Below are 56096 nucleotides of genomic sequence, written 5' to 3' on the forward strand. Positions count from 1 at the left end.
TGCGTTTGACCTAGGGTGGGAGGTTGTGAACGACCAGCAGCGGGTGCGGGACAACGAGGGGAGCGCGGTCCGACTCCTCGCGCTGTCGGATGGCGTGTTCGCCATTGCGATGACGCTGCTCGCGCTGGACATCACGCTGCCCTCCGGGCTGGACCTCGCCGGTTTCGAGGAGGCGCTGGGGGATGTGATGCCCAATGTGTGGGCGTACGCCCTCAGCTTTCTGGTCATCGCGGCGTTCTGGCGGGGCCACCACCAGATCTTCCGTTACGTGCGGGAGGTGGATGCGACGGTCACCCAGCTCGGGCTGCTGAGCCTTGGGCTGATCGCCATGATGCCCTTCCCCACCACTTTGCTGGCCGAGTACGGGGACCTTTCGCAGGCGGTGGCCGTCTACTCCGGCGCCGTCGCGGCCATGGGGGCCACACAACTCGCGCTGATGGTCGCCATCTGGAAGCGCCCTTGGCTGAGTGGTGCGGCGCTGCCCGATCCCGTCGCGCGCAACGATGTGGCCGATCTGGCGTCGACGGTGCTGGTCTTCGCCGCCGCCGTGCCGCTCGCCTTCGTCTCCCCGACGGGCGCGAAGTTGTGGTGGGCGGTGCTGATCCCGGTCAAGTTCGTGACCGGCAGGCGGGGCAAGCGCCTGCGCGTGGCCGCCCAGCAGGTCGGCGCCTACGGCCTGTCTGACAAATGATCATCGCGTGGTTTCGTGGAGTCAGAGGATCAACGAAACCGGGAGGAGCCCGGCGCGGTAGCGTGTCGATCGTGGCGGACTGGGGTATGCGCCCGGCGTCGGAGTCGGACGTCGCGGCAGTGGCAGAGTTGCGTGCCGTGGTGTTGCGAGCGGATCTGGAACGGCTCGGGCGGTATGACGAGGAGCGGGTGCGGCAGCGACTGCGGGACGGGTTCGAACCGGCGCACACCTGGGTCATCGAGGTGGGCGGCGCGTTCGCCGGCTGCGTGGCGCTGCGCCGTGCCGAGGACGCTCACTGGCTGGAGCACTTCTATCTGGCCCCGCATTTTCAAGGCAGCGGTATCGGTTCGGACGTGCTGCGCGAGCTGTTGGAGCAGTGCGACCGCGACGGCGTCCCTGTGCGGTTGAACGTACTGCGGGGCAGTCCGGCCCGACGGCTGTACGAGCGGCACGGGTTCACACTCGAGACCGAGGATCCGGTGGACGTGTTCATGGTGCGCCCGCCGGCCTACGACCCGACTGGCAACTGATCACGTCGGGGTTCGCGGAGCCTGCGGTGGTGTGCTGTTCGCCAAGGAGTCGGTGGCCATGCGCCTCATCCGCGGTCAACCAGTACCTCCGGGAGAGGCCGGGAACCCCATTGCGGGGCTGGTCAAGAAGGTGATGGCGCGTCACCGGCCGATGCCGGTTACCCGAGACGTGTCACTGAACCGCCCGCCCGGACACCGGCGGACTGAGTACCCAGAACATCCAATGACCGCGCCCGGTCGAAGAGCTGATGACCGGCGTGAGCGGGCGTGTGGGCCCTTGGCGGCCGCAGCCTCCGATAGTCGGCCAAAAGATCGATATTCGTTCCCGTTCGGCGCAACAGCGCGCGTCGATCCCAACGGGAGGCCCATAGCGTCCCAAGTGGCAGGAGGAATTCCTTCGAAGGGTCCGCATATGTCGCCCCACATAGCGCCGCTTCCGGCCTTCGCCGCACTGGTGAGCGCCGGTCTGCTGCTCAATGTCTGCTCGGCCGTCGGCGACGGCGCGTCCGCCGTAGCCCGACGAACGGTGAGCGTGGCAGGAGGGGCGGCAGGCAGCACCGGAAGGCCCGCGCCCCAGCCGCACATCATCCGGCCCATGGAAATACCCGCGCTGGGCCCGAAGATCCGCGCCCGGCTCACGACCGCCAACCGGCAGGCAGTCGTGGTGACCGGCGGTAGCAGGAACTCCCACCGGGCCACCGTCATGCTCTACGAGCGTGCCCCTGTCCAGGGCTGGCGCAAAGCCGTCGGCCCCTGGCACGCACGTAACGCTCTGCGCGGCTGGACCGAGGACCACAGGCAGGGCGACCTCCGCTCACCGATCGGCGTGTACGGCCTCACCGACGCCGGAGGGCGGCTGCCCGATCCGGGCACACGGCTCCCCTACGAACAGGAGTCCGCCTTCACTGTGAGCGGCACCGGCTTCGAGGGAGAGTCGCTGGAAGGATCCTTCGACTACGTGGTGGCCATCAACTACAACCGCATCCCACACACCACCCCACTGGACCGGAGCCGACCGTTGGGCACGGCCAAAGGCGGCGGCATCTGGATCCATCTGGACCACGGCGGTCCGACCCACGGCTGCATAGCACTGCCGAAAAGCCGGATGAAGGAACTGCTGCGCTGGCTGGACCCAACCAAGAAACCGGTCGTGGTCATGGGACCCGAAACTTCCCTCGGGAAGTGAGCGACGAAACCTGGAGTGCTACGGGCGCCTGGAGCGGGCTCACTGCGGGGGCCACACGCGAACAGGCCAGCGTTCGATCCCGTGGAGCATGTGGGGGGCGGGGTGGGTGGCCCCGGTTGTGCACTCGAGGACTTCCTCCTCTTGCACCGCCACAGCGTTGCGCGTCCACAATGTTGCGTCAGAAGCGACCGACTGTTCCGTGGTTCACGGGCGCGTTGGGCCGGGGAAGAGGGCGAAAGGTGATCCAGCGATGCCTCTGCCGAGCCTCCTCGCAGTGTTCGCGCACCCCGACGACGAGTCCCTGTCGACGGGCGGCGTCCTCGCCCGCCACGCTGCCGCAGGTGCTCGAACCGCAGTCGTCACGGCGACCTGGGCAGAGGACACTCAGCGGGCCGCGGAGCTCGCCGATGCGCTCCGCATCCTCGGCGCCGGCAAGCCGCGAATGCTCGGGTACGCCGATGCCCGCGCACCACAGTCGGCCCCGGGCCGTGTCCGGTTCTGTGATGCTTCGCTCGATGAGTCGGTACGGAGGTTGGTCCTGCATATCCGGGAGTTTCGCCCGGACATCGTCCTCACTCATGACGCCTACGGTGGGCTGACCGGCCATCCAGACCATGTCCACACCCACAGGGTGACCACGCTCGCAGTCCAGGCTGCCGGGTTGGACCTGCTCTACCCGGAGGCCGGCACCCCCTGGCAGCCTGGCTCTCTCTACCTGGCCACTCATCCGCGCTCTGCCGCACAAGCGCTGGGCGCACGCCTGGTCCGCGAAGGAAGGGCGATGTACAGCGTCCCGGACGAGTGGATCACCGTAACAATTGATGTGGGCCCATGGCTTGAGCAGAAGCTCAGCGCTGTGCTGGCCCACCGTACCGAGGTCGAGAGGGGAGCCCTGCCGGGGCGGATCGCCGGTCTCACGCCGGCCGCGCGAGAGAGGCTGCTGTCCACCGAGTGGTACATCCGCCACGGTCCCGCCTCCGGGGCGGCAGTCCAAACGGTACTGACCTCCTGAACGTGTGGGCCGGTTGCGGTTGGTCTGCGCCGGTCGCGCGAGTCCGAGGCCTCAACGGCTCACGAAGGGTCCATGGTCCGCACCGGGTGCGGACTCGGTTGCAGTGGAGTGGCTGGCCTACACGCACGCCGCCGGAGCCCGCAAAAAGGGGGACATGGCCTCGATCCCTACCCGCGCTCCGGGCCTCAACCGAGGCGGTTCAGAGACCCACACGGGTGAACGTCACATGCGTGACTCCGCTGGGCGAGGAGGTGGCCTCGACCTCGTAGTCCTTCTCGAGGCCCTCCAGTTCGTCCCAGAGGCGTACGCCTCGGCCGAGCAGGATCGGGACCACCACGATGTGCATGTGGTCGATGAGCCCGGCGGCAAGGAAGTCGCGGATCAGGGTGGGTCCCCCGCCGATGCGTACGTCCTGGCCGCCGGCAGCTTCGCGGGCCGTCTCGAGCGCCTTGGCGGGCGAAGCGTCGAGGAAGTGGAACGTCGTGTCGCCCTCCATCTCGATCGACGCGCGCGGGTGATGGGTGAGGATGAAGGTCGGTGTGTGGAACGGCGGGTTGGGCCCCCACCACCCCTTCCACTCCGGGTCCTCGTGCCATCCGGGGTAGCCGAACTTCCCGGCGCCCATGATCTCCGCGCCGATCCCGGGCGTGAACTGCTGCACGAAGGCGTCGTCGAGGCCGCCGCTCCCGCCGGACTGGCCGATCCTCTGGTGCCACCACCGGGTGGCGAACATCCACTCGTGCAGCCTTTCGCCGGCGTGGCCGAACGGCGCGTCATGGCTCTGACCCTCACCGGTGGCGAACCCGTCGAGCGAGATGGAGAAGTTGTGGACGCGGGCGAGTGACATGGCTGGCGGCTCCTTTAACTTCTGCTGGTCGAGCTTGGTCTGATCAGCTCGGTCCTACAGCGATGATGGCCGTCCCGGTATCATGACGTCCAATGCCAATTCCTCCCAGGTCCCATAGATAAACTTAATCCATGCTGAACCTGACTCACCTCAAGGTGCTGGAGGCGGTCGCCCGTCATGGATCGGTGACCGAAGCGGCGAAGGAGCTGCATTACTCCCAGCCGTCGGTCAGCCACCACCTGGGGCGGCTGGAAGCCGCCACCGGAGCCAGGCTCATCCAACGAGTGGGCCGCGGTATCCGACTCACCCCCGAAGGCGAACTCCTGGCGCAGCGGGCGGCAGAGATCCTGGGGCGAGTGGACGCCGCTTCTGTCGAGTTGGCCGCCCGCGTGGGACTCCGCGCCGGACGGATACGACTCGCCGGTTTCCAAACGGTCCTCAGCACCCTCGTACCGAAGGCAGCCACCGAGCTGTCCCGGACCCACCCGGGAATCGAGTTGAACCTCGTCGACGCCCATCCGGTCGAGGGCCTGCAGATGCTGCGCTCGGGGCATGTCGACATCGCCTTGATCTTCCGGCATACCGACACTCCCCTGGAGGAGGAAGGATTCCGGCTCACCCACCTGCTGGACGACCCCATCTACCTCGTCAGTGACCAACCCCATCAGCGTCTCGAAGACCACCGTGACTCCGCATGGGTCGGCGGCTGCGAACGCTGCCGAGCCGCCACGATCACGGCATGCGAACGCGCCGGCTTCTCACCACGCATCGCCTACTCCTGCGACGACACGGTCGTCGCCCAGGCGCTGGTGGCCGCCGGAATGGGTGTCGCCATACTCAACGGACTCGCGTTGCAGGCCCACCGGGCGCCGGGCATCCACACCACACTGCTCACCGGCAACGCCCGCCGGATCTACGCCGCCACATACGGCGACCCGCCAGACCCACCCGCCACGACCGCGCTGATCGAGATCCTGGCATCACAGTCCCGAATACCGAACCGGAACGAGGTGGAAGATCCGACGCCGGTCAGTCGATCCAGCACGAGTGCAGATCGGCGCTGAGGAGGGACAAGCGCGGCCGTACCTGATGACCGTCGAGGGCGAACCAGACCGTAGCGGCGATGATGCGGGCCACGGAGGCACTGCCCCGTGATGAGATGCGAGTCGATCAGCAGACTCTCTCCGGGCATATCAGGGGCGGCATGGACGTACAGGGCGGATCCAGGCAGTGCTCGAGCGGCTGGTCGGTGAAGGACGGGAAGTCGGTCTGCAAGTGGCCGCCTATCTCGACGGCGAGTTGGTGGTGGATGTCTGGGCCGGGGTGACCGATCGCGCCACTGGACACGATGTGGATGGTGACTCGCTCTTCCCACTGCACTCCTGCGGAAAGGGTGTTACCGCTACCGCGATCCGACCGAGGCGTACTGGTGTTTCACTCCGTCAGGAATCAGCAGTCGCCTGGGCATCTGGTCATCCTCGGCGCCGAGCTGTTCGAGCACGGCATCGGACCGCACGTCGTCGAGTGGGTCATCGACACCGCCGACCTCAGCCGCGGCAATGAGCCACCCCTCCAACGACAGGAGAACGTCCGTGCGCCGAAACATGCCGCGCGTCGAAGCCTTCGTCTTCGACCTCTTCGGCGTGATCATCTCCTTCGACAACGACATCGTGCCCGCGCGACTCGCCAGGCACTGCACCGATCCCGACGAGGCCCTTCAACACCTCGAGGGGCTCATGGCCCGCCCCGAGATCATCACCGGTGAGGTGACGCTGCACCAGGTGCATCGCCGACTCGTCGATGTACACGGGCTCGCGTTGACCTACCCGCAGTTCGAAGCCGCCTGGCTCGAGCCCTACTCCTGGCCGATGCCCGGCATGGCCGACCTCGTCAAAGCCCTGTCCGAGAACCACCGTCTCGTGCTGCTGTCCAATGTCGACCACTACTACTGGCAGGTCGTGCAGGCGATGCAACCGGAACTTCAGCACTTCACGGAGTTGCTGGTGTCCTGCGATCTCGGGTACGCGAAGCCGGCCCCAGAGGCATTCCTGTGCGCGGGCCGGGCGGCCGACGCAGACCCGGAACGGTGCCTCTTCGTCGACGACACGCAGGCGAACGTCGAGGCTGCCCGGGCACTGGGCTTCCAAACGCACTGGTTCCGCGACGTTCCCGGGCTCCACCGAACGCTGAAGGGCTCGACGACAAAAGATGCTTAGCCGACCGCCGACCGCGCGGAGGTAGCAGCACGCAGTTGGGAAACAGCCTCACCCGTCGGAGACAGTGATCGCTCCGACCGGGCAGGCGCGGGCAGCCTCCCGCAGGAGCGGGTCGCCGCCACCGTCTTCTCGGCCCGGGAGCACCTCACTGAAACCGTCGTCGTCCTGGGTGAACACGCCTGGTGCGGTCAGGGCGCACTGGCCCGCCCCGATGCAGGAATCCCTGTCGATCTTGATGTGCATGCTGGTTATCCTCTACCAGGTCACGGGGAGTTCGAGCATTCCCTGAACCGTGTCGCCCGGCTTGAAGGGAATCTCGTCCGCGGGAGCCGCCAGGCTCAGACCGGGCAGTCGTTCGAAGAGTGTCCGCAGCGCGATCTCCATCTCAGCCCGGGCCAGGTTCTGCCCGAGGCACTGGTGGATGCCGAAGCCGAACGCGAGATGATGACGGGCCGAGCGGTGCCAGTCCAACGTGTCAGGTTCCGTGAAGGCGTTGGCGTCGCGGTTGATGACGGACGTCGAGAAAACGACCCCGTCGTCGGCCCGGATCGTCGTACCGGCGATCTCGATGTCCTCAGTGGCCACTCGCAGCAGCCCGTCCGCGATGGACAGAAACCGCAGCAGCTCCTCCACCGCAGTCGGAATCAGGGCGGGCTCGGTGCGTAGTTCGGCCAGCCGCTCCGGGTGGCGAAGCAGCGTGAAGGTGCCGAGCGAGATCATGTTCGCCGTCGTCTCGTGGCCGGCGACCAGCAGAATCGTCGCCAGGGAGACCAGCTCGGCCCGGTCCACCGTTCCTTCGCGCAGCTGCTCGTGGATCAACTCGTCGAGCAGTCCGTCGCCGGGCTCCTTCTGTTTGCGGTCGATCAACGTACCGAAGTACGCCTCGAGTTGGTCGCGCGCGTCCAAGGTGTCGGCGGCCTCTGGGCCGCGCAGCAGCCTGCGGGACTGCGCCTCGAAGAAGTCATGGTCCTCATACGGGACGCCGAGCAGCGCGCAGATCACCATCGACGGCACGGGCAGCGCGAAGGCGCTCACCAGCTCGGCCGGCGGTCCCTGTGCCACCATCGCGTCGAGCAGCCGGTCGACGGTCTGCTGGATCTGTGGCCGAAGCGCAGCCGTCCGCTTGAGTGTGAAGCTCGGGATCAGCAGCCGCCGTTGGGTGTTGTGCTTGGGGTCGTCCACGCCGAGCAGTGCCGCACTGCGGTCCCGGATCCCGGCGAAACGCGCGCTGGGAATGGGGAAGCCGTGGCGGTCGCGCTCGGACGACAGGCGCTGGTCGACCAGCAGTTCTCGGGCCACGGAATGGCCGGTGACCACCCAGACCTCGCGGCCGTCGAACAGGGCCACCCGAGAGAGGGGCCGTGCCATCGGCTCGTAAGCGGTGGGCGGGTGATAGGGGCAGGTGCGGTCCTGGGGGAAAGCGACCGGTTCCGTCATCGATGACCTCGCAAGCGAAGGTTCCTCTTACCGATCTTCATTAGATGCCCGGGGCACCTACGCAGCCACCGCGAAGTTCAGCCAGATCCGTGGGACGCCTCATCTGGCCGAACCTCGTCGCCCCAGCGAGTCCGGATTTTCGCCGGGCGGTTGCGCGCGGGATCGCGCGCCAGGCCCTCTCGAGCGCAGTGGGCGCACGGGCAAACGGCTTGGGGCGGCGGGTTCTACAACCCCGCGCACAACCGCCCGGCGGGTTCGCCGTGCCCGCCGACCATGTGCACCGGCATGCCAGGTCGTTCAGCTCGCAGGTCGACACGACTGTGTACGCCCTCCATTTCCCCAGCCAGGGACGCTGCCTGCAGCGCACGCTCTGGGGCGGGGACTACTCCGAGAACTGGGAGTGGTGGAACAAGCTCGACGCGATCGACACCACACGGCACGCCGGCTCCGAGCCGGGGTGAGCACCACGGGGCGCGCACGTCGCACCGCCCTGTTCACCACGTTCTGTCTGACGACCGCGCAGCTCGGTTTCCGGCGACCGTCCGGCGCTCCCACTCCCCCGCCACTAACGCCACCAACGCCTCCCTGCGCACCGACCGGTCGTCGTCGCTGCGGGCCGTTGCAGGCGGCTTGAGTCTCCCGTAGGGGGAGATGTGAGGGTGGCGAGCATGAACAGCGACACGCGCTACTCGATCGGCGATCTGGCGCGGCGGACCGGTCTGACGGTCAAGACCGTCAGGTTCTATTCCGACGCGGGCGTCGTGCCGCCGACCGACCGGCTACCGCCTGTACGGCTCCGACGCCGTCGCCCGTCTCGACCTCGTGCGCACCCTGCGCGACCTGGGCCTTGACCTGGCCACGATCCGCAAGGTCGTGGACCGGGAAGTCTCACTGCCCGAGGTGGCCGCGGCGCTCGCCGAGGCGCTGGAGCGGCAGGGGCAGCGGTGTTCTCGCACATCGCGGAGACGGAGGGGAGCAGGATGGCGCTGGCTCTGGTACCGGCTCTGGCTCTCCTGGCCGCGGTGACCGGCTGGAACGCCCGGAGACAGCAGCCCCACCGACCTTGAACACGCGCCCACGTTTTCGGAGACGCCGCCAGGGAGCAAAAGATCACCGGCGCCTTCACGCGAGCGAACGCGCAGGCCGACGCTTCGGCAACGTACCGGCCGGCCGCCGCCCTCCGGCAGTGATCGCCGAGGGAAGGCCTCGGGGCGCCGGCAGGCGTTCAGCGCCCTGCGCCTGATGAGCAGGCTGGTCGCCAGGACGAAGGCGATCTCCCCGAGGTTGCCGCCGGGCAGGATGCCCAGCGCCTAGCGGACCGAGGTCCGCATGGCCCGACCCTCGACGATGGCCGAGAGAGCGGTGGGCACGACGGTCCGCCGGCTGTTCCAAGGTCATCTGAGAACCGACGAATGAGCAGGTCAGGGGCGATACGCGGCACAGTGTGCAGCGGGTGGTCCGCGGGGATACCAACACGGCTCCACCCACCCCCGTACCGCCCGCGCCCTGTGCGCGCAAGAATGGATAACAACCACTTCATCCTATTCGGGCGAATCGAGGGGTTCGGATGATTCCCACTGCGGCTCGGGCCGAGGGGAAGCCCCCCACGGCAGAGGAAGAACAACGCAGGAAGACCGACGAGCAGGAGTACGCGGAGCAGGACACGCTCCTCTACATACACACAGCCCACCCCGAGGTACCCGTTCCGTACTTCACTCCGGGGGACCTGAAGGCCAGCGCGCAGGCTGTGACATCCCGGCTGCCGACAGCGCCGACCAAGGATGTGCTCTTTTACGGCGGCCTGGGGGTACTCGCCGTCGCCGGCGCTCTCGAATGGCCGATCGCCCTCGCCATAGGCGGAGCCACCATGGTCGTGCGCGGCAGTACAAAGGGAGAAACAAAGGAACGTCAGGAGAGCTACGAGGAGAAGGAAAAGGAGAGGGAGAAGGCCTGACACAGGGCCGTGAAGCCCCTGGTGGAGACGGGCCTGCGAGATCAAGTCCCGTACGGCCAGAGGCTTCACATGTTGACCACAGACACAAGGGCACTCGCACCCTGGGAATGAAGGCGGTCCTCACCGGGTCCGGTGGCAGCACTCCGGCCCTAGTCTGACCGCCATGAGCGACAGTGACTTCACCGGCCTTCGCGGCAAGGAGTTCGAGTGCGCGGACATGGCGGGGGCGCGGTTCACCACGGTGAGCCTCAACGGGGCGACGTTCCGGGCGTGTGCGCTCAACCAGGTCGTGATGCGCGGTGTCGAGATGGTCGACACCACCATCGACGGCGAGATCCAGGGCCTCGTCATCAACGGGGTCGATGTCGCGCCGTTGGTGGAGGCCGAACTGGACCGCCGACACCCTGACCGCCCCAAGTTCCGCCCGACCACCCCCGAAGGGTTCCAGGAGGCCTGGGACCTCAACGAGCGGCTGTGGGAGTCGACTGTCACGCGGGCGAGTCGGCTGCCCCCGGAGATGCTGCACGAGTCGGTCGACGGCGAGTGGTCGTTCATCCAGACCCTGCGCCATCTCGCGTTCGCGACGGAGTCATGGGTCGGCCGCTGCGTCCTGCGCGATTCCAGCCCGTGGCATCCGCTGTCCCTGCCGTGGGACCAGATGGGTCCCCGGCCGGGAGTACCGCACGACCGTGACGCTCGACCGTCGCTGGACGAGGCGCTCGACTTGCGGCTGGAAGCGATGGGGATGATGCGGCGCGTGGTCGACGGCCTGACCGACAAGCAGCTCGACAGCTGGACCGAGCCGCTCGTGGGTCCAGGGTGGCCGGACGAGGGCGAGACCTTCCTGGTTCGCGAGTGCCTGCTGATCGTCCTCAACGAGGAGTGGTGGCACCGCATGTACGCCGAGCGCGACCTGGCCGTCCTCGAGTACTCGCCGCCACCGCGGTCGGCGGCCGAGCGTGGCTGCTGACATGGAACCAGGCGTACGACACCCTCGCGTTCTACCGCAGCGGCATCGGCTGGCACGAGCCTGACCCTCTGCCCGGGAACGAGACGGACATCGTCGTGTTCTTGTCCCCGAACCGATCCTGACGGGCGCTCAGTGCGGACGAGGGCCGGTTGAGTTGCTGGGCGAGGGCGGCGAGGCGGGCACGCGTGACGACGCAGAGCCCGCCCCGTTGAGCCGCCCCGCTCAGTGGTGCGCCGCTCAGTGGTGCGCCGCTCAGTGGTGAGCCGCTCAGTGGTGAGCCGCGGCTACAGACGCAGGCCGTGGAGGAGATCCGTCACGCGGGCAGTATCCGGGGGACCGAGGTGCCCGGAGCGGGGGAAGTTGTGGACGGTGAAGCGGTTGTCCGGGGTGAGTTCGTCGGCTTCCGCAATCATGCGGTCCTGGAGCTCCGCGGCAACGGTCCTGTCCTTGCCGAGCCGCAGGTACGTACGGGGAATCCGTCCCCACGTGCCCGCACGCCCGACGGCCCGGCCCTCGTACGCCGTCAATGACTCGTCCGTCTGCATGCCTTCCAGCACCCGCAGGAACGCCCCGTCCGTGTGGTCCGCGCAGATCATCTCCTTGAACAACGCGAGGTCACGGCGGCTGGAGGTACGCCAGTTGAGGCGCAGCACACCCAGCTTCTCCGGGTCGCCGATGACCTGGGAGTAATTGTCAATTCCTGTGGATGTCGTCGCGTGACTTGATGACTGGGGATGCGGATGCCTACGCCGTCCGGGCGTTGATGGCCGGCGGTTCGGTCGGGCGTGCGAGGGTGTCGTCATGTTGATCGCGATGGCGGGTCTGCCCGGTGCGGGGAAGAGTTCGGTCGCCGAGGCGTTGGGGCGCAAGCTGGCTGCTCCGGTCGTGTCCGTGGACCCGATCGAGGCGGCGATGTGGCGTGCGGGGGTGGCCCGTGACCAGCCCACGGGCCTGGCGGCGTATGTCGTGGCCGAGGCCGTGGCCGATGGTGTGCTCGGCATGGGCCAAACCGTGATCGTCGATGCGGTCAACGCCGTGGAAGCGGCGCGGGGACAGTGGCGGTCGCTGGCGGATCGTCATGGTGTGCCGGCGGTGTTCATCGAGGTGGTGTGCTCGGATCCGTTGGTGCACCGCCGTCGGTTGGAGAACCGGTCCCGGGGGATCGAGGGCTTCGCTGAGCCGACGTGGGAGGTCGTGCAACGTCTGCGGGAGGATTTCGCCTCATGGGCCGATCACCGGTTGGTGCTGGATACGATGACCGACTTGTCGTCGAACGTTGCGACGACCCTCGGGTTCCTCTCCGCGACAGCCTGATCCTCAGTTGATGCGAGATCAGTAGGCAAGATCTCTGGATCGTGGGGTAGTTCAGGCTGCGTGGGCTTCGGGGCGTTCGACGAGGTGGCCGCGTTCGAAGCGGGCTCCGGCGCGGACGAGGGCGACGAGGTGAGGTGCGTTCACGGCCCGCCAGCGGGCCTGGGCGGACTCGACGAGCTTGAAGACCATGGCCAGGGCGGCGGCCGCGCTGCCGGCGCCCTTGGTGACCTTCGTGCGCAGGCGGACGGTGGCGAAGGTCGACTCGATCGGATTCGTGGTCCGCAGATGGATCCAGTGCTCAGCGGGAAAGTCGTAGAACGCCAGCAGCTCGTCCACGTCGTCGGTGATCTTCTTGACGGCCTTGGGGAACTTCGTCCCGTAGGTCTTGGCGAACGCTCCGACCGCCCTCACGGCGTGCTCACGGTCCTCGGCGTTGTAGATCTCCTGCAGGGCTTTCTTCGCACCGGGCTGGGCGGACTTCGGCAGGGCGTTCGCGACATTGGCGATCTTGTGAACCCAGCATCTTTGATGGCGCGTCTCGGGGAAGACCTCGGCCAGGGCCTTCCAGAATCCAAGCGCCCCATCGCCGACCGCGAGAAGGGGAGCGCGCATCCCTCGCCGAGCACAGTCGCGCAGGAGATCTGCCCAGGAGTCGGCAGATTCGCGGTAGCCGTCGCTCATCGCGATCAGCTCCTTGGTGCCGTCCGCGCGAACGCCCATCAGCACGAGCACGCATGACTTGGCCTCCCGCAGGCGTATGCGCAGGTGGATGCCGTCGGCCCACACGTAGACGTAGTCGCTGGCAGACAGCTCGCGCTCCCCGAACGCCTGGTGGTCGGCCTGCCATTGCTGGGTGAGCCGGGTGACCGTCGCGGGTGAGAGGCCAGCCGCCGAGCCGAGGAACTGCTCCAGCGCAGGCACGAAGTCGCCGGAGGACAGGCCATGGAGATAGAGCAGGGGCAGCACTTCGCTGATCTTCGGGGACTTACGGCACCAGGGCGGCAGGATGGCCGAGGAGAACCGCTTGCGCTCGCCGGTGGCCTCGTCGACGCGCTTGTCGTTCACCCTCGGGGCCTTCACCTCCACCGATCCGGCCGCGGTGGTGACCTTCCTCGGCTGGTGGTAGCCGTTGCGGACCACCAGGCGGCGCCCGTGCTCGTCACGCTGATCAGTCAACTCGGCTATGTAGGCGTTGACTTCGGCTTCCAGGGCGGCGGCCAGCATCCGCCTCGCGCCGTCGCGGACGATGTCGTCGATCAGGGAGCCGGTCTCGGTCGTTCCCTCGGCGTTCACTACGCTCAGCACGGGCGTGCCTTCCCGACCGACGGTGCAACGTCGGCCTACTCGATGACCAGAAGTCGATCACTCGGGAAGGTACGCCCTTCGCGTCCAGCCCGAGGCCGATCCACAGGTCATGAGCATTGCTCATGACCTGGTCCACCGGGCTGATGGCGCGCTGCCCTTCGGGCGAGGCCGCACAGGCGTTCAGGGAGGGCATGCTCCGGCTCGGGCAGAAGGCGGCCATGTAGCAGATGTGCGCGAGGAGTTCGGGTACGGCGTTGGCGACCCTGTTCACCGAGAGGCCTCCCATGCTGTGCCCGACCAGGACCACGGGAGCGCCGAGCCGCGCGGCGCGGCGTACGGCGTTGGTGACGCGCCGCTCGAAGTCGTCCAGCGTGAGCGCGGCGACCGGCGAGGGCTCCGTGGCGAGAGCCCCCGGATCCTGCGTCTGATACGCCTTCGGTACGAACCTCTCAGTGCCGTGCAACGGCTGGTCCACCGCGACGACGCGGTGACCGCGCAGCGCCAGCTCCCTGCCGATCGCGCTCCAGAACGCACCGGCGCTGTGCGTGCCATGGACGAGGACGTACGTCCGCCCGCCCCCGATTCCCCCTCCCCCGGTCCCGCCGGCATCGGTGGCCCGAGCGGCCTGCGTGCCGAAGCCGACGGCGAGCGCGGCACCGCCGGCCGCCGTCGCGAGCCGCCGCAGTGCGTGCCGCCGCGAGGGTCCGGCCGCGTCCGGAACCGTGCCCGGTGTGCCCATGCTGCCTGCGGCACTCGCGCCGCCCTTGCTGTCGTTGTCAGCCATGCCGACGAGGCTATGAACGCCCTTGCCCCGCCACCATGGCCCTGTCCACCCGCCCACCGGTGTACTTGGCAACACCGCGCTGACGTTCGTGCCGTTCCAGAAGCGCTGGTTCCGACGATGGCGATTCGTCAGGGTATCCCTGACATGAACAGGATGTCAGGGATACCCTGACAGCGTGACCGATGCTGCAGACGCCTCTGCCTCCTCCGCTCCGGCGGCATACGAGCTCCACAGGCTGTCCCCTCGCGACGAGTCCCGCGTCGCCCTTGCTCTCACCCTCCGTCAACTCGTCGAGGCCGCCCTCGATGCCGTGCCGGTCGACCCGGACCCCTCGCCCGGCGATCTGCTCCGCACCGCCCTGCAACTGCAGCGCCGCATGGAGGATGTGGTGCGTGAGGCGGTGGTCGCCGAGCGCGAGCGCGGCACGACGTGGTACCAGATCGGTGAGGCCGCCGGCATCACCCGGCAGTCCGCCCACGAGAAGTGGTACGGCGACGTTCACGCCTGGGCGGCCACCGGGCGCAGCGCGCTGCCGCCGGACTTGAAGACGCTCGAAGTGGCAGCGGAAGCCGATGCCTTGTACGCCAGGCTGCGCCCCGACCGGCCGCAAGCGATCACGTCAGGCCTGGACGCGGTCCGCTTCCCCGGCTCTCACGCGTACGAGGCCAGCCTGCGCAGCCGCGGCTCCGCCCTGCACACCCGGCGTACGGACCTGGACGCGCAGGCCAAGAAGCTCAACGACCAGTACAGCACTCTGCATGCCCAGGGACCTGCGGCCCACTCGTCCGTCGACGACCCCCACGTGATGCTCGCCGCTTACCGCGGGCACGCGGATGCGGTGCGCGCCAACCGGCTCGCCATCGCGACGGTGCACGACGAGATCGCCACCGTCTACGACCAACTCGTCACCGCCGAGCCCTCCCTGGCAGAGGAACACCGCACTCAGGCCGACTGGCACCGCAACGCGTCCGAGCAGACCCGCGGCTATGCCGACCTCCTGAACGGCGGGGAGAACTGAGGGGCGCCCGCGGCCCCGCACCGTGCCCCCAGCACGCGGCCTTTCACGGTCGAGGCGAAGGTCCAGGTGAAGGTCCAGGTGAAGCGGCCTTCAGCGCTTCAGGCTGACGATCACGGATCTGCTCGTGGGATTCCCGCCCTGGGAGACGTCGACCTGGCCGACGCCGAGGATCTTGTCGGTGCCCGGGACGGCGGTGATGGCGTTCACCCAGAGCGACTGCTTCGCGCTGGACCTGATCCCGCCGGTGCTCGGCAGCTCTGAGGACGAGATCCCTTCGCAGTCGCCGTCCGCGGTGAGGTACCGGCGGGCGCTGAGGACCGCCCCGCGGTCACCGTCGCGGACCTCGTGGCCGCGGTCGGCACACGCTCCCTTCGCGTTCGGCAGTTTGGTCCAGCGGGTGCCGTTCCAGCGCAGCCGAATGTCCTCGAAGTCGGGTTCGTAGCCCTCCTCGCCAGGGTTGTAGGTGTGCTCGCCATAGGCACGTACGTCGTCCTTCGCCCGAACGACGACGTTGGTGAGATCGGCCCCCGGCTCGGCCGGTGCCGGCTCCGGGAAGTGGTAGTCCGGTGTGGGTACGAGCTTCCAGGCGCGGCCGTCCCAGTGCGCGGCGGCCGGCTGGGTGAGTTCCGGCCCCCGGTCGCTGTTCTCGTCGATGTCCGTGTAGCCGACCGCCCACAGGTCGTCGGACGCTAGGCCGTCAAGTGCACTGACGACGATGGGCAGTTCCGCGGCAGTCCAGCGGGTGCCGTCCCAGTGGTATGCCTCGCCGTCGAGGGCCCAGATGTCGTCCGCGGCGAGAGCCCGCACATTCATGGCGCGGTGGCCGTTGGGGAGCTTGGGCAGCGCCGTCCAGCGTGTGCCGTCCCAGTGGGCCATCCGCCACGTGTCTTCATCCGCCAGCCTCGCGGTCAGCAGGAGTCCACCGGAGTCCACTGCGTCGAGGCGAGCGTTGTCCACGCTGTGGCCGAACCCCGTGGGCATGGGACGGCGCTGCCAGCCCGTGCCGTCGTAGTGCAGGAGGAAGCCGTTGCCCGACACCCAGATGTCGTCGGCGGCGGTCGCCACGACTCCGGACAGTCCGCCCGTGTCTTTGAGGACCTTGTCGTACCTCCAGGCCAAATCAGGGCCGATCACGGCGCGCAGGGCCACCACGGAGACGAACAGGAGCAACAACACGGCGAGCGCCGCGTTGACCTTGGCCATGCGCGGGTTCACGTACATACTCCCCACCTCATGTTCAGCCCAAGTCCCCGGTCCGTGGCCGCAGAGCGTCCCCGTCGCCACACATGATCCTGTGCATGCTGGTGTAGAGCGGCCGGACAGCGGCAGGGGTTGCGGCCGTTACCTTTCTGCACCTACTGCGTGTTCGCTTCTTCACCTCAGAAGGCGAATGCCGTCATGGGGCGGGTCTCGTCACCGTGAGGCATAGTGGGATGGGCGCCGGCCATCGGGGGACGGGGGCCAGGGGGAGAAATCGTGGTCAGATACGTCCACTACGAGCTGATGTGTTCCTTCGTTGCGGTGTGTGCGGCGGCTGTCAGCTCGGCGGTCGCCTTCAGTGTGCGCGGAGCTCCGGAGTTCGAGGCCGGCCTGGGGAAGACCCTCGCCTCCTTCGCTTTCCTTGGCGCGTTCGGAGCGGCGTGGGGGTTGCTCACCTGTTCCCGACTGAAGTGGGTGGGCGAGGGGCACGAGTTCGACACCGCTGTACCGCTGGAGAACCCCGACGCGGTCCTGCCCACGCCCGGATCGGAGCTTCGGGGCAGCGTCAACGGAATCCTCTTCGCCTTCATGGTGGTCTCAGCGCTGCTCGGCGCTTTCCTATGGGATCGCATGCTCGCCCTCTGCCCGCTGATGTTCGCACCACCGTGGCTCACCAGGGCCGCGTACGCCGCCCGCTGGGAGCGGCGGCACGGCTTACTGCTGTGGCAAGGCGAAGTCGACGACCAGCCTCTCGGGGAGGACCAGTTCCTCTATTCGTCCGTACGGCAGGCGACGCGCTAGGACGGCCTGATGCGCGAGTGTGTGTTGCGACGGGAACGCCTCTGGAGAGAATCAGAGACACGTTTGCTCACGCCTGACAGCAGGAGTCGCCCATGTCCATCCGCCGGGTCATGCCCGACATCCGATCTGAGGCCATGGAGGAGAGCCGGGACTTCTTCGGCCTCCTGGGGTTCGAGGAGGTCATGAACCATGGCTGGGTGATGACGCTCGCCTCTCCATCCAACCCCACGGCGCAAGTCACCTTCATGAGCCACGACAAGACCGCGCCAGTCGTGCCCGACCTGAGCGTCGAGGTGGACGATGTGGACGCGGCCTACGCGGTCATGCGGGAGAGCGGCGCCGAGATCGTGCATCCCTTGCAGGACGAGGAGTGGGGAGTGCGCCGGTTCTTTGTCCGTGACCCCAACGGCCGGGTGGTCAACGTGCTGAGTCACCGCTGACGATCGCGGGTTCCGACGCGCGCTCTTGCCGATTTCCCAGCAGAGGCGGACACTCCGGACCGTGAACCTCGTGACCCAGGTCTTCGCCCTGATCGCGGCTGTGACCCACATCGCCGTCGGAACCCTGGAACGCTTCTTCTACGATCGTCCCGCGGTCCGCGTTCTCCTCACTACCTCAACCGCCGACGCACCCGAAGTCACCCTGTGGCGCTCGGGTGTTGCCGTCTACAACATCCTCCTCGGCCTCGGCCTCGTCGCTGGGGTCGTCGCACAGCACACTGGCGACTCCACGGTCGGCGACACCCTGATCGTCTACCTGTGCGCCTTCCTGATCGCCTCCGCGATCGTCTTCGTGGCCTCCTTCCCTCGCTTGTGGCGCGGCGCCCTGGGCCAGGGACTGCCCCCGGCGATCGCCCTGTTGGCGGCGGCCCTGCTCTGATCCGAGTTCGTCGTCGAGCCGCCGGCAACCGCCGAAGTTCGACGAAGACCGACTACCGCCAACGTCACGCCGTCGGGCTCGGGGCAGCCGGAGTCGACGCCACACAGGCGTCGGCGATGGCCGCCGTGTCCCAGTAGAACGGGCGGACTTCACAGATCCTCCCGTCCTTCACGCTGATCGTCTGCACAATCGGGAAGGTGAGCTCGCGGCCAGTGGCACGTGCGCGAGCACGGACCTCGGTGAGCACCACCGCAGTCTCACCGGTGGCAAGGAAGTCCTGCTCCGCCATGTCGAACGTTTCCCACACCTGACTCATCGCAAGGAAGAACCTCTCCAGGCCCTCGTGCCCACGCCACGTTCCGCCATAGGGCAGACCATCGGCTTGATGCAGCACGACATCGGGAGCGAAGAAGGGGGCCAGCAGGTCGAACGGACCCTCGCCCGGGCCTCCGGCCGCCAGGTACTCCGCCTCGGCCGCATACATGCCAGTGAGGATGGCCACCGAGTCCGTCGCAGTTGAATTCGTCATGCCGCAAGCCTGATCAATCAAGTGCGGCCACGCCGGCGGCAATCGGACATCGAGCGGTACCCCTCGGTGAGCCGGCACTGCCGATGCATGACCCACATGCGACGGCGGACGCCTCAGCGGCGCAGGGCCCACTTTTGCACCGCCTCCAGTGGCCCCGTCGAGAACCGCCGCAGCCACAGCGTGGAGCCCACCATCAGCACCAGACACACAACCGCCCACAGCCCCATCACCCACCATGGCCGCCCGGCGTCGCCGAGCCGTTCCGCCAGGCCCAGGCCGATGCCGTACGAGACGAGCACGCACAGCACGTTCTGGAGGACGTATCCGGACAGTGCCGTCCGGCCGACGGATGTGAGCCCTGCCGTCAGCGGGCCCGGTCGCCGCGCCCGGTCCACCAGCGCACCGATCAGCCCGATGTACCCGACGGCCAGCAGCGGCGCGGCACCGTAGCGGCCCAGTAGGAACAGGTCCGGGCCGCCCAGGGCCACCGCCACGTTGAGCGGGAGCCCGAGGCCCAGGCCCCAGACCAGCATGCGGGAGCGCAGACGGCGCCCCCGCTCGTCCGCGCCGAACGCCCCCGCCCGGAACAGCCGTACGCCCAGCAGGAAGAGGAACACCAACAGGAAGAAGGTCAGCACCGGCTCCATACGCAGCGCGACCGCGTTCTCCAGCCGGAAGGCGATCTGGTCCAGGTAACTGCCGTGCGCGTACAGGTCGACGACCTCCTGGGAGACCGCGCCGTCCTCCGCGTCGACCAGGCCAAGCGCCACCGTCAGCAGGCCGATCAGCGCCAGGTGTACTCCCGCGGCCCACCACATCACCCGCCGCCGCGCCGCCTCCGAGCGGGTCAGCAGCCAGGCCACGAGCAGCGCGGTGACCGCGTACCCCATCAGCACGTCCCATGCGAAGACCAGCACGAAGTGCAACGTGCCTTCGCCGAACAGGAACAGCGCCCGCCACCGGTAGCGGCCCGGCCACGGCTGCCCACGCCGCGCGGCCGAGGCGTACTGGATGGCCAGCCCAACGCCGAACAGAATCGTCAGCAGCGACAGGAACTTACCGTCCGCGAGCAGACGGAACATGCTCTCGGCGACCTCCGGGAACGACCCGAAGGACGCCTCGGCTGTACCGGACTGCAGGATTCCCCACTCCGCGCCCGGAGCGGTGAAGATCCATACGTTGGTCATGAGCGTGCCGAGGATGGCCGCCCCGCGCAGTACGTCGAGCAGGGCGAGCCGTCGTCCGGTGGGTGAGGATGCCGATGCGCGCAGGGCTTTGGTGTCTGTGTCCGCCATGAATTCATCGTCACGGCGGCATGGGGCCGAATCTTCGTGACTAGTGCCGAACTTGCCGTACACCGAAGGATGCAGACGTCGGTACGACATCTTCCGTCCTTCGGTGGATATCCAGACGCGGGTGAGTGCACCTGGGGCTTGTCGGCGCCGACGTCGGCCGGTGCCGAGCGGCGTGTGTCCCGTCTGCCGCTCGGTCACGTGTCGAGGTGGCGGGTGTCACCGAGGCTGACGACTTGACGGTTGTGGAAGAAGTCGTCTTCGCGCAGCACGGTGATGCTGCCGGAGGGCGCCCGAAAACTGACCGAGCCCAGCGACTCGTACGGCATTTTGATCCAGGACGCCACGACGAACGTCAGGGCGAAACCATGCGTCACGATGATCTGGTGCTCGCATGTGCGCCGCAGGATCTCGTCCATGGCCGCGTAGACGCGCTGTGCGCACTCCGCTCTGGTCTCGGCGCCGCGCACGCCCTCATGGTGTCCCATGCGATCCCCGACAGCGGGTGGTGGGACGAACCGCCGGTCCAGCCACTCCTGCGGTCTTCCCTCCGCTTCTCCGTAGGACTTCTCCCGCAGTCTGCGATCCAGAATCGGCTTCACACCGAACAGTTCGGCCGCCTCATCAGCCGTCTGCCGGGCACGCCGCAGATCCGAGGAGATCAGCTCGACTTCGGCGCCGTCGGGGATCCCGGCTCGTAACGCCCGGGCGATGGAGGCCGCCGCGCGCCTGCCGGTCGGGGTGAGGTGCGAATCGTGCCACCCGCCGACCACCCTCTCGATGTGGTGCGTCGCCTCCGGATGAGCGATGACGTACATGCTGCGCATCAGTGCGTGCCTTCCTCGTAGGTGGTGGTACTCCCCCGACGGACCCTGAGTGCCTGTGCGGCCCGTCTCCTGTTGAGTGTTTGTACCGAAGCCGTCAAGCGGCGGCGCCATGCGCGCAGGCACGCAGACAGGCAGACATGCAGGCGCTCAGGCACGCTTGGGCGCGGTCAGCTGGTCGAACCCCGGGAAGGAACCGCCACATGACCGGTCGGCGCGTCACCAATGGACAGCCTGACGGAGACGAGCATCAGCGTTTTGCCCGCTACCTGCAGGACCTGGCCGCGGTGGCTGCGGAGGACGAGGTGGAGCTGGTGGCCGAGGTCTTACGCGACCCGGACGCGACCATGGCTCAATCCGCGGTGGTCCGGCATGTGGACCGGCGGGCAGCCCAGTTACTGTCGGATCCTCAATTCGCCAGCTGGGAGCGGGACTTGGCCACCGTGATCGGTGAGCGAGAGTTCCTCAAGCGGCGTCTGCGCGAATGGGCCCTGCTGAGATCGGTCACCCTGGGCGAACCCTGGACCGCCGAAGAACTCACCACCGCGTCCGACTGGCTCCAGCGCAAGGCCACCGACATGGTCACCGCATCCGACGCACTCATCCTCCTCGCCCGCGAGGGCAGAACGCGGCGCGTTCGCGCCGCCGCCACCGTTCGGATACGCCAGGGCGACCAGCACGCCGGATGACTGTGGAGTCGCCGGACCTATCATTGCGGCATGGCTGTCGACCTGTTTGCGGGCATCCCGGTCAGCGACTACGCGTCAGCGCTCGCCTGGTACCAACGGCTGCTCGGTTCCCCGCCCACGTTCGTCGCGAGCGACACGGAGGCCGTATGGGAACTCGCGGAACATCGGTCGGTGTTCATCGAACAGCGCCCCGGGCGCGCGGGCCACGCCATGCACACCATCTTCGTCGACGACCTCGATACCCTCGTCGCCCAAATCGCTGACCGGGGACTCGAGCCCACGAAGCGCGAGACCTACCCGAACGGCGTGCGCAAGGCCAAGTACCAGGATCCGGACGGAAACGAGATCGAGTTCGGCGGCGCTCCACTCTGACCGAACCAGCCTCCGTGGTGACGTAGCGTCAGTCGGAGTCCACGCCCTTGGTCCGCAGCTCCTGTGTCCAGGTCCGCCATGAGCTGATGCCTCGATGCCGGATGCGGTCCTCACAGAGTCAGTGGGAGGGCGGGCTCGGACGATGGGGATCGAGTGGCGGCCGCAGCGTGTGCCACGGCGTCGGTGAGAAGCAGGACCAGCCGCTGGTCGGCGTCCGGGAACGCGACCAGGACTCGGAGCGCGTGTTCAAGGTGGTGGTGTCCGGGGCCGCGCCACCACAGGGCGTCCGCCGCGCGGGCGAGCGGGGCGGGGACTCGGGAGCGGGTGATTCGGGCGATCCGCCGACGGCACGCCGAGCGTCTGCGCCGCAGTCGCCTCGACCGCGGTCGTGCCCGCTGGGCCGCGTCCAGGAGGCCGCCGATGAGCCAGGGCCCGTAGGTGCGGCCGGGTGGGTAGGCGTGGGCGAGATCCGCGGCCAGCGGCCGGAGTGCGGCACGGGCGGCGTCGTCGACGCTGTCGTTGATTACCCGGGCCAGTGCCGCGAGGACCGGATGTGTGCCGGGTGGGCTGTCCGTGAAGCGGCCCGTGGCCAGGAGCGAGGCCGTTTCCATCAGGCAGGCTCCGCTGTCCGGGTGCAGGTGGGTGAATCGGCCGGGTCCCGGCAGGTCGTCCGGTGGCGGAGCAGGGGGTGGCCAGGGGGTGGGCATGGTGGGCCTCCGGGAGGGGTCACAGCCCGGTGAGGGCGTGAACGAGCAGATAGAGCGCCGCGGCGGGCAGTCCGGCTCCTGGGAAGGTGAGGATCCAGGCGGCGACGATGGTGCGGGCGACTCCCCAGCGAACGGCGGAAGCACGCCGCGTGGCGCCGGCCCCCAGGATGGCGGCGGTGATCGTCTGGGTGGTGGAGATCGGCGCCTTCAGCACGAAGGCGGTGATGTAGAGGACCGTGGCGGCCGCGGTTTCCGCGGCGAAGCCGCGCGGCGGGTCCAGTTGGGTGATGCGCAGCCCGAGGGTGGTGATGATCCGGCGTCCGCCGCTGTAGGTGCCGGCTGCCATGGCGGCGGCCACCGCGGCGACCACCCACAGCGGCACGCTGAAGTCGTCCTGCCAGCCCGCGGTCACGAGTGCGAGGACGATCACGCCCATGGTCTTCTGGGCGTCCTGCAGTCCGTGCCCCAGGGCCATCGCCGAGGCGGAGACGGTCTGGGCCATCCGGAAACGGCGGGTGGTGCGGCGGGGCGAGGCCTTGCGGAAGGTCCACAGGATCGCCAGGTGCAGGGTGTAGCCCAGAGCGACACCGACCAGTGGCGACAGGATCATCGGCAGGATGACCTTGTCGACCACTCCGCTCCAGTACACGGTGCCGGACGCGGCCATGGCGGCGCCGACCAGGGCCCCGATCAGGGCCTGGGAGGACGAGGTGGGCAGCCCTTTCCACCAGGTGAAGACGTTCCAGGCGATCGCGCCGACCAGCGCGCACAGCACCAGTGTCAGTCCGGAGGTCCCGTGCGGGGCGCCGATGATGCCGCTGCCGACGGTCTTGGCGACCTCGGTGCCCAGGAAGGCACCGGCGAAGTTCATCACCGCGGCCATCGCCAGTGCGATGCGCGGGGTGAGGGCGCGGGTGGAGATGGACGTGGCGATGGCGTTCGCCGCGTCGTGGAAACCATTGGTGAAGTCGAACACCAATCCCACAAAGATGATCAGCAGCACCAGGGTGATCTCCACGCCCGGATCACCTTCCCGTTGTCGGCCCGCCCGGAGCGGTCATTCGACCGTTCGGAGCTCGCTAATACCAGAGCAAACTATGACATCACGTACAGTGCGCGATGGGGACGGCTGCGGCGTCGGAGGAGCACGGAGTGTTGTCAGTGGTGGTGCCCTGTTTCAACGAGGAACAGGTCCTTGAGGCCTTCAACGACGAACTCCACGCACAGCTCGACGAACTCCAGGAGCCGTACGAGGTGGTGTTCGTCGACGACGGCTCCACCGACGGCACCCTGTCGTTGCTGCGCGCATTCGCCTTCCGCGACCGCCGTGTCCGCTATCTGTCCCTCTCGCGGAACTTCGGCAAGGAGGCCGGCCTGCTGGCGGGCCTGCGCGAGTGCACCGGAGACCACATCGCCATCATGGACTCCGACCTCCAGCACCCGCCCCGCTTGCTCCGCCGGATGCTCGACCTCCAGCGCGAGGGCTTCGACCAAGTCGTCGCGCGCCGCTCCCGGGAACATGACGGCCCGTTGCGGACCCTCCTGAGCCGCGGCTACTACCGGCTCGTCAACCACTGGGCCGACGTCGAGTTGATCGACGGCGCCGGCGACTTCCGCCTGCTGTCGCGCCGCGCCGTGGACGCGCTGCTGGACCTGGGTGAGCGCAACCGCTTCTCCAAAGGCCTGTTCTCCTGGATCGGCTTCAGCACCGTCTTCTTCGACTACACGGACACCCCGCGCGCCGGCGGCAGCAGCAAGTGGAACTACCGCAAGCTCCTCAACTACGCGGTGGACGGTGTGGTGTCCTTCAACACCCGCCCGCTGCGACTGGCCATCCACGTCGGACTCGTACTCGCCGGCCTGGCACTCGCGTACGCCGCCTGGACGGTCGGGACCGTCCTCATCGGCGGGGTCACCGCACCTGGGTACGTCACCCTCGTCGTCGCGATCACCGGCTTCGGCGGGATGCAGATGGTGCTGCTCGGCCTCATCGGCGAATACGTCGGCCGGGTCTACAACGAGTGCAAGCAGCGGCCGCACTACCTGGTGAGCGAGCGCACGCCCGGGGACCCCTCGGACGTCGCCCATCCGTCCGCGTTGCGGACGCGCTCCTCGTGAAGGGACAGCTCGTGCGCTTCGCGCTCGTCGGGGCCGTCAACACCGCGACGTACTACGTCATCTACCGGCTGCTGTGCCTGTGGGTGCCCTATCTGGCCGGGCACATCCTGGCGACCCTGCTGAGCATGATCGGCTCCTTCTTCATGAACGTACGCTTCACCTACCGCACCAGCCCCAGCTGGCAGAAGTTCCTGCTGTTCCCGCTGACGAACGCCACGAACCTTCTCCTGACCACGGCCGGGGTGTACGCGATGGTGTCCGTCCTCGGCATGGATCCGCGCATCGCCCCGCTGATCGCCGCCCTCGGCGCGATCCCCGTCACCTTCCTGGTCGCCCGCCGCATCCTGGTGCCGGCAGGCAGACCGTGAGGAGCCCGGGAGCCGGACATGGGCTCGGCGCGGGCCTGGGCGCAACGGTCGCCATGGCGGCCTTCCTGATGTCGGGCGTGGTGCGCGGCACGTACCCCTTCGGGGAGCGCTCGCGCGCCGTGAACGACCTCGGCAACCAGTTCGTGCCCTTCCACGCCCACCTGTGGGACCTGCTGCACGGCACGTCGTCCGGCGATCTCTTCTTCAACTGGAACAGCGCCTTCGGGGTGCCGTACTGGGCGGAGTTCGTCAGTTTTCTCAGTAACCCGTTCTCGCTGCTCGTCGCGGCCTTCCCGCGGCGGCTGGTCGACCTGGGCGTCTACACGGGCGCATGTCTGAGCATCGGGCTGGGCTCGGCGGTCATGGTGCTGTGGCTGCGACGGCTACGGCCCGGCCCCTGGTGGCAGGCGGGCCTGCTGGGTGCCGCGTACGGACTGTCCGGCTGGACGCTCAACGACGGCGCCTTCGACCCGATGTGGCTGTGGGGTCTGACGGCATTCCCGCTGATGCTGCTGGCACTCGACCGCTGCACCCGGGAGCGTGGCTGGCTGTGGGCGGCTCCGATGGTGGGACTGGCATGGGCCGGCAATGCCTACACCTCGCTGATGGCCCTGGCCGGGACGGCCGTCGTCGGCGTCGTGCTCTGGGCCACGCACGAGTGGAGCCGGACGGAGACGATGCGGTTCGCCGGTCGCGCGACGCTTGCCTTCACGCTCGGTACGGCGCTCGCGGCGCCCGTGATCTGGCCCTCGTATCTGGCCGCCGCCAACGCCCAGTCAATGCCCGCCCTGCCCTACAACCCTCCGTCGCCGCTGGGGTATCTGCTGCAGCTGCTGCCCGCACAGCGAGCCTTCGGCAGTCTGCCCCGGTTCTTCGTGGGCATGCTCGCGCTGCTGCTGGCGCTCGCCTTCCCTCTCAGCAGGCACATCCGTGCTCGGACGCGGACCGCGTGGTGCGTGGCGCTGCTCGCCGTCGCCGCCTCCTTCTGCTGGCTGCCCACGGTCAGGGTCTGGTACGGCCTCACTCAGCCCAACGGCAGTCCGTACCGCGCGACGCTCGTCCTCACCGGTCTGCTGGTGTCCGTCGCCTGGCTCTGCCTGGCCCACCGGCCTCGGCCCGGGCCGCTGCTCGCCGCCGGTGCGGTCACATGCGTCATCGCCGCCGCCTCCGTACGGGACGAGAACGGCGTGAGTCCCCTCACCTGGCTCGTGGTCCTCGGCTCGGGCGGCCTCACCCTCGCGCTCCTGCTGCTGCTCGCCCGCGAGCGCGGCGGCGGCCCTCTGCCGCGGCCGCTGACCGCCGCCGCGCTCACCGCGGTGGTACTCGCCGAGTCCGCGGCCAGTGCTGTCGCCGTCGATGAACAGCGCGACAAACTCGCCTTCTTCGCCCCCAAGCCCACCTGGGGTGCTCGGCACGACGCCGTATACGAGGCCGTCGCCCGCGTCGGCGGCTGGCCCGCCCATCGCACCGACACCGGACCGGCCGAGATCGTCAACAACGACCCGCAACTCCTCGACAGCGAGGGCCCGTCCTACTACAGCAGTTACCTGCCGCGGCAGACCGCACGGCTCATGCGACGCCTGGGCTACTCCTGGACCATGCACGGCCGCCATCTGATCCCCCAGGACAACCCCGTCGCCGACGCGATCTTCTCCGTCGGCGCCAGGGTCCGGCACGCCGACGGCCCGGGGCAGGTGCGTGTCGAACGCTTCCCCGCGCCACCGCTGGTGACCGTCCAGCCGCGCGACACGCCCCGCCCACCGGCCGGTTCCTCCACGTTCCTCCACCAGCAGGCCGTCTTGGGGCAGGAGGTGTACGAGCTGCCGCGGATCACCTTCACCGGTCCGGACGGCGCGGCTGCCGACGGCCCGCCCCGGCTGCGCGCGGGGGGCCCGTACCGGCTGACCGCCGCGGGCACCCCGTACCGCATCACCGCGCGGTGCCGCCCCGGCAGCCGTCTCTACGTCGACGGGCCTTGGACCGATGCCCTGCTCTCGGGGCCCGGGGGGAAGTCCGTACGGATGTGGGGCGACTATCCGGAGAAGGCGACGGCCACCAAGCCGCTCGGCACCGTCCCGGCGGACGGCCGCGTCACCGTCACTGTCGGAAAAGTCTTCAGGGACACCGAGCTGCCGCACTCGCCACTGGGCTGCCTGGACCCGGGCAAGCTGCGGCGCGCGATCGCGGAGCTGCGGTCCCGGGGCGCCACGCACGTCGCGGCGGGCGGTCACAGTGTGCGGGCCGCGCTCCCTGCCGGTTCGTCGGGCACGGCCGTCGTCGCCACCGCGCGTACGCCGGGCTGGCGGTGCGCAGTGGACGGCGGCCCGATGCGTTCCCCGCACAGCCGCTTGGGTCTGCTGGCGGTCCCCCTGCCGGACGCGTCCGAGCACGAACTCCACTGCGTTTTCCGACCACCTGGTCTGCGCCTGGCGACGGCCGCGAGCGCGGGCGCCGCAGTGCTGCTGCTGTTTCTGTCGGCGTGGCGATACGCCCACGGGCGCCGCCCAGCGGACGGCGGGGGCCGAACATGGCGGCGGCGCGTCGATACCACCCGCACCGGCTCGGCACGGGAAAGTACGCCGACGGGAAAGTCCCTGTGATCGCCCTGTCCCCGCGCCGGCGCGGAAGGTGCGTGTCCGGACAGGTCGAGAGACCCTGGCAGTAGTACTGCACAGGCCCAAGCGGAGCTCGGGGCTCCGCGGCGCCGTGTTGCTCCTGCCGCCCCGGGGGTGCGCAATGCGGGTAGAAATGGTGAAGCGAGCTGCCGATGTGCTGTTCGACGTCCCGGGCGATGCGCACCAAGAGATCATCTTGCTCATCGACGCAGTGTCCGAGATCCCGAAGCCGCCGGCTCCCACCCTGGCCGCGGCCTTCAGTGACTCCTGCTGGCTCGTGTACACCGTCCGCGGCGACGTGGTGGAGATTCTGGACGTCGGGTGTGTCTGGTGACGCGGAATGTGCAGGGGGACGCCGATCAGGCATTTTTCCCGTAGGGACGGACGCTCCAGCGGCTCCGGCGGAACATCCGGGATGGGTGAGGAACGGCCGAGGGACGTCGCCGAAGCGGGGACGGGATCGGAAGACGTATGACGGCACCGCTGATCGACTTCGAGGCGCTGTTCGCCGCCACCCCCAGCCCCTACCTGGTGCTGGGCCCCGACCTGGTGATCGTCGGCGTCAACGCGGCGTACTGCCGGGCGACCGCCCGCACTCGGGAGGACCTGCTCGGTAAGTACCTCTTCGACGCTTTCCCCGACAATCCGGCGGATCCCGGGGCCGACGGGGTGCGCAACCTGAACGCTTCTCTGCACCGGGTCCTGCGCTCCAAGGAGCCGGACACGATGGCCGTGCAGAAGTACGACATTCCCGTCGCCGACCGTCCCAGTGCGTTCGAAGAGCGGTGGTGGTCCCCCATCAACACCCCCGTGCTCGGGCCGGACGGGCAGGTGGCATGGATCATCCACCGGGTGGAGGACGTGACCGCCTTCGTCCTCTCCCATCCGGCGCGCCCGAGAGACGGTGGGTGGCTCAGCGACCGGGAGGCGCTGGAGGCGGAACTGTACGCGCGGGCGAGCGAGCTCCAGCGGCTGAACGAGGAACTGCGCCAGACTCATGCCCGAGACCGCCAGGTCGCCGTCACCTTGCAGGAGGCCATGCTCCACTCGCCCGACCTGGCCCAGCACCGGGACACAGCGGTGCGCTACCTGCCCGCCGCCGGGTCGCTGAACGTGTGCGGCGACTGGTACGACGTGGCCAACCTGCCCGACGGCGGATTCGCCGTCGCGGTCGGCGACGTCGTCGGTCACGGCCTGGAGGCCGCCGCCGTCATGGGCATGCTCCGCAGCGCGCTGTCCGCAGCCGTCCGGGCCCTCGAAGGCCCCGCCAAGGCCCTCGAGGTTCTGGGCCTGTACGCGCGCTCCGTGGAAGGTGCGCTGGCCACCACCGCGGTCCAAGCCGTCATCGACACCGACGCTCACCGCATCACCTACAGCAGCGCCGGCCACCCGCCCCCCGTACTGGTCCACCAGGACGGCACCTGCCATCTGCTCGAGCAGGCCACCGACCCGCCGCTGGGCGCCCGCCCCGAACACACCCCCCGCCCCCAGGCCGACCTGCCCTACACCCCCGGCGACACGCTCGTGCTCTACACCGACGGCCTCATCGAACGCCGCGGCGAGGACATCGACGCCGGCCTCTTCCGGCTCACCGACGCGCTCTCCCGGCATGCCCGCCTCAGCCCCGACCAACTGGCCGACGCCCTGTTGGCCCGCCTCGGCGTCAGCGGCGGCGCTCGCGACGACATCGCCCTGATCGTGGTCCAGCTATGACCATCACGCGGCCGTAAGAAGTAGACCGTCGGCCGTCGTGCGACTGCGGCTACCATCGGCGAATGGCTCGCAGCGGAACCAAGGCGCGGCGTCTCGTGGTCGACGGGGAGACCTTCCTGTGGTCGTTGAGCCACACCCACCGCGCGCTGGGCGACGGCCAGTATGAGGACTGCTGCGAAACCCTCGTCCTGCGCCTGTTCACAGCGCGCGGACGGCTCCGCATCGTCTTTCGGGCAGGCCCCGGCAGATTGGTTCCGGACGGGTATCTCATGCCCTCCGGGGCAGTCGGCACCGCGCTCGGAACAACCCTGAACCTGCACGAGCCGGGCACCGCCAGGGCCCTGCTCGACGCGGCTCTGGCCCGCGGGTGGCGTCCCGACCATCCCTCGGGCGAAGAGATGGACGGCTGGACCCTCTTCGATGCGGTGGCCGCACGTCGTGGCCCGGCTTCGCCCGGCCGTTGAGGGCCATCGCGCCGAGTTCGGGTGACAGGCGCGCTGAACGTGCGCACACCACGGTGACCCGGCATCGATCGCGGGCGCAGTGACGAGGCTCCCGAACCTGCCCGGCACGCACCGCCCGGCTCTCGCTCTGCTCGATGCCCGCGCGAACGGCGGCTACGCGGTGGCCTGTTCGGCCTCGCCGAAGCGGGCCAGCGCGAGCGCGCCGGTGATCGAGATCGCGAACCCGGCCGCCGCCAGCGGTGCGAGCCCGTGACGGGTCGAGTCGCCCAGCCAGACGATGCCGAACACGGCAGGCCAGACGGTCTGGCCGATGACCATCGCCGCCGTGGCGCCGGTGACCGAGCCGGACTGGAGGGCGTCGATCAACAGCAGGTAGCCGGAGATCCCGGAGATGACCACGGCGTACGCCGCGGGTTCGATGAGGATTCCCGGCACGGTGAATCCAGGCAGCAACCGCGCGGCGATGGCCACCACGCCGAAACTGGCCCCCGCCATACCGCCCAGCACGGCGGCGCGGTGGCGCACGCCGCCGGCGCGGGCGCTCACCGCCCAGCCCACCACCGCGAGCCCGACCGAGCCTGCCAGCACCGCCAGCCGCATGGTGTCGTCGCCGTCCCCGCTCGCCTCCCGGCCCGCCGCGATCGCCATCAGCGCGAGCCCGCAGCAGACCCCGCCCACGGCCGCCCACTCCACCTGCCGCAGCCGGATGTGCAACACACCCGCCGCGACGACGGCCGTGACCGCCAGGGATCCGGCGACCGCCGCTTCGACCAGGAAGAGCGGGACCGAGCGCAAAGAGAGCAGTTCGGCACCGAAGCCCAGTGTGTCGAGCCCGATCCCGACGAGGAAGGGCCACTGCCACGTGGCCCGCACCGCCGCTCCCGGTCCTCCGGCGGTCACCGCTCGCGCGCCGAGCGCCTGAAATACGGTCGCCGTTCCCATGCAGACGGCGGCGCACAGTGCGAGCAGCATCCCAAGTGCCATGACCGCACGCTAATGGGCTGACAACGGGTCAACAGTGAGGCGACAGGGTGTGGCGTCGACCTCCCTGCGGCTGCCCCTGCTCGGGTCGGCTGACGCGGCGGCGCAGCGCGGGGCGGCCGTGCGCTCTGCTTCGCACTCGCCGAAAATCACCCTTGGGGTATCTACGCCGTACCGCGTAGATACCCCAAGGGTGATTCGGTAAGTGTCCTGAACGACTGTCGACCGGTTCTATCCGAGCCAGGCCTTGACCTTGTCGGGGTTCGCGTCGATCCACTTCTTCGCCGCCTTCTCCGGTGTCATCTTGTCGAGCGCGATGTACTTGGCGACGGTGTTCTGGTCGTCGTTGGTCCACGTGAAGTTCTTCACCAGGTCGTAGGCCGGGCTGCCGGATTTCGCGAACCGGGTGCTGACGATCTTGTCGAGGTCGAACACCGGGTAGTCGCAGGCGACCTTCGCCGGCTCCGCGTCGCAGCCCTCCGTGTGCTTGGGCAGCTCGACGTGGACCAGTGGCACCTCCGAGAAGAACCACTGTGGCTCGTAGAAGTAGCCGATCACCCACTTCTTGTTCTTTTCGGCGTCCCGGAAGGCTTGGATCAGCGCGGTCTCGCTGCCCGCGTACACCACCTTGAAGTCCAGTTTCAGGTTCTTCACCAGGGACTCGTCGTTGGTCTGGTACGACGGGTCGCCGTCGAGGAGCTGGCCCTTGCTGCCCGACTCGGAGGTCTTGAATTTCGAGGCGTACTTGTTGAGGTTCTTCCAGTTGGTGGTGTCCGGATACTTCTTCGCGATCCACGGGGGGATGTACCAGCCGATGATTCCCTTGTTGCCGGTCGCGCCGAGGTTGACGGCGATCTTCTGCTCGGTGATGTATTTCTTTTTCAGGTCCTCGTGGCCCCAGTTCTCCAGGACGGCGTCGACCTCGCCCGTCTCGAACCCCTGCCAGCTGATCTCCGCCTTCAGGTCCTTCTTGACGACCTTGCAGCCGAGTTCCTTCTCCGCGACGTAGGCGACGACCGCCGCGTTGGCCTCGTAGCCCACCCACGGGCTGACCGCGAGGTTGAAGGTGCCGCACTTGCCTGAACTGCCGTCCGCTGCGGTGGAGTCGTCGCCGACCTTCGCCCCAGCGCAGGCGGTCAAGGTGAGACCGAGTACGGCCATCCCCGCCGCGCCGGGACGCCACCGTCTTGCTCTCTTTGCCATGGTCTTGCTCCTTGTGCGCCGGGCGCGTCGCGCCGTTGTCCGAGTGATGGAGTCGAAAGGGGTCACGTCATGTCCAGGGCGCACCGGAACCCCACGTTGCCGGTTGCGGAGTCCGGGAAGAGGCCCTGCCGCGCGGCGACCCGGTAGCGGCGGCAGTAGGACGCGTGACACAGGTAGGAGCCGCCCTTGGTGACGCGCTGTTGTTCGTCGCGCGAGGTGGAGAAGAGGTCTTCGCACCATTCCCAGACGTTGCCGGTGGCATTGTGCAGGCCGAAGCCGTTGGGCTCGAAGGCATCGACCGGACACGTGCCGTACCAGCCGTCGGCTGTCGGGTGCCGGTGGGGGAAGTCCCCCTGCCACACGTTCATCCGGGGACGGCCTCCCGGCTCGAACTCGTCGCCCCAGGGGAACACCTTCGCGTGCAGTCCCCCTCGGGCGGCACGTTCCCATTCCGCCTCGGTGGGCAGGCGTTTGCCGGCCCAGGCGCAGTAGGAGCGGGCGTCGTCCCAGTCGACATGGACGACTGGATGATCCGCTCGGTCCTCCCAGGTGGAGTGCGGTCCGTCGGGTTGGCGCCAGTCGGCGCCCTCCACCTGTCGCCACCAGGGCGCGCCCACCACGCCCCGGGTCGGCGGGAAGTCGTCGGGGAGCAACCCGGCGAAGACGAACGACCAGCCGATCCGCTCGGCCAAGGTGCGGTACCCGGTGTCGGCGACGAAGCGCGCGAACTGTGCGTTGGACACCGTGCAGGCGTCCATCCAGAACGCGTCGGCGTACACCGTCCGCACCGGGCCTTCCCCGTCGGCCGGGTAGGCGAGCGCGTCCTCGCTTCCCATGAGGAACTCGCCGGCGGGGACGGCCACCATGCCCTCGGGCGTCGCCCGGCGGATCGCGGACGGTCGGAGCGCCGCCCGGTCCGGCGGCCGGTCTGCGGCCCGGCCGCCGGACGGCGTGCAGCAGCTCACTGGGCCCCCATGACTCGCCGGTGCAGTCCGCCGTCGAACTCGGACGATTCGGTGCTCCGGTCGTCCAGGTCGATGCGCACCGTATGAATCGTCCCGGTGAACTCGTTGTCGAGGACGGGATAGTCGTCGGTGACCGGTGTACTCAGGTCCACCCCGACGTCGAGCGTCTCGTCGAAGGAGAAGTAGTACGGGATCGTCCGCTCGACCCGTCCGGTCGCGTGCTTCTCACCGTCCACCAGGAGCACGGCGCTCCCGCCCCGGCCGAGTCCTCCGCCGTCGTAGGCGAACTCGAGCCGGATCTCGTGCCGTCCCGGTGCCAGGGGCTCGCCGCCGCGCACGGTGTACAGGCTCATGCCGAAGTAGTTGTAGGCGTAGGCCGGCTTGCCCTCGGTGAAGTACAGGGTCCAGCCGCCGAACCGGCCGCCCTGCGCGATGATCACGCCCTCGGCCGCTGTCTCCGGCAGGTCGACGTCGGCTGTGATGCTGTGCGAGCGGTTCTTGACGTTGAGTGTGGTCTCCTCGGTGAACCTCCGCATTCCCTCTCGGTAGGTGATGGACGTCCGGTCGCCGACCAGATCGATACGACCGGCCACGGCGGGGTTCTCCCGCTCGGTGACCCGGTCGTCCAGGGGGAAGACCTGGTACTTCGCTGCCTCGATCAGGAACAGGTCCTGCAACTGGCGCAACTTCGCCGGGTGTTCGGCGGCGAGGTCGTGGGCCTGGCTCCAGTCGTGGTTCACGTCGTAGAGCTCCCAGACGTCGTCGGCGAACCTCCGGTCCTTGTCCGGCACCATCTCCCAGGGGATGCCGTGCCGGGTGACCGCCATCCAGCCGTCGTGGTAGATACCCCGGTTGCCGCACATCTCGAAGTACTGGGTACGGCGATGCTCGGACGCCTCGGGGTCAGCGAGCGTCCGCTGCATGCTCGTCCCCTCGATGGGCTGCTGCGTCACGCCGTCCACGCTGAACGGCGCCGGGACTCCCACGCAGTCCAGGATCGTCGGCAGTACGTCGATCACATGGGAGAACTGGTGACGGAGCCCGCCGCGCTCGGGGACCCCTCGCGGCCAGTGCAAGATCATGCCGTCCCGGGTGCCGCCGAAGTGCGAGGCTACCTGCTTGGTCCACTGGTAGGGAGTGTTCAGCGCCAGCGCCCATCCCGCCGGGGCGATCGGGTAGCTCAGCGGACCGCCGATCTCGTCGAGGTGGTCGATCATCTCGTCCGGGTCGTCCACCACGCCGTGCCCCAGCCGGTGCTCGACGATCGTCCCTTCGATGCCGCCCTCGCCCGAGGCGCCGTTGTCGCCCAGGACGTAGATGAAGAGCGTGTTGTCCAGCTCGCCGAGTTCCTCCAGCGCGTCGACGAACCTGCCGACCTGCACGTCGGCGTGTTCGGTGAACCCGGCGAACGTCTCCATGAACCTGGCGGCCAACTGACGCTGGTTGTCGGTGAGTTCGTCCCAGTGGGGTACGCCCTCGGCCCAGGGGGCGAGTTCTGTCTCGGGGGGTACGACGCCGAATTCCTTCTGGCGCTCCAGGGTCAGTTCGCGCTGCCGGTCCCAGCCGTGGTCGAACCGTCCGCGGTACTTCTCCTGCCATTCGCGGCCGACGTGCAGCGGCGCGTGCGCGGCACCCAGCGCGAGGTAGGTGAAGAACGGCCGGTCCGGAGTCAGCGTGCGCTGGGTGCGCACCCAATCGATGGCGTGGTCGACGAGGTCTTCGGACAGGTGGTAGCCGTCCTCGGGCCGACGATCCGGCTCGACCGGGGTGGTGCCCTGGTACAGCAGCGGATACCAGTGGTTCATCTCGGCACCCATGAACCCGTAGAAGGTGTCGAACCCCTCCCCCGTCGGCCAGCGGTCGAACGGCCCGACCGCGCTGATCTCCCGTGGCGGGGTCTGGTGCCACTTGCCGAAAGCCGCCGTGCTGTAGCCGTTGCCCTGCAGGATCTGCGCCATGGTCGCCGCACTGCGTGGCCGGAACCCGTTGTACCCGGGGGCCGCGGTGGTCATCTCGGTGGTGCCGCCCATGCCGACCGAGTGGTGGTTGCGCCCGGTCAGCAGGGCCTGCCGGGTCGGCGAGCACAGGGCCGTCACATGAAAGCGGGTGTAGCGCAGCCCGTTGTCCGCGAGGCGTTCCGCGGCCGACATCTCGCACGGTCCGCCGAACGCGCTGGAGGTGCCGAACCCGAGGTCGTCGACGAGCACGATCACCACATTCGGCGCGCCCTCGGGCGGGGGGACCGGGCCGATGGGCGTGAAGGCGGTCTCCTGGTCGTGGACGTCCATCGCGGTCGTCAGCGGCCGGCGGGTGTCGGGCCGCGGAAGTACATGCCGTCCCGCCTCGAACTCAGTCATGTATTTCTCCGATTCGGTGCCCGGCGGGGAAATGTCACACCCTCTTGTCGCGGCCGAATTGCGGGCGTAATGCTGCCGGACTTCAGCGGCCCCGGAATACCTCTGCCTGCGATGCAGTCAAAGTGTCAGTCGTCGCGAGGCTGGTCAACAACGCGCTTTGAATTCTCGCGAACCGGTTTTGAATGAAGGCAATAGAAATCTTCTATACCTGCAGGGGGGCGTCAGTCCTGGGCGGGCGCGGACGCCAGGTCCACGAACGCCTGGGCGGCGGGAGACAGCGGGCCCGACCGCCAGACCAGCCGGCCGTGGCGCAGCAGCCGCGGCCGATGGGACAGCATCCGGGCCCCGCGCAGAGCGGCGTCCCGGGCCATGGAGGCGGGCAGCAGGGCGGCGCCCACTCCGTAGAGGACCAGGGGCACGATCATCGCGCGGTGCGCGGTCTCCACCGCGATCCGCGGTGCGACGCCCAGGGCGGTGCACACGTCGTCCACCGCCGCCCGGGTCTCGGTGCCAGGCGGCGTCACGATCAGATCCAGCGCCGCCAGTTCCCGCGAGGTGATGGTGTCGCCCGCCGGGTGCGGGTGGTCCGCGGGCAGCACGACGTGCATCTCCTGCTCCGGCAGGTCGATCCCGCGCAGGTCCGCCGTGGTCACCGAGGCGTCCACCAGACCGAGTTCGCACTGCCCGTCCGCGACCATCTGCGCCACGGCAGGTCCCCGCTCCGGGTCGACCACGCGCACGGAGACCCTCGGATGCGCGCGATGGAAGCGCCCCAGCATCTCGGCCAGCGGGTCGACCGACAGGGTCGTCTGCGAAACGATGTCGAGTCGTCCGCCGCTGAGCCCCAGGACTTCCCGGACCAGGGAACTGGCCGTGGACAGGTCGCGCAGGACCTGCTGGGCCGGCCGGACCAGCGCCTCACCGGCCGCGGTGAGGGCGACACCGTGCGGGAGACGGTGAAACAGTTTTCCGCCGAATTCGCGTTCCAGGGACCGGATCGCATGCGACAGCGAGGGCTGTGCGACATGGAGCGCGTTGGCCGCGGCTGTGAACCCGCCGTGCTCGACCACGGCGATGAAGTATTCCAGCTGGCGTCGTTCCATCGGGTCTCCGTCGGGTCTGCGTGCATCCCGGGGTCATCACACGCCCCGGTCGGGCGAGTGACGGGAACAGTGTCACCCGGTCGCGCCTCGGTGAGACTCGCCCCTCGGTCCGCGCTCCAGGAGGGGTGCGCCCCTGCCCGAAAACCCGGCCCGGTGGAGCCGACCGGTAGTGTCCTACCGGTGATCGAATTTGTACGGAACATCCGGCTCTGGTTCGTGCCGGAGGAGATCCGGCAGGAGGGCGGGACACCCGACTACCGGTTCTCGTTGGCGAACGAGCGAACCTTTCTGGCCTGGCTTCGCACCGCCCTCGCCCTCATCGGCGGCGGCTTCGCGGTGGACCAGTTCCTGCCGGACCTGCGCTGGGGCTGGCGCGTCGGGCTGGCACTCGCGCTGCTCGCCGCCGGTGTGCTGTGCGCGTTCCGGGCGGTCAACCACTGGGTGCGCTGCGAGTGGGCGATGCGGCGCGGCGAGGACCTGCCGGTGTCCCGCTTTCCGGCGGCGCTCGGCGTCGTGGTCGCCGTCGTCGCGATCGCCATGGTGGTCGTCGTGCTTCTCAGGTGGGAAGGGTGACCCGCGGCCAGGCCGCCGAGCGGGATCCGGGGCTCCAGCCGGAGCGCACCCGGCTCGCGTGGCGGCGTACGACCCTGACGGGCGCCGTGATCGCCGTACTCGCCGCGAAGTCCGCGCTGCACGGCGGCCCGTCGGCGCCCGGAGTGGTGGCCGCCGCCCTGTGCGCGGGGCTGTGGCTGGGCCTCCTAGGGCTCGCCCATCGCCGCATCAACGCCCTGGCCGTACCCCGTCCGACGGCCCTCGCGCCGCACGTGGCCGCCGCGGCCGTCCTGTGCACGGTCGCCCTCGCAGTGTGCGGCGCGGCCCTGGTGTTCTGAAGCGCGGGCCCGGCCGGCGGCTGGGTGAACCGTGGCCGAGGTCGCGGTCCGCATGAAGTGGACCCGGCGTGCACCCGGGATCCCTCAGCCACTGACCGCGGATTTCACCGTCGATCGCCCCTCCTCCCCCTCCCTTTCCCCTTCCGTGTCGATGTGCGGCATGACCTTGTCGAGCCAGCGCGGCGTCCACCAGGCGTGCCGTCCCAGCAGTGTCATCACTGCCGGAACCAGAAGGAGGCGCACGACGGTCGCGTCGATCAGCACGCTCACGGCCAGGCCGAGTCCGAGCATTTTGACCACGATGTTGTCGCTGACGATGAACGCGGCGAAGACGCTCACCATGATCAGGGCGGCGCAGGTGATGACGCGCGCGGTGATCTCCAGGGCATGCGCGACGCTCGCCTTCGCGTCTCCCGTGCGCAGCCAGGCCTCACGGACCCGCGACAGCAGGAAGATCTCGTAGTCCATGCTCAGCCCGAAGATGATGGCGAACATCATCATCGGTACATAGCTCTCGATGGGCACCTTCCCGTTCACTCCCAGCGCGGGCCCGCCCCACCCCCACTGGAAGACGGCGACGACGACACCGTAGGAGGCCGCGATCGACACGACGTTCAGGACGGCCGCCTTGACGGCGATCAGCACACCGCGGAAGACCATCAGGATGATGAGGAAGGCCAGAGCGACCACCACACCGATGATCAGCGGGAGACGGGCGGCGACGATGTCACGGAAGTCGACTTGAGCCGCCGTCGTTCCGGTGACGTAGCCCTTGGCGTCGGTGCCCGACACCGCCTGCGGCAGGGTGTCGTCCACCAGGCGGTTCGTCAGATCGGTGGTGTCCGCGCTCTGCGGGGACTCCTGTGAGAAGACCGTGCCCACCAGAACATCTCCGTCCGTGGTGGGGGTCAGCGCAGTGGTCGTGGCCGCACCGGGCACGTCGGTGAGTGCCTTCTGCGCCTGGGACGCCAGGGCGGAGCGCTGGTCGGACGGCACAGAGCTCTGGTCGATGACGACGGTCAGCGGGCCGTTGGATCCGGGGCCGAAGCTCTCCGCCATGATGTCGTAGGCCCGTCTGTCCGTGAACGACTTCGGGTCCGCGCCGTCGCCGATGTGGCCGAGTTGGATGGCGAACAGCGGAATGGCGAGCACGAACACCACGGCGGCCCCACCGGCCAGGAACCACCACGGACGCCGCTCCACGCGCTGGGCGTAGCGATGCCATGTGCCCTGGGCGGGTGCACCCTCGGCCGCATCCGTCTCCGCGACGGGGCGCCGCACATGGTAGCGGTCGATGCGCCTGCCGATGAGCCCGAGCAGGGCGGGGACGAGAGTCAGAGCCCCGGCGACGGCCGAGATGACGGTCACGGCGGCGGCCAGTCCCAGCTTGGCGATGAAACTGACTCCGGAGACGCTCAGGCCGGCGAGTGCGACGATCACCGTGCAGCCCGAGACGAGCACGGCCCGGCCGCTCGTGGAGGTGGCCCGCCCCGCCGCCCGTACCGGGTCGGCACCGTCGAGGAGGTTCTGCCGGTGACGCGTGATCAGGAACAGCGCGTAGTCGATACCTACGCCCAGTCCGATCATGGTGGCCAGCGTCGGTGACACCGTGGCGAAGGTGAAGGCCGCGGCCAGCAGCCCCAGACACGCCAGGCCTCCGACCACGCTGATCAAGGCGGTCAGCAAGGGGATGCCCGCCGCGATCACACTGCCGAAGCCCACGAGGAGGACCACGATCGCCACCCCGAAGCCGATCAGCTCGCTGATCCGGTCGTCCGGCTTCGGCCTGGCGAGTTCACCGAGCGGACCGCCGTACTCGACGTCGACGCCGGCCGCCCGCAGCGGCTGCACGGAGCTGTCCACGCCGTCCAGATACGAGTCGCCCAGGGTCGACGGCTGTACGTCGAAGCGGACGGTGATGTAGCCGGTCTTACCGTCGGCGGAGAGCGGACCCACGTTCTGCTGCTGCGACTGGCCCGAGGACGGCTGTGATGGCGTCGATGTCAGAGGGTTCTGCGCCGACAGCACGTGCGGCAGCTTCTGCAGGTCGGTGATCGTCTGGTTCATCTGCGAGGTCAAGGACGTCAGCGGCTTGTCCGTGTCACGGAGCACGATCTGGCTGCTGTAGCCGCCGGCCGCCGGATCGTGTCGTTCGAGGACCTCCACGCCCTGCTGCGACTGAGTATCGGACAGCGTGAAGTTGTCCGAGTAATCACCGCCGACATTGCGGTTCAGCACTTCCAGCGCGGCCAGCACGATCAGCCAGGCCACGATGACGATCACGAAGTGCCGGGCGCACCACTCCCCCATTCGGCGCAGCCTGCCGCGCGCGGCCCGGCCTGCGACTGCGTCGGCGGACCGGGTTACGTGCATGGGCTGCTCCCTCGGCAGACACGTGCGGCTCACCCATTGAACGTCGGAGTGATCACCACGGCATGCCGAGCGCGTCCGGACGTACGACGGCGGGCGTTCGGCGTCCCGCACCCGGCACCCGGCACCCGGCACCCGGCACCCGGCACCCGGCACCATCGCGGATGATCTCAGCCGGTCGGAGTCGTCAAAAGTCTGCAGGTCCTGCAAAGGAGATAGTCGTCACACGTGTAAAAAGTGGCAACATTCTGCAACTGCGCGCACAGATGCGATCGACCTTGACCAGCGATGTTCATCACGGGGGGCCCGCCCTGTCGGAGCGTCGGTCGGCATTCGCCCTCTCTCACACCTCGATGACCTCGGCTCCGGCCGCCCGCAGTGCGGTACGAGTCGTCTCGTCCGTGGGCGCGTTGGTCACCACCATGTCGAGGCTGTCGGGCCCGCACACCCGGGCCATACCGGTGCCGGGGAACTTCCCGGCGTCCGCCATCAGGACCACCTGGTCACTGGCGGCGATCATGGCGCGTTTCACCGGCACTTCCACGGACGTCGTGTCCAGAACCTGCCCGTCCGGGCGGATGCCGCTGGTGCTCAGGAACAGCCGGTCGGCATGGATCTGCCGGAGGTTGTCCTCGGTGAGGAAGCCGACCAGGGAGCGGTAGTCCCGGCGGACGGCTCCGCCGAGCATCACCAGCTCGATGCCCGGGTCGTCGACGAGTTCCTCGTACACGGCGAGATTGCTGGTGACCACGGTGAGGGAGCGGCCGCGCAGGCGCCGTGCCAGCCGGTGTGCCGTGGTGCCGATGTCGAGCAGGAGAATCTCACCGTCCCTGACCAGGTCGGCGCACTTGTCCGCGAGGGCGTCCTTGGCCGCCGCCCGTACGGTCGACACCTGGGTGAAGGGTTCGTCACTGCCCTCGGTCGGCATCGCGCCGCCGTGGATCCGTCTCAGGAGGCCTTCGTCCTCCAGTTGTGCGAGGTCGCGGCGTATCGTCGCCTGGCTCACCCCCAGCTTCTCGGTGAGGGCGACGACGGCGGTCGGGCCGTCCGAACGCAGCGCCCGCAAGATCAACTCATGCCGGCGATCGGGGCGCATGCCAGTCACTCCACCCTCCAAGTTCAATCAAACTCGCGCAGGCTAGCGATTAAGTCTTGCCAGACCTATGCACAGGGTGCAAGCTCTTGCGTACTTCGAGCAGATGCAATCACTGCTCCTGGTACTTCCGAGCAAAAGGCAGCATGCTGCCCTTCCCCGTCGGCGCTCCGTGGTCCCTGCCCTCGGACACCGACGCCCCGCCCGACCCGCGCACGGCCGGTGCCCGGGCGCCACGCCCGCGGCCATCGATCACGTCGAACAAGCAGCACGTCGAACACGTAGGAGAGCGAAAGTGGATCTGTCCCGTAGACGGTTCGTCCAGACGGCTCTGCTCGCCGCGGCGGGCGCCGGGGTCACCGCCGCGTGCGGCGGCGACTCGGACAGCGGCGGTACGAAGAACGGCAAGAACCTCACCTTGTGGTACTGGGGCGGCGGCCTCAGCGACAAGGTCGTGGCGGACGCCAAGAAGCACTTCACCGACGTGACGCTGAAGTCCTCGGTCATCGGTGGCACCTTCAAGCAGAAGCTGCTCACGACGATGAACGGCGGCAGCTTCGTACCCGACATCACCGGGATCAAGGGCGAGGACATCGCCTCCTTCCTGCCCAACGCCAACCGGTTCATCGACCTCAACACCCTGGGGGCCGACAAGATCGCCTCCCAGTACCTGGACTGGAAGCTGAAGCAGGGACAGACCCAGGACGGCAAGCAGATCGGCTTCCCCATCGACATCGGCCCGACCGCGATGTTCTACCGGGAGGACATGTTCGCCAAGGCCGGACTGCCCACGGACCCCGCCAAGGTGGCCGAGGAGATATCCACCTGGGAGGACTACTTCGCGATCGGTGCCGAGATCGAGAAGGCGTACCCCAAGTCGTTCCTGATCAACAACGCGGGGGTCATCTTCGACATGGCCATCGGGCAGCAGGGCAAGCGCATGGTCGACGAGGACAACAAGTTCATCGGCGATCAGGACCACGTGCGCAAGGCCTGGGATCTCGCCGTACGGCCCTACGAACTCGGCGTCGACGCCAAGATCAACGACGAGAGCCTGAAGGCCGCCGTGGCCGACGGCACGCTGGCCACCTATCTGGGCGCCGCCTGGGCCGCGCTGGACATCAAGGACATGGGGCCGAACACCAAGGGCAAGTGGCGGGTCGCCCCTCTGCCGGGTGGTCCTTCCAACCAGGGCGGATCCTTCCTGGCCCTGCCCAAGGAGTGCCGCAACCCGGAAGTGGCCTTCGAGATCATCAAGTGGCTGCTCAGCCCGGAGAACGAGGGCCGTGGCTTCACGGACGCCGCCCTCTTCCCGGCGTGCCCGGCCGCCTACGAGCTACCCGCCCTGACCGGCGGCGACGCGTTCTTCGGCGGACAGAAGACGATCGAGGTCTTCGGCCCGGCGGCCGAGAAGGTGCCGGCCTTCTACGAGGCTCCGACGAACGCGGCGGTGACCGTGCCGTACTACAACGAGCTGACCAACATCGAGGCCAAGGGCAAGAAGCCGGACGACGCATGGAAGGACGCCGTCAGCCAGGCCAAGTCGATCGCCAAGCAGCAGGGTGTGAGCTGAGTTGACAGCACCTCCCACGACCGGACCCGCCGCGGCACCCGAGGTTCCCGGGAAAGACCGCCGGACCGCCCGCGGTGCCGGACGGCCCGACCGGAACCGGGGGCTGCGGCGGCTTCTGTCCTATTGGCCGCAGTATGCAGCGGTATCACCGTTCTTCTTGCTTTTCATGGTCTTCCTTTTCCTGCCGATGGTCTATTCGCTGTACCTGGCCTTCCAGCGCTGGGACGGCATCGGTGAGAAGACCTTCGTCGGGCTCGACCAGTTCCGCTTCCTGCTCGACGACCCCACCTTCTGGCTGGCGTTGCGGAACACCCTGGTGATCTGGGGGCTGGCCACGTTCCCCATGCTGTTCATGGCGCTGGCGCTGGCCGCGATGCTGAATTCCACGCGCCGGCTCACCGGCTTCTACCGCGTCGCCTATTTCGTGCCGAACGTCACGTCCGTCGTCGCCGTGTCCATTTTCTTCTTCTCGGCTTTCAGCGACCGGTACGGCGTCGTCAACGCGGCTTTGCAAGCGATCAACCTGCCGTCGGTCCCATGGCTGAACAACGAGTGGACCATCAAGGCGGTCATCGCCATGCTGATGACCTGGCAGTGGACCGGCTACAACATGATCATTTACCTGGCCGGGCTGCAGGCGATCCCGACAGAAATCTATGAGGCCGCCAGGATGGATGGTGCGGGTCCGGTGCGGACCTTCTTCTCCATCACCATCCCGATGATGCGTCCCATCATTCTCTTCACGCTGATCATCTCGACCGTCAACGGTCTCCAGAGCTTTACCGAGCCCCAGGTTCTCTTCGGCAGCAACGCGGCCGCCAATCCGAATTCCGGCGGACCCGGCCAGGCAGGCCTGACCACACTGCTGTACTTCTACCACCAGGCTTTCGACAACAACAACTTCGGCTACGCGGCCGCGATCGTGTGGGCGTTCTTCCTGGTCATCCTGCTGTTCGTGATCATCAACTGGCGAACCGTCCAGCGAGGGAGGAAGGCGTGAAAGCGCCCCGGGGCCGTCGGGCCATAACAGCCAGAGGACTTCTCCTTCACGGGATCCTGATGGTCGGAGTCCTCGTCTCGATGTTCCCGTTCTACTGGACCATCGTGATGGCGACCAATACGTCGCAGGACATCTCCAAGTACCCGCCGAAGCTCACCTTCGGGTCCCATCTGTTCGAGAACATCGATCGCTTGCTGAACAGCATTGACTTCTTCGGGTCGATGCTCAACACCGTCATTGTGGCGGTGAGTACCACGCTGCTCGTGGTGTTCCTCGACTCACTGGCGGCCTTCGCCTTCGCCAAATACGAATTCCCCGGCAGGCGCTTGCTCTTCGGGATGCTGCTGGGCATTTTCATGCTGCCGCTCCAGCTCGCGATCATCCCCCAGTACCTCATCATGGCGGAACTGGGCTGGCTGGGCTCACTCAAGGCCGTCGTCCTCCCGGCGACAGCGAATGCCTTCGGGATCTTCTGGATGCGCCAGTACATGATCGGCGCCATTCACGACGAACTCCTCGACGCCGCGCGCATGGACGGCTGCGGTTTCTTCCGGCAGTACTGGCACGTGGGCTTGCCGACGGTCCGGCCGGGCCTCGCCTTCCTCGCCATCTATGCCTTCGTCACCTCGTGGAACGACTACGTCTGGCCCCTCGTCGCCCTGGTCAACCCCGACCAGGTGACGTTGCAGGTCGCCCTCTCCCAGCTCAATGTCTCGCACGGCCGGCAGGACTACGCCATGGTGATGGCGGGCGTACTGCTCGCCGTGCTGCCGCTGGTGCTGGTGTTCTCCCTGTTCGCCCGCAGCTTCATCGCCGACGCCTCGAAGGGGGCGGTCCGCGAGTGAACCACCGGTCGAGGGCCTGATCCCCGGTGCCTGCCGGGCGGTTGTCCACAGCCGCCCGGCAGCTGCCTGCGTCCCTCGACGACGTTCACGGCGCGACGTTGTGGTTGAGCCGGAACAGGTTTCCGGGGTCGTAGCGGCGTTTGATGTCTCGCAAACGGGCGTAGTTTCCGCGGTAGTTGGCCCGCACGCGGTGCTGGTCGTCGCCGTCCATGAAGTTCACGTAGCCACCCTCCGCGGAGTACGGCTGGAGGGCCGCGAAGAAGCCGCGTACCCAGTCCTTCTGTGCTTCGCAGTCCTGGCGGGTGGTGAGGGTGGGACTGAGCGCGGTCGAGAAATCGGTGTCCCGGTAGGAGAAGGCGGTGTCTTCAGGACCGACCCTGTGGCAGGCGCCGTCGATGGGGAACACCACGGTCACGCTCTGGAGGGACGGGGTCGTGGCACCGTAGTCCACGTAGGCGTCGATGGCACCGTCCGGCAGACCATGGCTGAAGGTGCCCTTCCAGTAGTGGTAGAGCCCCGCGGGCACCAGTTCGTCGAAGAGGGTGTTGATCAGCGGATAGGGCATGCGCCCCACCTGCTGACCCACCACCGGGCCCAGGCCGGCAAGACGCGCTCGGATCTCGTCGTCCTGATCCTCCGGGCCGGTCCAGCACGTGACCACTCCGCAGATCGGCCGCCCGTGCCAGCGCTCGGGCAGGAACGGGAGCGGCGGGCCGAGCCCGACGACGAGCACGGCGCCGAGCTTCTCGTCCGAGTCGGCGATCAGCTCGCGGTAGCGGCGGATCACGTCGCCGTCGAGCGGGTAGAACGTCGGCCCGCCCAGGATGTCGGCCACCGGATGCAGCCGGTACGCGAAGGACGTGACGACTCCGAAGTTCCCGCCGCCACCACGCACCGCCCACATCAGGTCGGCGTGTTGCTCCTCCGTACAGGTCAGGAAGGTCCCGTCGGCCGTCACCAGGTCCACCGAGACGAGGTTGTCGCAGGCCAGACCGCAGCGGCGATCCAGGTATCCCATCCCTCCGCCGGTGGTCAGACCGCCGACGCCGGTGGTGGAGACGATTCCTCCCGTGGTGGCCAGACCGAAGGTGTACGTGGCGTGGTTGACGTCGGCCCAGGTGCAGCCGCCCTCGACCCATGCCGTACGCGCGTCGGGGGCGACACGGATACCGCGCATCCGCCCGAGGTCGAGTACGACACCGTCGTCGCAGGTCCCGTATCCGGGGACGCTGTGGCTGCCACCCCGTACGGCGAGCGGCAGCCGCTGCTCACGGGCGAAGTCGACCGTGGCGATGACGTCACCCGCGTCGGCGGCCCGGACGATGACCGCCGGCCGCTTGTCGTGCATGGCGTTGTAGACCTTGCGGGCCTCGTCGTAGTCCGGGTCGCCGGGTTCGACGATGTCGCCGCGTACGCCACCGCGCAGCCGCTCCAGCAGCTGTTCGTCCACGGCAGATGTGTAGGTGGTCATGACCGTCACCGGCTTTCCGCCGCGTCGGGGAACGGGTTACACCACCGGTGTACGCGCGGGGCGGGCCGCGCTCATCGCCGGAACGGCCCAATTGCGCCGGATCGGGTATGGGCAGAACAGCCCATACCCGATCCGGCGCGGGTCCATGGGGTCACGCAAGGCCGTGCGTGTACGCGTACGCCGTCGCCGCGGCCCGTGAGGACACGTCGAGCTTGGCGAAGATGTTGTTGAGGTGCCGGGCGACCGTGTGCTCGCTGATCACCAGTTCCGCGGCGATGGACCGGTTCGAGCCGCCGGCGGCGACCAGCCGCAGCACCTGGATCTCGCGCGCGGTGAGCCCGCCGGGCCGGCGGTGACGCGCGCTGTCGAGGAGCGCCGCCGCCCGGCGTGCGTCCGGCGCCGCGCCCAGCCGCTCGAAGGCCTCCCGTGCAGCCCGAAGCTCCATCCGGGCGCCCTCGTCGTCGCCCGCGGCACGGTCGGCGGCGGCCAGGGTCATGCGAACCTGAGCGGCCTCGTACGGGACTGCCAGTTCCAGCCACAGCGCCAGGGCCCGGTGCAGCAGGCGGAGCGCCCGGTCGAGGTCACGGGCGGCGAACGCCACCGCACCGCCCGCCGACGCGGCGGTCGCGTGCAGCATGGTCGTCTCGGAAGCGCGCCGCCGCTGCCAGTCACGGGCCAGCGCGTCCAGCTCGTCTACCGCCGTGCGAGCCTGGTCGAGCCGACCGAGGGCGAGCGAGATCTCGGCCTGGGCCGCGAGCAGGCGGCAGCGCCCGAGGCAACCGGCCCCGCCGTCCGCCCCCGCACCGCCCTCCTCGCCCGCGAGGGCCAGCCGCAGTGCGGCGGCCGAGGCCTCGGCCTTCCCTTGAGCCAGACGTAGCAGGGCGAGGCCGGGCTGCGGGTCACGGCCGAGTTCATGCGATCGCTCGTACGCCGCCTCGGCCGCGGCCAGGTCGCCGCGCCGCCGCTGGATGTCCCCCGTCACGTAGAAGGCCTCGGCAGCCATCCGTCCCTCGTAGGGCAGCAGTTCCTCGCAGGTACGCGTGGCCTCGGTCATGGCCCTGGGCCAGTTGCCGCGCAGTTCCAGCACCTCCACCCGGTGCACTCGGCACAGCCCCCGGAAGTTGTTCTCCGCCGGCATCGCAGCGCACCACCTCATGGCCGCGTCGGTCCATTCGGCGGCGCGTTCCAGGTCGGCGAAGGCCATGCTTCGCTGGAGGCCCAGGCAGTAGATCCATCCGGTGAAGAAGGAGCTGAGCTCACCCGCCATGGCTGAGCACATCGCGTCGTCGAGAAGCTCAAGCCCTTCGGCGACCCGGCCCTGAGCCAACAGGACGCCCGCCTGTGCCTGGATGCTCAGGGCGTAGAGGTCCGGGCTGCCGCATCGCCGGGCGATGTCGGCCATGCGCCGGGCCGAGGCCATCGCGTCGTCGAACGCTCCGCGCTGTTGTGCCTCCTCCGTGTCCATCCACGCGAGATAGCACTGTTCGGCGCATTCGGGCTCGTCGCGGAGGTGCTGTCGCGCCCGGCGCAGCCAGCCGGCGGCCGCCGCCGTGCGTCCGGCGAGCTGGTGCTCGTAGAAGAGCATCCAGGCGCAGTATCCGGCCCGCCGGGCGGCGCCCGCCGCCGCATAACCGGCGTACGCCCTCATCCGCGCGGCGATCGACTCCTCGATGCGGCTCGTCCACCACGCGGCGTCGGCGAACGCCGCGAAGTCGTCCGGGGCGAGCTGGGCCGGATCCAGGCCGTTCAGGATGCTGTACGCGTCGGCCCACGCCTCTCGTGCGACGGCGTCCCGGGCCTGCCGCACGGTCTTCGCGGTCGTGCCGACGACTGCCGGTCCCGTCGCCCGGCCGAGCCGCTGCCCGGTGTCCGTGGTCTGGTCAGCCACACGCGGCTCCCTTCTCGCTCTCCGCGAGCCGGACCGCCCAGAACCAGGATAGGCAGGATGAGGGCCGTCGCCCCAGTTCCGCGTTCCTGCGGCCGACCGAGGCCCGTAACTGACATATCGGGCACCTTCGTTCCTAGGGCCTGTCCGGCGGACAGGCCCTAGACTGGCAACTGTGGCCCGGCCGAACGAAGAGGTCGAGGCGCTCCTTCAGGAGTACGCCGACCTCATCGCGATCACCCGTGGCGATGCGATCAAGGCGCGCGCCTACGAGAAGGCCGCACGTGCCATCGGCGGCCACCCTTCCGATGTCTCCCACCTGGACGTCAAGGGTTTGCGGGACATTCCGGGCGTGGGGAAATCGATCGCCGAGAAGGTGACCGAGTACTTCCGCACCGGCAGGGTCTCAGCGGTGGAGGAGACGCGGTCGCGGATTCCCGCGGGAGTGCGCGAGCTGATCACGATTCCGACGCTCGGCCCCAAGAAGGCGATGACGCTCTACCAGGATCTGCACATCTCCTCGATCGATGAGCTGGCCGATGCCATCCACGCGGAGAAGCTGCGCGATCTGCGGGGCTTCGGCGAGAAGACCGAGGAGAACATCCTGCACGGCATCGCGCTGATGCAGCAGGCGGGCGATCGGATCCTGCTGAACGTCGCCATGGACACGGCCGAGGACATCGTGGCCGAGCTCTCCCGGACGAGCGGCTGCGAGCGGTGTGCGTACGCCGGCTCGCTGCGCCGCATGAAGGAGACCATCGGTGACATCGACGTCCTCGTCGCGGCGGACCGGTCGGCCCCGTTCATGGCCGCGCTCACCGGACTGCCGCTGACCGCCGAGGTCATCGCGCACGGCGGGAAGAAGACCTCGATCCGCACCACCAAAGGGCTCCAGATCGACCTGCGGGTGGTACCGCCCGACTCCTGGGGCGCCGGCCTGCAGTACTTCAGCGGTTCGAAGGCGCACAACATCCGCACCCGCACCATCGCCGTCCGCCGGGGCCTCAAGCTCTCCGAGTACGGCTTGTTCGACGCGGAGAGCGGGCAGCAGATCGCATCCCGCTCCGAGGAAGAGGTGTACGCAAGGCTCGATCTGCCGTGGATCCCGCCCACGCTGCGCGAGGACCGCGGGGAGATCGAGGCCGGAATCAAGGGCGAGCTGCCCGCCCTGGTGACCGAGCGGGACATCCGCGGTGACCTGCACACCCATACCGATCTCACCGATGGCCTCGCCCCGCTGGAGGAGATGGTGCGCGCGGCCGCCGCACGCGGTTACGCGTACTACGCCGTCACCGACCACGCCCCCAACCTGTACATGCAGCAGATGACCGACGCGAAGATCCTGGCCCAGCGCGAGCGGATACGGGAGCTGGACGGCAAACATCGCCGGATGCGGCTGCTGCACGGCACCGAACTCAACATCGATCCGGACGGGGAGGTGGACTGGCCCCAGGACTTCCTCGAAGGCTTCGACATCTGCCTGGCCTCGGTCCATTCGCACTTCAACCTGAGCCGCAAAGAGATGACCCGGCGGCTGGTGCGCGCCTGCGAGAACCCCCACGTGAACGTCATCGGCCACCCCACCACACGTCTGATCGGCAAGCGGCAGGGCATCGACGCGGACTGGGACGAGGTGTTCGCCGTGTGTGCGCGGACCGGCACCGCGCTGGAGGTCAACGCCCAGCCCGACCGCTTGGACCTGTGCGACGAGGACATTCTCAGCGCCAAGCGGTACGGCGTGAAGTTCGCCATCGACACCGACGCCCACTCCACCGTCACCCTCGCGCATCTGCGCTACGGGGTCGGGACGGCGCAACGCGGATGGCTCACCAAGGACGACGTGATCAACACCTGGCCGTTGCAGCGGCTGCGCCGGTTCCTGCGCAAGGGGCGCACGACATGAGGGCGTGCGCACGGCGTGGGGCGCCCGCGGGGAAAGGCGGTGGCGTTCGATGTCGTACGTCGCTGTGAGCGCGTTGAGTCATCCCGGGCTGATCCGCGACCGGAACGAGGACAGCCTTGTCGTCGGGCCATGGACCTTGCCCTGCACCGTGACCGAGAATCCGCAGACGCTGGTGTTCCCGCTCGGAACACCACTCGTCGTAGCGGTCGCCGACGGCATGGGCGGGCATCCCGGCGGCGAGGTGGCCAGCGCCCTGGTCACCCACCGGCTCGCGACGACGGGACCGGTCCTGAGCAGCGAGGACGCCGTCCGCGATGCGCTGCACACCTGCAACCGCGAGGTGTACGAAGCGGGTGGCATCCGTGGCGACCAACTCATCACCATGGGCACCACCGTCGCCGGCGTGGTCGTGCTGTCCGCATCGCTGCTGGCGTTCAACGTGGGCGACAGCCGAGTCCTCGCCACTTCTCAGGAGGGGCTGCACCAGGTCAGCGTGGACGACAACCCACCGCTCGCACCCGGACAGCGCACCACCTCCTTGCTCACACAATCGCTCGGCGGCTCCGTGGGGTACCGCGAAGTCACCCCCCATCTGACGACCCAGCGCCTGGCACACGGCGACCGCTATCTCATCTGCTCCGACGGCCTGACCGACCCGCTGGAGAGCGACGTCCTCGACGGCCTGCTGCGGGAGTACGACGACGGCCGGGCTGCCTTCGAACTATGGAAGGCCGCCATCGCGGCAGGCGGCCCCGACAACATCACGCTCGCGATCGTCGACATCCACCTCGACGACGACGAGCGGGACTAGGGCCTGTCCGGCGGATCAGGACACGCCGTAACAAGCTCTCTGTCAAGGCACCATGGGCCTACATCGTTGGACCCGTTCCGGCTGGGCCCGCAGCCCGATCCGCTTGTCCGGGGGCGGCCGTTAGCGTCGCCCCATGCGTATAGGAATCTTGGGCACGGGCAATGTCGGCCGGGCACTGGCCGCGGGCTGGTCGGCGGCCGGGCACGACGTCTTACTCGGGTCGCGGCAGCCGAAGGACCGCTCCGATCTGGGCTTCGCCGTCGCCGGTCTCGGCGAAGCGGCCGGACACGCGGAAGTGGTGGTCAACGCGACCCCTGGAGCGGCGTCCCTGCACTTGCTGGAAGCGATCGGAGCGTCGGCCCTGGCCGGGAAGACGTTCATCGATGTCGGCGTCGGCCTCTCCGACGACTTCACCGAGCTCTCCCACCCCAACAGCAGTCTGAGCGAGCAGATCCAACGGGCGTTCCCCGAGACATCCGTGGTCAAGACGCTGTGCACCATGGACTCCTCCGTGATGACCCAGCCGGATGCCCTGGACGGCCCGCACACCGTCTTTCTGTCCGGCAACAGCGCCGAGGCGAAACAGACCACCGCCCAACTGCTCAGCGACCTGGGCTGGTCCCCCGCCTCCCAGCTGGACATCGGCGACATCACCACCGCACGTGGACAGGAACACTTCGCCCTGCTCTTCATGGGAATCGCGGGCGGCGTGAACACGCACACGTTCAACATCCACGTCGTGGAACGCAAACGTTAGTTGTCGGCGGCCCACGGGGGCGCCCACGTCTCGGCGCGGCGGCGCAGGGGCCCTGTTGAATTGAGGTGGTCGCGGAGTGTGGTGAGCGCGGGGTGCGGGTTGTCACGGCGCCAGATCAATGAGTGCGGGTAGACCGGTGTCGGGTCGTGCAGGGCAACACGCCGCAAGTCGTAGTCCGCGGGCCAGACGAGCCGGGTCTGCTCGCCGACGAAAGTCGCCAGAGCCGAAGAGTCGGCGATCATGTCAAGAAGGGGCTCTGTACCGAAGTTGGGCCCGGTCGAGTCGATGGTGAGCCCGAACGCGACGGCGAGTTCGTCGTAGTACGCGGCCCACTCCGTTCCGTTGACGATGCCGGGCATCCAGATCCTGTGCCCGGCGAGCTCGACGGGCGCGACCGCGCGGGCGGCGGCGAACTCGTGTGCCGGACCGGTGAGGATCTGGAGGGGCTCATCGAGGACCGGGACAGCCTCGATGTCGTCGGGGAGCTGCCGCGCGGGCACGGTGACCGCGCGGAAGGACGCGTCGATCGTCCCGGACCGGACAGCGGCGAGGGCCGCGTCCATGTCCAGGAGGTGGGTCACGACGTCGAGTTCGGTCTCGGGATGCGCGCGGTGGAAGTCACGCAGCAAACCTGCTGGTGCGAGGTTCCGGCCGACCACATCGACGCGCAGCGCGCGGCGTCCGGGACGTACGGAGGCGGCTGCCCGCTCCTCGGCCCGGAGGAGAGCGCGGGCGTGGGGCAGGAACACCCGCCCGTCGATGGTGAGTTGGGCTCCGCGCGCCGTGCGGGTGAACAGCCGCACACCGACGTCCTGCTCCAGCGCGGCGATGCGCTTGGAGACGGCCTGCTGAGTGATCGACAGATCCGCGGCGGCTTCCTGGAACTGACCCGTGTCCGCCACGGCGACGAAGGTGCGTACGGCATCGAGATTCACGCCGACCGATCCTAGGTGCACAACGCATGGTTGTTGCTCGCCGACGAACCGTTGTTTGACCCACGGGCCGGCTGCTCGCTTTGATCTCGCTCGGGGACGTGCTGTCGCTCGGGGCGTGGCGCGGCGGCGAAGGGTGCGCTGGACATGGTGGGTGGGCGGCGGCCGCTGGGGCGGCAGTTCGGCTGGCTCTGGGCGGCGTACGCGGTCAGCGCGATCGGCACATGGCTCGCCTTCGACGCGTTCCGCCTGATCGCGATCCTCGTGCTGCACGCCGGGCCGGCCGAGGTGTCGATGCTCGCGGCTGTGGGGCCGGCGGTGGGGGCGGCGGTGGCGGTGCCGCTCGGCCCGTGGATGGAGTTCCGCCGTAAGCGGCCGGTGATGGTCGCGATGGACCTGATCCGGTTCGCGGCGTTGGCAAGCATCCCCCTCGCGTTCGCGCTCGGCCTGCTCACCTTCGCCCAGCTCGTGGCCGTGTCGGTCATCGCCGCCGCGGCCGACCTCACCTTCAACGCGGCCGGCGGCGCACACCTCAAGGCACTCGTGCGCCCGGAGGACCTGCTCGTCGCGAACGGGCGGTTCGAGTCCACGAACTGGACCGCGACCGCGCTCGGACCGCCGCTCGGCGGGGCCGCGATCGGGCTGTTCGGTCCAGTGGTGACCGTGGCGGCCGACGCGGTCAGCTACCTGCTCTCCGCAGCAGGGATCCGCGCGATCGGCGGGAGGGAGCCGCGGCCCGTACGTACCGAAGCGTCACGCCTGAGAGCCGGTGACCTTTTCGAAGGATGGCGGTACATCCTGGCCCATCCCGCGCTGCGCCCGCTGTTCTTCAACACGCTGCTGAACAACGGCCTGATCATGGCCGCTTCGCCGCTGCTCGCCGTCCTGATGCTCGGGCCTCTGGGGTTCACGCCGTGGCAGTACGGACTCGCGTTCGCCGTGCCCTGCGTCGGCGGACTGGTGGGCTCGCGGCTGGCCCGCCCACTCGTCGCGCGGCTCGGACAGCACAAGGTCCTGCTCACCGCCGGGGCACTGCGCGCGTGCTGGCCTCTCGGGCTGGCCTTCGTCCGCCCCGGCACCAGTGGGCTGGTGCTCGTCATGGCCGTCGAGCTTGGGCTGATCACCTGCTCGGGCGTGTTCAACCCGGTGTCCGCGACCTACCGGCTCGAGCAGACAGCGCCGGACCGGGTCACCCGCATGCTGTCCGCGTGGTCGATCAGCAGCAAGGCCACCATTGCGGCCATGACCGCCTTGTGGGGTCTGCTGGCCGGCATCACCAGCCCCCGCACCGCGATCGCGATCGCCGGTCTCCTTCTCCTGACCACCCCGCTCCTGCTCCCCCGGCACGCCCCCGTCGCCTCGGTCGGCATGTCGGCCAAGGCTTGATGGCCTGAGTGGGTGGGTTTCGTCCTTCGGCTGCGGGCCGGTGGTGGCTGGTCCTGCAGTTCCCCGCGCCCCTGAGGGCGCACCCCAGTCACCTATACCTGAAGGACTGACTGCAGGGCGGCGAACAGCCCCCGCGCGCGGGTGCCGTCCGGTAGGAGCCAGGTACCGGAGACGTGGCCGATCGTGCCCTGCGGGAGGAGGGGCGGGCCGTCGGGAGCGGGGCGCAGGGCCCTGTGCAGGCGGAGGGTCGTCGCGCCGTGCGGGAGCAGCAGTTCGGTGCCCTCCTGGTCGTCGGTGGCGGTGTGTGCCGTGGTGAACTCCATGGAGGCGGCACCGTCCCCGGTGTAGGAGCGGGTGACCTCCCGGTCGGGGGTGTCGCTGAGGCTCTGGGCCTGGGCCTGGGCCCGGCCCTCGATCAGAGCGAGCAACTGGGCGACCAGCACCGGGTCATGGCAGCCGTCGTAGGCCCAGCGCGGCCCCAGCACACCGTGCTCCATCGTGCCGACCAGGGCGTCGTCCGCCCCGGCGAGCGGGGCACCGCGATAGGTGAGCGGCACCAGGTAGGCGGCCGGCTGGGTGCCAGAGGTGTCGGACACCACCATGAACTCGATTCCGACCTCGCCCTGAGGATCGTCCAGCCGGAAGCCTCCGGCCTTGGCCAACTCCGGTGCGCCGTCGCCACCGTGGTACCACGGTCGGGAGGGAAGCCAGGAGGTGAGCAGTTCGAGCTTGGTCGGCTTGAGGGTGGTGTGGTGAATGACGGCCATGCCGTGGTTTCTCCTCCGTTGTGCACATGCGGGCCATCACACCTTCGCATTTCCGCGATGCCGTCGTGATGCCTTCGCCGGACAGGCGGTGCGTTGTTGGGGGATGGTGAAGCAGGACGATGGTGACGCCGGAGGGCAGTGTGAACGCGATAAGTCAGGGGCAGCCGACGGTGCGTGAGGCCATGCGTCGCACGCAGGGGCGAAGGCGGTGCCTGGCATGAGCACGGCCGGATCCTCCGTGGCCGACGGGCACGAGCCGGTACACGAACCGGTTCACGAACCGGTGCACGAGCCCGTTCGTGGGCCGGTGCAGCCGAGCGGGCTGCTGGATGTGCTGGGCGTGGCCTCGGTGGTGCTGGACACCAAGGGGCGCATCGTGCTCTGGAGCCCGCAGGCCGAGGAGTTGTTCGGCTACACGGCGCAGGAGGCGCTGGGGCAGTACGCGGCCCGGCTGATGGTCCACGAGCAGCACATCGATCTGGTCAGCAAGCTGTTCGCCGACGTCATGTGCACCGGTCAGAGCTGGTCCGGGGCCTTCCCCGTGCAGCACAAGGACGGCACCACGCGCCTCGTGGAGTTCCGGAACATGCGGCTTCTGGACGACCGCGGTTCCCTGTACGCCCTCGGCCTCGCCGCCGATCAGTCGACCTTGCGCAGGCTGGAGCGCGATGTCGCGTTGTCCGCGCGGATGGTCTCGCAGTCCCCGATCGGGCTGGCCGTCCTGGACACCGACCTGCGGTACGTGTCGGTCAACCCGGCGCTGGAGCGCATCAACGGCGTACCGGCGGAGGAGCACATCGGCCGGACGGTCCCCGAGGTGCTGCCGTTCGTCGATGTCAAAGGCCTTCAATCCGCGGCGCGTCAGGTGCTGGACACCGGCGTCCCGCTCGTCGAACAGGCCACCATCGGCCGGACTCCTGCCGATCCGGATGAGGATCACGCCTGGTCCATCTCGTTCTACCGGCTGGAGGACGCCCTCGGGCATGTTCTGGGCGTGGCCTCCTCGGTCGTGGACGTCACCGAGCGGTACCGGGCAGGGGTGGAGGCCGAGGCCGCGCGGCGGCGCCTGGCCGTCATCGCCGACGCCACGACCCGTATCGGCACCACGCTGGAGCTGGACCTGACCGCCCGTGAGCTGGCCGACGTCGCCGTGCCGGAACTCGCCGACATCGCGGCCGTGGACCTGCTCGACGCGGTGGTGGAAGGCCTCCCCAGCGACCTCGGGCCCACGGAACCGGCGGTGATCCGCGCGCTGGCCGTCGAGGCGGACCGCGCCGGCGAAGCCCTGGAGGCGGCCGATACTCCCGGTGAGATCGCCCGATACGGGCCCGACCGCCTGGTCACCGAGTGCGTACGCACGGGCCGCCCGGTCATGGTGCCGCGGGTGACGAACGAGGATCTGCCCCGCATCGCCCGCGATCCGGAGGCGGCCGCGCTCCTGGCCCGGGCAGGTGTCCACTCCTATCTGGCGGTGCCGCTGATCGCGCGCGGCGAAGTACTCGGCGCCCTGGATCTCAAACGCACCCGCAACCCCCTGCCCTTCAGCGAGGACGACCTCGTCCTGGCCCGGGAGTTGGCCGCCCGCGCGGCCGTGCAGATCGACAATGCCCGCTGGTACCAGAACGCCCGCAACACCGCCCTGACCCTCCAGCGCAGCCTGCTGCCCGGCCACCCGCCCACGACGACCGGACTCGAGGTCGCTTCCCGCTACCAGCCCGCCGGAGCCGCCGTCGAGGTCGGTGGCGACTGGTTCGACGTCATCCCCCTGGACGGCGGCAAGACCGCGCTCGTCGTGGGGGATGTGATGGGCAGCGGGATCAACGCCGCCGCGACCATGGGCCGTCTGCGCACCGCGACGAGCACGCTCGCCTCGCTCGACCTCGATCCCGCCCGGCTCCTCGAACACCTCGACAAGATCACCGCGGGACTGGACCACTACATCGCCACCTGCGTGTACGCCATCCATGAC

General features: G+C 68.7%; 56 protein-coding genes and 2 pseudogenes (1 of these 58 cut by a window edge). 34 read left to right on the forward strand and 24 right to left on the reverse strand.

From position 1 onward, the window contains the following. Positions 1-25: 25 nt before the first annotated feature. From FGD71_RS34495 to FGD71_RS34510, 4 genes are all read left to right on the forward strand, one after another. Complete coding sequence (locus FGD71_RS34495; RefSeq protein WP_276147173.1) at positions 26-691, forward strand: TMEM175 family protein; 666 nt, start codon at positions 26-28, stop codon at positions 689-691. An 86-nt stretch (positions 692-777) separates the two neighbouring features. Next, entirely contained in the window at positions 778-1221 is a 444-nt protein-coding gene (locus FGD71_RS34500; protein WP_420878377.1) for a GNAT family N-acetyltransferase, read from the forward strand. Between the two features lie 412 nt (positions 1222-1633). Further along, positions 1634-2407, forward strand: a complete 774-nt coding sequence (locus tag FGD71_RS34505) for a L,D-transpeptidase family protein (protein WP_119104515.1) — start codon at positions 1634-1636, stop codon at positions 2405-2407. Between the two features lie 250 nt (positions 2408-2657). Further along, positions 2658-3419: a PIG-L family deacetylase gene (locus FGD71_RS34510; RefSeq protein WP_119104516.1), complete on the forward strand. Its 762-nt coding sequence runs from the start codon at positions 2658-2660 to the stop codon at positions 3417-3419. A gap of 199 nt (positions 3420-3618) precedes the next feature. On the opposite strand, the gene FGD71_RS34515 is transcribed toward FGD71_RS34510, so the two are convergent. After that, positions 3619-4266, reverse strand: a complete 648-nt coding sequence (locus tag FGD71_RS34515; protein WP_119104517.1) for a dihydrofolate reductase family protein — start codon at positions 4264-4266, stop codon at positions 3619-3621. Positions 4267-4397: 131 nt separating this feature from the next. Between FGD71_RS34515 and FGD71_RS34520 the strand changes: the two genes are divergently transcribed. Next, a complete protein-coding gene (locus FGD71_RS34520) occupies positions 4398-5330 on the forward strand; it encodes a LysR family transcriptional regulator (RefSeq protein ID WP_119104518.1) in 933 nt (310 codons plus the stop codon). A gap of 106 nt (positions 5331-5436) precedes the next feature. On the opposite strand, the gene FGD71_RS49310 is transcribed toward FGD71_RS34520, so the two are convergent. Continuing rightward, entirely contained in the window at positions 5437-5613 is a 177-nt protein-coding gene (locus FGD71_RS49310) for a hypothetical protein (protein WP_240436902.1), read from the reverse strand. On the opposite strand from FGD71_RS49310, the gene FGD71_RS50305 reads away from it, so the two are divergent. Next, positions 5542-5829: a serine hydrolase gene (locus FGD71_RS50305; protein WP_420878378.1), complete on the forward strand. Its 288-nt coding sequence runs from the start codon at positions 5542-5544 to the stop codon at positions 5827-5829. The two genes, FGD71_RS49310 and FGD71_RS50305, sit on opposite strands and share 72 nt — an antisense overlap. 29 nt (positions 5830-5858) lie before the next feature. Next, positions 5859-6482 (forward strand): HAD family hydrolase, encoded by a 624-nt coding sequence (locus FGD71_RS34530; RefSeq protein WP_162931313.1) that lies wholly within the window; start codon positions 5859-5861, stop codon positions 6480-6482. 48 nt (positions 6483-6530) lie between these two features. Here the strand turns inward: FGD71_RS34530 and FGD71_RS34535 are convergent, their stop codons facing one another. After that, complete coding sequence (locus FGD71_RS34535) at positions 6531-6725, reverse strand: ferredoxin (protein WP_119104521.1); 195 nt, start codon at positions 6723-6725, stop codon at positions 6531-6533. A gap of 12 nt (positions 6726-6737) precedes the next feature. Further along, on the reverse strand, positions 6738-7919 hold the full coding sequence (locus tag FGD71_RS34540) for a cytochrome P450 (RefSeq protein WP_119104522.1): 1182 nt from the start codon (positions 7917-7919) through the stop codon (positions 6738-6740). A gap of 260 nt (positions 7920-8179) precedes the next feature. Between FGD71_RS34540 and FGD71_RS34545 the strand changes: the two genes are divergently transcribed. From FGD71_RS34545 to FGD71_RS34560, 4 genes and pseudogenes are all read left to right on the forward strand, one after another. Then, positions 8180-8380, forward strand: coding sequence for a hypothetical protein (locus tag FGD71_RS34545; RefSeq protein ID WP_119104523.1), 201 nt, complete (start codon positions 8180-8182; stop codon positions 8378-8380). Between the two features lie 207 nt (positions 8381-8587). After that, positions 8588-8855 (forward strand): annotated as a pseudogene (locus FGD71_RS34550) (MerR family transcriptional regulator); the annotation flags it as partial. A 631-nt stretch (positions 8856-9486) separates the two neighbouring features. After that, on the forward strand, positions 9487-9873 hold the full coding sequence (locus FGD71_RS34555) for a hypothetical protein (RefSeq protein WP_119104524.1): 387 nt from the start codon (positions 9487-9489) through the stop codon (positions 9871-9873). Positions 9874-10036: 163 nt separating this feature from the next. Next, positions 10037-10843, forward strand: coding sequence for a DinB family protein (locus FGD71_RS34560; protein WP_119104525.1), 807 nt, complete (start codon positions 10037-10039; stop codon positions 10841-10843). A 284-nt stretch (positions 10844-11127) separates the two neighbouring features. On the opposite strand, the pseudogene FGD71_RS34565 reads toward FGD71_RS34560, so the two are convergent. Further along, positions 11128-11520 (reverse strand): annotated as a pseudogene (locus FGD71_RS34565) (alpha/beta hydrolase); the annotation flags it as partial. A gap of 124 nt (positions 11521-11644) precedes the next feature. Here FGD71_RS34565 and FGD71_RS34570 point away from each other — a divergent pair. Continuing rightward, positions 11645-12157, forward strand: coding sequence for a P-loop nucleotide/nucleoside kinase family protein (locus FGD71_RS34570; protein WP_119104526.1), 513 nt, complete (start codon positions 11645-11647; stop codon positions 12155-12157). 51 nt (positions 12158-12208) lie between these two features. On the opposite strand, the gene FGD71_RS34575 is transcribed toward FGD71_RS34570, so the two are convergent. Both FGD71_RS34575 and FGD71_RS34580 read right to left on the reverse strand, forming a co-directional pair. Next, positions 12209-13417: an IS256 family transposase gene (locus FGD71_RS34575; protein ID WP_240436908.1), complete on the reverse strand. Its 1209-nt coding sequence runs from the start codon at positions 13415-13417 to the stop codon at positions 12209-12211. After that, positions 13326-14246 (reverse strand): alpha/beta hydrolase, encoded by a 921-nt coding sequence (locus FGD71_RS34580; protein ID WP_420878375.1) that lies wholly within the window; start codon positions 14244-14246, stop codon positions 13326-13328. Before FGD71_RS34580 ends, FGD71_RS34575 begins: the two co-directional genes overlap by 92 nt. 175 nt (positions 14247-14421) lie before the next feature. On the opposite strand from FGD71_RS34580, the gene FGD71_RS34585 reads away from it, so the two are divergent. Then, on the forward strand, positions 14422-15264 hold the full coding sequence (locus FGD71_RS34585; RefSeq protein WP_119104528.1) for a hypothetical protein: 843 nt from the start codon (positions 14422-14424) through the stop codon (positions 15262-15264). Between the two features lie 90 nt (positions 15265-15354). Here the strand turns inward: FGD71_RS34585 and FGD71_RS34590 are convergent, their stop codons facing one another. Continuing rightward, positions 15355-16485 carry a hypothetical protein gene (locus FGD71_RS34590; protein ID WP_119104529.1) on the reverse strand — a complete coding sequence of 377 codons (1131 nt, stop codon included), beginning with the start codon at positions 16483-16485 and terminating at the stop codon, positions 15355-15357. A gap of 255 nt (positions 16486-16740) precedes the next feature. On the opposite strand from FGD71_RS34590, the gene FGD71_RS34595 reads away from it, so the two are divergent. From FGD71_RS34595 to FGD71_RS34605, 3 genes are all read left to right on the forward strand, one after another. Continuing rightward, the gene (locus FGD71_RS34595; protein WP_119104530.1) at positions 16741-17265 is read left to right on the forward strand and encodes a hypothetical protein; all 525 of its coding nucleotides are present in this window, start codon (positions 16741-16743) and stop codon (positions 17263-17265) included. 92 nt (positions 17266-17357) lie between these two features. After that, the gene (locus tag FGD71_RS34600; RefSeq protein ID WP_119104531.1) at positions 17358-17705 is read left to right on the forward strand and encodes a VOC family protein; all 348 of its coding nucleotides are present in this window, start codon (positions 17358-17360) and stop codon (positions 17703-17705) included. 61 nt (positions 17706-17766) lie between these two features. After that, positions 17767-18144, forward strand: coding sequence for a DUF1304 domain-containing protein (locus tag FGD71_RS34605; protein WP_119104532.1), 378 nt, complete (start codon positions 17767-17769; stop codon positions 18142-18144). A gap of 64 nt (positions 18145-18208) precedes the next feature. On the opposite strand, the gene FGD71_RS34610 is transcribed toward FGD71_RS34605, so the two are convergent. From FGD71_RS34610 to FGD71_RS34620, 3 genes are all read right to left on the reverse strand, one after another. Then, positions 18209-18673 (reverse strand): nuclear transport factor 2 family protein, encoded by a 465-nt coding sequence (locus FGD71_RS34610; RefSeq protein WP_119104533.1) that lies wholly within the window; start codon positions 18671-18673, stop codon positions 18209-18211. A gap of 113 nt (positions 18674-18786) precedes the next feature. Further along, on the reverse strand, positions 18787-19968 hold the full coding sequence (locus tag FGD71_RS34615) for a DUF418 domain-containing protein (protein WP_119104534.1): 1182 nt from the start codon (positions 19966-19968) through the stop codon (positions 18787-18789). A gap of 194 nt (positions 19969-20162) precedes the next feature. Then, positions 20163-20792: a histidine phosphatase family protein gene (locus tag FGD71_RS34620; RefSeq protein ID WP_119104535.1), complete on the reverse strand. Its 630-nt coding sequence runs from the start codon at positions 20790-20792 to the stop codon at positions 20163-20165. Between the two features lie 200 nt (positions 20793-20992). On the opposite strand from FGD71_RS34620, the gene FGD71_RS34625 reads away from it, so the two are divergent. Continuing rightward, the gene (locus tag FGD71_RS34625; RefSeq protein WP_119104536.1) at positions 20993-21478 is read left to right on the forward strand and encodes a hypothetical protein; all 486 of its coding nucleotides are present in this window, start codon (positions 20993-20995) and stop codon (positions 21476-21478) included. 30 nt (positions 21479-21508) lie between these two features. After that, positions 21509-21850, forward strand: a complete 342-nt coding sequence (locus tag FGD71_RS34630; RefSeq protein ID WP_119104537.1) for a VOC family protein — start codon at positions 21509-21511, stop codon at positions 21848-21850. Between the two features lie 110 nt (positions 21851-21960). Here the strand turns inward: FGD71_RS34630 and FGD71_RS34635 are convergent, their stop codons facing one another. Beyond that, the gene (locus tag FGD71_RS34635) at positions 21961-22557 is read right to left on the reverse strand and encodes a hypothetical protein (protein WP_119104538.1); all 597 of its coding nucleotides are present in this window, start codon (positions 22555-22557) and stop codon (positions 21961-21963) included. A 19-nt stretch (positions 22558-22576) separates the two neighbouring features. Then, entirely contained in the window at positions 22577-23575 is a 999-nt protein-coding gene (locus tag FGD71_RS34640) for an inorganic phosphate transporter (RefSeq protein ID WP_119104539.1), read from the reverse strand. Positions 23576-23709: 134 nt separating this feature from the next. Between FGD71_RS34640 and FGD71_RS34645 the strand changes: the two genes are divergently transcribed. From FGD71_RS34645 to FGD71_RS34670, 6 genes are all read left to right on the forward strand, one after another. Continuing rightward, complete coding sequence (locus tag FGD71_RS34645; RefSeq protein ID WP_420878376.1) at positions 23710-24675, forward strand: glycosyltransferase family 2 protein; 966 nt, start codon at positions 23710-23712, stop codon at positions 24673-24675. Continuing rightward, a complete protein-coding gene (locus tag FGD71_RS34650; protein WP_119104541.1) occupies positions 24672-25043 on the forward strand; it encodes a GtrA family protein in 372 nt (123 codons plus the stop codon). The genes FGD71_RS34645 and FGD71_RS34650 overlap by 4 nt, the downstream gene beginning before the upstream one ends. Beyond that, positions 25040-27643 (forward strand): YfhO family protein, encoded by a 2604-nt coding sequence (locus tag FGD71_RS34655; protein ID WP_140936011.1) that lies wholly within the window; start codon positions 25040-25042, stop codon positions 27641-27643. Before FGD71_RS34650 ends, FGD71_RS34655 begins: the two co-directional genes overlap by 4 nt. A gap of 148 nt (positions 27644-27791) precedes the next feature. Then, positions 27792-27992: a hypothetical protein gene (locus tag FGD71_RS34660; RefSeq protein WP_240436903.1), complete on the forward strand. Its 201-nt coding sequence runs from the start codon at positions 27792-27794 to the stop codon at positions 27990-27992. Positions 27993-28129: 137 nt separating this feature from the next. Further along, on the forward strand, positions 28130-29371 hold the full coding sequence (locus tag FGD71_RS34665; protein WP_119104544.1) for a SpoIIE family protein phosphatase: 1242 nt from the start codon (positions 28130-28132) through the stop codon (positions 29369-29371). Between the two features lie 62 nt (positions 29372-29433). Beyond that, positions 29434-29835 (forward strand): hypothetical protein, encoded by a 402-nt coding sequence (locus FGD71_RS34670; protein WP_119104545.1) that lies wholly within the window; start codon positions 29434-29436, stop codon positions 29833-29835. A 153-nt stretch (positions 29836-29988) separates the two neighbouring features. Here the strand turns inward: FGD71_RS34670 and FGD71_RS34675 are convergent, their stop codons facing one another. The 5 genes from FGD71_RS34675 to FGD71_RS34695 all read right to left on the reverse strand — a co-directional run bounded on the left by FGD71_RS34675 (position 29989) and on the right by FGD71_RS34695 (position 36444). Then, a complete protein-coding gene (locus FGD71_RS34675) occupies positions 29989-30819 on the reverse strand; it encodes a DMT family protein (protein WP_119104546.1) in 831 nt (276 codons plus the stop codon). Between the two features lie 228 nt (positions 30820-31047). After that, entirely contained in the window at positions 31048-32019 is a 972-nt protein-coding gene (locus FGD71_RS34680; RefSeq protein ID WP_119104547.1) for an ABC transporter substrate-binding protein, read from the reverse strand. 62 nt (positions 32020-32081) lie between these two features. After that, the gene (locus tag FGD71_RS34685; protein WP_119104577.1) at positions 32082-32885 is read right to left on the reverse strand and encodes a formylglycine-generating enzyme family protein; all 804 of its coding nucleotides are present in this window, start codon (positions 32883-32885) and stop codon (positions 32082-32084) included. Between the two features lie 95 nt (positions 32886-32980). Further along, complete coding sequence (locus FGD71_RS34690; protein WP_119104548.1) at positions 32981-35341, reverse strand: arylsulfatase; 2361 nt, start codon at positions 35339-35341, stop codon at positions 32981-32983. Between the two features lie 221 nt (positions 35342-35562). Then, positions 35563-36444 carry a LysR family transcriptional regulator gene (locus FGD71_RS34695; protein ID WP_119104549.1) on the reverse strand — a complete coding sequence of 294 codons (882 nt, stop codon included), beginning with the start codon at positions 36442-36444 and terminating at the stop codon, positions 35563-35565. Positions 36445-36624: 180 nt separating this feature from the next. Here FGD71_RS34695 and FGD71_RS34700 point away from each other — a divergent pair, with 180 nt between their 5' ends. Then, on the forward strand, positions 36625-37017 hold the full coding sequence (locus tag FGD71_RS34700; RefSeq protein ID WP_119104550.1) for a YidH family protein: 393 nt from the start codon (positions 36625-36627) through the stop codon (positions 37015-37017). Next, positions 37014-37334 (forward strand): DUF202 domain-containing protein, encoded by a 321-nt coding sequence (locus FGD71_RS34705; RefSeq protein ID WP_119104551.1) that lies wholly within the window; start codon positions 37014-37016, stop codon positions 37332-37334. Before FGD71_RS34700 ends, FGD71_RS34705 begins: the two co-directional genes overlap by 4 nt. A gap of 84 nt (positions 37335-37418) precedes the next feature. Here the strand turns inward: FGD71_RS34705 and FGD71_RS34710 are convergent, their stop codons facing one another. Both FGD71_RS34710 and FGD71_RS34715 read right to left on the reverse strand, forming a co-directional pair. Then, entirely contained in the window at positions 37419-39707 is a 2289-nt protein-coding gene (locus tag FGD71_RS34710) for an MMPL family transporter (RefSeq protein ID WP_119104552.1), read from the reverse strand. Positions 39708-40047: 340 nt separating this feature from the next. After that, positions 40048-40800: a DeoR/GlpR family DNA-binding transcription regulator gene (locus tag FGD71_RS34715; RefSeq protein ID WP_119104553.1), complete on the reverse strand. Its 753-nt coding sequence runs from the start codon at positions 40798-40800 to the stop codon at positions 40048-40050. Positions 40801-41092: 292 nt separating this feature from the next. On the opposite strand from FGD71_RS34715, the gene FGD71_RS34720 reads away from it, so the two are divergent. The 3 genes from FGD71_RS34720 to FGD71_RS34730 all read left to right on the forward strand — a co-directional run bounded on the left by FGD71_RS34720 (position 41093) and on the right by FGD71_RS34730 (position 44215). Continuing rightward, positions 41093-42370: an ABC transporter substrate-binding protein gene (locus tag FGD71_RS34720; RefSeq protein ID WP_119104554.1), complete on the forward strand. Its 1278-nt coding sequence runs from the start codon at positions 41093-41095 to the stop codon at positions 42368-42370. Between the two features lie 166 nt (positions 42371-42536). Further along, positions 42537-43370 (forward strand): carbohydrate ABC transporter permease, encoded by an 834-nt coding sequence (locus FGD71_RS34725; RefSeq protein ID WP_119104555.1) that lies wholly within the window; start codon positions 42537-42539, stop codon positions 43368-43370. Between the two features lie 59 nt (positions 43371-43429). After that, positions 43430-44215, forward strand: a complete 786-nt coding sequence (locus FGD71_RS34730) for a carbohydrate ABC transporter permease (protein WP_119104556.1) — start codon at positions 43430-43432, stop codon at positions 44213-44215. 85 nt (positions 44216-44300) lie between these two features. On the opposite strand, the gene FGD71_RS34735 is transcribed toward FGD71_RS34730, so the two are convergent. Together FGD71_RS34735 and FGD71_RS34740 are read right to left on the reverse strand one after the other, a co-directional pair. Further along, complete coding sequence (locus FGD71_RS34735; RefSeq protein WP_119104578.1) at positions 44301-45686, reverse strand: FAD-binding oxidoreductase; 1386 nt, start codon at positions 45684-45686, stop codon at positions 44301-44303. Positions 45687-45837: 151 nt separating this feature from the next. Next, complete coding sequence (locus FGD71_RS34740) at positions 45838-47493, reverse strand: LuxR family transcriptional regulator (RefSeq protein WP_240436911.1); 1656 nt, start codon at positions 47491-47493, stop codon at positions 45838-45840. Positions 47494-47746: 253 nt separating this feature from the next. On the opposite strand from FGD71_RS34740, the gene polX reads away from it, so the two are divergent. The 3 genes from polX (at position 47747) to FGD71_RS34755 (ending at position 51042) form a co-directional block, all read left to right on the forward strand. Beyond that, the gene (gene polX, locus FGD71_RS34745; protein ID WP_119104558.1) at positions 47747-49474 is read left to right on the forward strand and encodes a DNA polymerase/3'-5' exonuclease PolX; all 1728 of its coding nucleotides are present in this window, start codon (positions 47747-47749) and stop codon (positions 49472-49474) included. A 49-nt stretch (positions 49475-49523) separates the two neighbouring features. Further along, a complete protein-coding gene (locus FGD71_RS34750; protein WP_119104559.1) occupies positions 49524-50285 on the forward strand; it encodes a PP2C family protein-serine/threonine phosphatase in 762 nt (253 codons plus the stop codon). Between the two features lie 133 nt (positions 50286-50418). Further along, positions 50419-51042 (forward strand): NADPH-dependent F420 reductase, encoded by a 624-nt coding sequence (locus FGD71_RS34755; protein WP_119104560.1) that lies wholly within the window; start codon positions 50419-50421, stop codon positions 51040-51042. Here FGD71_RS34755 and FGD71_RS34760 read toward each other — a convergent pair. Next, positions 51039-51977, reverse strand: a complete 939-nt coding sequence (locus FGD71_RS34760) for a LysR family transcriptional regulator (RefSeq protein ID WP_119104561.1) — start codon at positions 51975-51977, stop codon at positions 51039-51041. The two genes, FGD71_RS34755 and FGD71_RS34760, sit on opposite strands and share 4 nt — an antisense overlap. A 147-nt stretch (positions 51978-52124) precedes the next feature. On the opposite strand from FGD71_RS34760, the gene FGD71_RS34765 reads away from it, so the two are divergent. After that, entirely contained in the window at positions 52125-53360 is a 1236-nt protein-coding gene (locus tag FGD71_RS34765; protein ID WP_119104579.1) for an MFS transporter, read from the forward strand. 92 nt (positions 53361-53452) lie between these two features. On the opposite strand, the gene FGD71_RS34770 is transcribed toward FGD71_RS34765, so the two are convergent. After that, positions 53453-54127 (reverse strand): maltokinase N-terminal cap-like domain-containing protein, encoded by a 675-nt coding sequence (locus tag FGD71_RS34770; protein WP_119104562.1) that lies wholly within the window; start codon positions 54125-54127, stop codon positions 53453-53455. Positions 54128-54344: 217 nt separating this feature from the next. On the opposite strand from FGD71_RS34770, the gene FGD71_RS34775 reads away from it, so the two are divergent. Continuing rightward, a protein-coding gene (locus FGD71_RS34775) for a SpoIIE family protein phosphatase (RefSeq protein ID WP_119104563.1) crosses the window boundary here: on the forward strand, positions 54345-56096 show its 5' portion. It continues 363 nt past the right edge of the window; the window shows 1752 of its 2115 coding nt (coding positions 1-1752); it begins with the start codon at positions 54345-54347; its stop codon lies beyond the right edge, outside the window.

The sequence above is a fragment of the Streptomyces sporangiiformans genome (assembly GCF_005768555.2).
In the GTDB taxonomy this organism is placed as follows: Bacteria; Actinomycetota; Actinomycetes; order Streptomycetales; family Streptomycetaceae; genus Streptomyces; species Streptomyces sporangiiformans.

Bases quoted from the DNA above. Each gene is read 5' to 3' on its own strand.
- FGD71_RS34625 (WP_119104536.1), top strand. From the start codon at position 20,993: ATGACCGGTCGGCGCGTCACCAATGGACAGCCTGACGGAGACGAGCAT.
- FGD71_RS34675 (WP_119104546.1), bottom strand. From the start codon at position 30,819: ATGGCACTTGGGATGCTGCTCGCACTGTGCGCCGCCGTCTGCATGGGA.
- FGD71_RS34510 (WP_119104516.1), top strand. From the start codon at position 2,658: ATGCCTCTGCCGAGCCTCCTCGCAGTGTTCGCGCACCCCGACGACGAG.
- FGD71_RS34580 (WP_420878375.1), bottom strand. From the start codon at position 14,246: ATGGCTGACAACGACAGCAAGGGCGGCGCGAGTGCCGCAGGCAGCATG.
- FGD71_RS34685 (WP_119104577.1), bottom strand. From the start codon at position 32,885: ATGGTGGCCGTCCCCGCCGGCGAGTTCCTCATGGGAAGCGAGGACGCG.
- FGD71_RS34540 (WP_119104522.1), bottom strand. From the start codon at position 7,919: ATGACGGAACCGGTCGCTTTCCCCCAGGACCGCACCTGCCCCTATCAC.
- FGD71_RS34535 (WP_119104521.1), bottom strand. From the start codon at position 6,725: ATGCACATCAAGATCGACAGGGATTCCTGCATCGGGGCGGGCCAGTGC.
- FGD71_RS34600 (WP_119104531.1), top strand. From the start codon at position 17,358: ATGTCCATCCGCCGGGTCATGCCCGACATCCGATCTGAGGCCATGGAG.
- FGD71_RS34500 (WP_420878377.1), top strand. From the start codon at position 778: ATGCGCCCGGCGTCGGAGTCGGACGTCGCGGCAGTGGCAGAGTTGCGT.
- FGD71_RS34730 (WP_119104556.1), top strand. From the start codon at position 43,430: ATGGTCGGAGTCCTCGTCTCGATGTTCCCGTTCTACTGGACCATCGTG.
- FGD71_RS34590 (WP_119104529.1), bottom strand. From the start codon at position 16,485: ATGTACGTGAACCCGCGCATGGCCAAGGTCAACGCGGCGCTCGCCGTG.
- FGD71_RS34695 (WP_119104549.1), bottom strand. From the start codon at position 36,444: ATGGAACGACGCCAGCTGGAATACTTCATCGCCGTGGTCGAGCACGGC.
- FGD71_RS34555 (WP_119104524.1), top strand. From the start codon at position 9,487: ATGATTCCCACTGCGGCTCGGGCCGAGGGGAAGCCCCCCACGGCAGAG.
- FGD71_RS34750 (WP_119104559.1), top strand. From the start codon at position 49,524: ATGTCGTACGTCGCTGTGAGCGCGTTGAGTCATCCCGGGCTGATCCGC.
- FGD71_RS34680 (WP_119104547.1), bottom strand. From the start codon at position 32,019: ATGGCAAAGAGAGCAAGACGGTGGCGTCCCGGCGCGGCGGGGATGGCC.
- FGD71_RS34725 (WP_119104555.1), top strand. From the start codon at position 42,537: ATGGTCTTCCTTTTCCTGCCGATGGTCTATTCGCTGTACCTGGCCTTC.
- FGD71_RS34630 (WP_119104537.1), top strand. From the start codon at position 21,509: ATGGCTGTCGACCTGTTTGCGGGCATCCCGGTCAGCGACTACGCGTCA.
- FGD71_RS34665 (WP_119104544.1), top strand. From the start codon at position 28,130: ATGACGGCACCGCTGATCGACTTCGAGGCGCTGTTCGCCGCCACCCCC.
- FGD71_RS34670 (WP_119104545.1), top strand. From the start codon at position 29,434: ATGGCTCGCAGCGGAACCAAGGCGCGGCGTCTCGTGGTCGACGGGGAG.
- FGD71_RS34710 (WP_119104552.1), bottom strand. From the start codon at position 39,707: ATGCACGTAACCCGGTCCGCCGACGCAGTCGCAGGCCGGGCCGCGCGC.
- FGD71_RS34620 (WP_119104535.1), bottom strand. From the start codon at position 20,792: ATGCGCAGCATGTACGTCATCGCTCATCCGGAGGCGACGCACCACATC.
- FGD71_RS34610 (WP_119104533.1), bottom strand. From the start codon at position 18,673: ATGACGAATTCAACTGCGACGGACTCGGTGGCCATCCTCACTGGCATG.
- FGD71_RS34770 (WP_119104562.1), bottom strand. From the start codon at position 54,127: ATGGCCGTCATTCACCACACCACCCTCAAGCCGACCAAGCTCGAACTG.
- FGD71_RS34515 (WP_119104517.1), bottom strand. From the start codon at position 4,266: ATGTCACTCGCCCGCGTCCACAACTTCTCCATCTCGCTCGACGGGTTC.
- FGD71_RS34635 (WP_119104538.1), bottom strand. From the start codon at position 22,557: ATGCCCACCCCCTGGCCACCCCCTGCTCCGCCACCGGACGACCTGCCG.
- FGD71_RS34690 (WP_119104548.1), bottom strand. From the start codon at position 35,341: ATGACTGAGTTCGAGGCGGGACGGCATGTACTTCCGCGGCCCGACACC.
- FGD71_RS34755 (WP_119104560.1), top strand. From the start codon at position 50,419: ATGCGTATAGGAATCTTGGGCACGGGCAATGTCGGCCGGGCACTGGCC.
- FGD71_RS34560 (WP_119104525.1), top strand. From the start codon at position 10,037: ATGAGCGACAGTGACTTCACCGGCCTTCGCGGCAAGGAGTTCGAGTGC.
- FGD71_RS34505 (WP_119104515.1), top strand. From the start codon at position 1,634: ATGTCGCCCCACATAGCGCCGCTTCCGGCCTTCGCCGCACTGGTGAGC.
- FGD71_RS34660 (WP_240436903.1), top strand. From the start codon at position 27,792: ATGGTGAAGCGAGCTGCCGATGTGCTGTTCGACGTCCCGGGCGATGCG.
- FGD71_RS34570 (WP_119104526.1), top strand. From the start codon at position 11,645: ATGTTGATCGCGATGGCGGGTCTGCCCGGTGCGGGGAAGAGTTCGGTC.
- FGD71_RS34735 (WP_119104578.1), bottom strand. From the start codon at position 45,686: ATGACCACCTACACATCTGCCGTGGACGAACAGCTGCTGGAGCGGCTG.
- FGD71_RS34715 (WP_119104553.1), bottom strand. From the start codon at position 40,800: ATGCGCCCCGATCGCCGGCATGAGTTGATCTTGCGGGCGCTGCGTTCG.
- FGD71_RS34520 (WP_119104518.1), top strand. From the start codon at position 4,398: ATGCTGAACCTGACTCACCTCAAGGTGCTGGAGGCGGTCGCCCGTCAT.
- FGD71_RS34615 (WP_119104534.1), bottom strand. From the start codon at position 19,968: ATGGCGGACACAGACACCAAAGCCCTGCGCGCATCGGCATCCTCACCC.